The sequence below is a fragment of the Lentzea sp. DG1S-22 genome (assembly GCF_036321065.1).
Lineage (GTDB): Bacteria > Actinomycetota > Actinomycetes > Mycobacteriales > Pseudonocardiaceae > Lentzea > Lentzea jiangxiensis.
In genome coordinates, this window is sequence record NZ_CP143276.1 from 2,800,894 (window position 1) to 2,857,493 (window position 56,600).

Consider the following 56,600-nt stretch of genomic DNA (forward strand, 5'->3'; position numbering starts at 1 on the left):
CAGGACGTCTCCGTGCTCGGGGGCACTCTCGGGGCCACGCACGCGCAGAAGATCGCCCAAGTGCTCGACCAGGCGCAACGGGCCCGGTGTCCCGTGGTGGGCGTGCTGGACTCCGGCGGTGCGCGCATCCAGGAGGGCGTCTCCGCTCTGGACGGGTACGCGTCGATCTTCCGCCGCAACGTGGCCCTGTCCGGCCGCGTTCCCCAGATCAGCGTGATCCTCGGCGCTTGCGCCGGTGGTGCGGCCTACTCCCCCGCGCTGACCGACCTGATCGTGATGGACCGCCGGGCCTACATGTTCCTCACCGGTCCGAAAGTGGTGCGCAGCGTGACGAGTGAGGAGGTCACCGCCGAGGAGCTCGGCGGCGCCCACGTGCACTCGGCGATGTCAGGTCTCGCGCACCTCGTGACCGAACGTCCCGAGGACGCGTTCCCGTTGGTCCGCAAGGTGCTTTCCTACCTGCCCAGCTCTTGCTGGGACGAACTGCCGCTGCACCTGGCACGCGACCCGGAGCTGGTTCCCGAGGTCCCCGCGGAGCAGCGCAAGACCTACGACGTGCGGCAGGTCGTCCGCGGACTGGTCGACGCGGACAGCTTCCTCGAACTGCAGCCGCACTACGCCCCGAACATCGTCATCGGTTTCGCGTGCCTCGACGGAATGCCCGTGGGGGTGGTGGCCAACCAGCCGAACACGTTGGCCGGCACGCTCAACACGCAGGCGGCGGAGAAGGGCGCGCGGTTCGTGCGGATGTGCGACGCCTTCGGCCTCCCGCTGGTCACCCTGGTCGACACACCGGGGTTCATGCCGGGGCGGTCGCAGGAAACCGACGGCGTCATCCGCCGCGGAGCCAAGCTGTTGTACGCCTTCTCGGAGGCCACGGTGCCCCGGGTGACCGTGATCCTCCGCAAGGCGTACGGCGGGGCGTACATCGTGATGAACTCCAAACAGCTCGGCGCCGACCGCGTGTTCGCCTGGCCGACGGCGGAGATCGGGGTGATGGGCGCGGAAGGCGCGGTGGAGATCGTGTTCCGCCGCGAGCTCGCGGCGGATCCGGGCAGGCGCCAGGAACTGCTCGACAACTACCGCGCGGAGGCGCTCTCACCGGCACTGGCGACCTCCCGCCAGGCGGTCGACGCCATGATCACCCCCGCGGAGACCCGCGACGCGATCATCAAGGTCATCCGTCCGCTGATGCGCGCCCGGCAGCCTCGTCACAGCCACGACAACATGCCGCAGTGACGACACCCGGAGCCTCGGAGACCACCGAGGACGGCTGTTCGCCAATCCTGGACCTGAGACTTCACCCGCATCGCCTTTCGCCGTGCCCGGCAGAGCGGTGAAGCCGGTTCGATCGACTCGCCGAGCGCTCGGCGACGAGCGCCACCTGGAGGGACCATGCTTTCGCAGCAGGATGCGAACCTTTCCGCGAGAGCGTTTTCGTGCTGCACCGAATGTGCTGCCGGAGCCCCGGACTTCGGTTCCGCCGAACTCTTCTCGAACGGACAGCCGCACGCCGTGCTGACCCGGTTCCGCGAAGCCGCGGCTGTGCACAGGCTCGCGTCCGCCGCCGTCGGCGACGAGTTCTGGGGCGTCTTCCGCGCCGAGGAGGCGAAGGTCGTCCTGGGCGACGACGACGTCTTCCTCTCCGGTCAGGGTGTCTTCCCGTGGAACGGGCCCGCCAACCCGGACCCGTTGCGCGGCAGCATCCTGATCGCCACGGATGGCGAACATCGAAGCGTCGTGCGTTCCGCCATGAAGGACCTGTTCACCAAACGGCGCGTCGAGACCCGGACCGCGGCTCTGACCGAAGCGCTCGAACGCCTGGTGCGGCCCCGGATCGACACCGCGGCGTTCGACTTCAACGCCGAGATCGCCTGGCCGCTCGCGTTGGCGTCCATGGCCGATCTCCTGGGGCTGGACGAGCCGCAGATGTCGGAGATCGGCGACCAGGTCGCGGGCATCCTCGGTGACACCGGCTCGGAGGCCTTCACCGGTACCGACCGGGAGTCGGCACGCCAGGCCCTGGCCAAGGCGGCGGGCCTCTTCAGCGATCTGATGGTGGGACACCGCGACGCCGGGCAGAACAACCTGATCGGTCACCTGCACCGGGCCGAACGCGTCGGCCGGATCTCGCGCAAGGACGTGCTCTCCAACCTGATCGGTGTCGTCGTCGGGGGCACTGTCGCACCTCGCCTGGCCTTCACGGGGCTGGCCGTGCTGCTCGCCCGGGAGCCGTCCTGGCTCTCGCGTCTCGCGGCCGCGCCTGAGCTGGTGTCCGGCTTCGTCGACGAGGCGCTGCGCTGGACCGCACCGACCACCACGATCGGCAGGACCGCGGGTCGTGACGTGGAGCTGGGTGGACGGCTCATCCGCCGGGGCGACACCGTGCGGGTGGTGCTCGGCGCGGTCCTGCGCGATCCGCGCTGCTACCGCGATCCGGACGTGTTCGACCCGCTGCGCAGGGAAGGCACGAGCATGGCCTTCGGTTTCGGCCCGCACCACTGCCTGGGCGCCGTCGTCGCCAAGTCGCAGCTGACCGCGCTGCTGGAGTTCTTCGTGGAGAACCGGCTTCGCGTCGTCCTCTCCGGACAACCGACCACGACCAGGTCCAACACCTTCACCGGCTACCGGGCCGTACCTGTGCGACTGCTGCAGGACGGACCGAGGCCGGCTTCCCGCTGACCACCAACACCGACGAAAAGTGGAGATCGACATGAGCGACCGCCTTGCCGAGACGAACACCGAAACCGAGAACGCGATCATCGACGTGCTCGCCGAGCTGCTGATGCTCTCGCCCGGGGACATCGCGCTGGACCAGTCGTTCGCCGACGTCGGCGTGGACTCGATCCTCGCCGTCGAGTTCGTCAGCATGTTGCGCACCAAGTTCGACAGCGTCATCACGGTCGACACCATCTACGACAACGACAGCGTCCGTCGGCTGGCGGCTGCCCTCAAGCCCGTCGTCACGGGGTGACCGAGTGGGAAGCCGAACTGGTCGCGAGGAGGTCTTCGCCGTGCTGAAGGAGCAGCTGCTCGCGGTGCTGCCGGACCTCGACCCCGCCTCGGTCGTCCCGAGCGCCAGCATGAGGTCGCTCGGTGCCGACTCGATGGATCGGATGGACGTCGTGGTCGGCACCGTCGAAGCGTTGGGCATCGACGCGGCACTGCACCGGTTCGGTGACGCCGCGAACCTCGGCGAGCTGACCGAACTGATCCTCGAGGCGGTGCCGGCATGACCGCGGTCGGCATCGAGGACATCGGCGCCTACTTCGGCACCGCCCACGTCGAGGTCGACGAGCTGTTCCAGGCTCGCGGCCTGGAACCGGCGAGGCTTGCGAACCTGTTGATGCGGCGCAAGAGCGTTGCGCTGCCGTGCGAGGACATCGTCACGATGGCGGTCAACGCCGCTCGGCCGGTGCTCGACCGCCTCGGCGCGGAGGGCAGGGCGACCATCGAGACGGTGGTCGTGGCGACCGAGAGCGGTGTGGACCTCGCGAAGTCCGCCGCGGCGTTCGCCCTTGCTTTCCTGGACCTGCCGAAGACGTGCCGGGTGTTCGAGGTCAAGCAGGCCTGTCACGGCGGTGCCGCCGCTTTCCAGATGGCGGCCGCTTCGCTCGCCGTCTCGCCGCGTCGCGGCAGGGCGCTGGTCATCGCCGGTGACGCGCCGATTCCCGTCCAGGGCAGTTACGCGGAACCCAGCCAGGGCGCCGGGGCGATCGCGGTCCTGCTCGGCGAACCACGCCTCGCCCGGTGGCACGCGGACCGCTACGGCCTGTGGAGCTTCGACAACACCGACTTCCGCCGGCCGGCGGTCGACGTCGACGTGATCAACGTCGACCTGTCCATCATGTCGTACATCGACTGCCTCATCGGCTCGTACAAGAACTACGCCGAGCACACCGCGTCCGACTTCGGCGCGTCGTTCGACGCGCTGGCGATGCACACGCCGTTCCCGGGAATGGTGCGCGGAGCGCACCGCACCGCGGCACGGCGACTGTCCGGGATGGGCGCCGCCGAGATCGACCTGGACTTCAAGAAGCGGGTCAGCGCCTCGCTGGAAGTCCCGGCCGAGGTCGGCAACATCTACTCCGGCTGCACCCTGATGGCCCTGGCGAGCTCGTTGCGCCACCATTCGACGACGACCGGTCACGAGCTCGGTGTCTACTCCTACGGAGGCGGGTGTTCGTCCGAGTTCATCGGTCTCACCGCTTCCGCGGACACCGAACGCGCGCCGGCGGCGGCACAGCTCGACGCCGCGCTGTCCGCGCGCACGAAGATCAGCGTCGAACGCTACGACGCCGTGCTCGACGTCGCTCGCCGCACCCTGCCGGGCACACCGGACGCCGATGACTGCCTTCGCGGCGTCGGAGACCTCGTCACCACGGCCGCGCACACCACAGGGCCGTTGCTGATGCTCGGTTCGATCAAGGATCACCACCGGGAGTACCTGTGGTGCGACAAGGACATGACATGACATCCGACGGTTTGCGAGTGGTCCCCAAGCCGGGTCACCTCGTGCTGGAGCTCAACGACGTCGAGTCCCGCAACGCGCTCACGCCGGCGTTGATCGCCCAGTTGCACGCCGCGCTCGACCAGGCCGAGGCCGACCCGGGGTGCCGCGCCGTCGTACTCCTCTCCGACGGCCCGGTCTTCTCCGCGGGTGCGCACATCACCGAACTCGGCGAGGCCGAGTTCAAGGGGCTGACCACCGGTCTGTGGCACCTTCTCACCCGGATGAGCTCGGGTCCGGTGCCCACCGTCGCCGTCATGCAGGGCTGGGCCAGCGGCGGTGGGGTCGGTCTGGCCGCGGCCTGCGACGTCGTGATCGCCTCGCCCGAAGTGACCCTTCAGCTCACCGAGGTCTTCTTCGGCATGCTGCCCACCATCATCATGCCGTGGATCGCCCGGCGCGTGGGAGAGCACCGGTCGCTCCGGCTGGCGATGCTCGCGGATCAGCTCACCGCCGCCGAGTCCGAGCGGATCGGACTCGTCGACATCGTGAGCGACGACCCGCGGGCGGCGATGCGCAAGGTGCTGCTCTCGTTGCGCCGCTCGGATCGTGACACCCTCGCGGACCTCAAGCAGGCGCATCAGGCCCTTTTCCCGGCCGACAACCAGTACGGGTTGATGGCGGAACGGGTGTTCGGCGCACGCCTGAACGACCCGAAGGTCTCCCAGCGGATCAAGGCATTGGTGACGGAGGGATTGTTGTGAGCAACGCCAACGCGGTTCCCGGGCAGGTGTTCGGACCGATCTCCGTGGAGTTCGAAGCGCCGATCGCCACGGTGCGCTTCGCCGATGCCGAAAACGGCAACACGTTCCGCAGAGAGTGGCTCGACCACCTCTTCCAAGCGGTCGAAGCGGCGACCGACCACCCGGACACCCGTGTGGTCATCGCGGCCGGCATGCCTTCCGTGTTCTGCGCGGGAGCGACCAGGGAGACGCTGGTCGGCATCGCCGACGGTCTGCCGCTGCCGGAGTACCGGCGGTTCGCCAGGGTCTTCGCGACGTGTCCGCTACCGGTGGTCGCCGAGATGCAGGGCCACGCGCTGGGCGGCGGACTCGTGCTCGGGCTCTACGCCGATGTCGCCGTGCTGAGCGAACGGTCGTACTACGCGGCCAACTTCATGCAGTACGGCGTCGCACCGTACGTCGGAGCGACCTACGTCGTCCCCGCCAAAATCGGGGAGGCGCTGGGCACCGAGATGTTGCTGACCGCACGCGGCTATCGCGGCATCGAGCTCAAGCAGCGCGGCTGCGGCGTGCAGGTGGTCGCGCACGACGAGGTGCCGGCCACGGCCCGCAACCTGGCCCTGATGATCGCGCGTTCGCCGCGTGCCAGCCTCGAACTGCTCAAACTCGAGCTGATGGGCAAGTGCCTCGCGGGATCGGACGCGGCGATGGAAAGGGAGCTGGAGCCCCACATGACCTCCCGCGAACTGCCCGATGTCGTCTCACTGACCGAAGAGGGTTACGGCTTGCTGCGGACCACGACGTCATGACCGCGTCCGCGGGCCGGGCTGCGGTCGCGGTGCGGGCCGCCACCGTGCTCACCCCTTCGCTCAGCAGCCTCGACCAGCTCGCGGACGTACTGCTGTCCGACGGCGACCCACCTCCGGTGCAACGCGATTGGGTGGGTCTTCTCGACGATCCGGATGTCCACCACCTGGGTGCGGAGGACGCGGCGCGGGTGCGCCGCGCCGCGAGGAGCAGCGCCGATCCGGCCAAGACGGCGGCTGTGGTCGCCGTGCGCTGTGCCCGCGAGGCCGGGCTGGCGGCGTCCGAACTCGCCGGGTGCGCGCTGATCGTGGCGGGCAACAACCTGGCCATGGACTACCAGGCGCGCACGGTGCTGGACGAGGTGCAAGGCACCCGGCGGGTGCGTCCCACTCACGCCGTGGCCTACCAGGACACCGACGCCGTCGGCGTGGTGAGCGAACTGCTCGACCTGCGTGCCGAGGGGTGGACCGTGGGCGCCGCGTCGGCCAGCGGAGCGGTGGCGGTCATCCAGGCGATGCGCCTGCTGCGCGCGGGCGATGCGCAGCGGTGCATGGTGGTCGCCCCCGCAGGGGAGCTGTCGTCGACCGAAAGGCGTGCGCTGAGCACCAGCGGCGCACTCCACCCCGGCCCCGAGCCGGTGTGCCGGCCGTTCGACGACCACCGGGAGGGTTTCGTCCCGGGACCGGCTGCGGCGGCGGTCGTGCTGGAACTCGCCGGGCAGACGGCACAGGAACCACTGGCGGTGCTGCTGGGTGCCGGGCAGCGGCTCGACGCCCGGCACGGCGCTGCCCCCGACTCGGCCGGGCAGGCCGAAGCCATGCGCGCCGCGATGCTCGCCGCCGGGATCGAACCCGCCGATGTCGGTTATCTCAGCGCGCACGCCACTGGTTCACGGGTCGGAGACGAGTGCGAGGCCCGCGCCATCGCGCAGGTCTTCGGCGTCGGCGCGGGGCCACTCGTCAACTCCACCAAGGCTTTCCTCGGCCACGCACTCACCGCGGCGGGATTGGTCGAGCTCATCGCCACCGTGGTGCAGCTGCGTCACGGCCGGGTGCACGGCAACCCGAACACCAGCAGTCCCATGCCTGACGTGGGTGGGCGTTTGGCGGGGCGCACCTCCAGCCGGCTCGACCGGCCTGTAGCGCTCACCAACAGCTTCGGTTTCAGCGGCATCAACACCTCCATCGCACTCACCACCGAGACCATCCAGACGAGGGAAGCTCGATGACTGTTGTTTTCCTGTTCCCAGGACAGGGTGTGCAGCGTCAGAACATGGGGGTCGAGCTCTTCGCGCGATTCCCCGCCCTGACCGGAGCCGCCTCGGCGACCCTCGGCTACGACCTGCGTGAACTCTGCGCCGACGAGGAGCGGCTCGCCCAGACCCGCTACACCCAGCCCGCCACCTACGTGGTCAGCGCCCTGGCCCTGCGAGCCGCCCGCGAGGACGGGCTGAGCCCCGATGTCGCGCTGGGGCACAGCCTCGGTGAGTACAACGCCCTGGAAGCAGCGGGGGTGTTCGGCTTCCTCGAAGGGCTCGAGCTGGTGCGGCTGCGCGCCGAGATCACTTCCCAGGCCGCTGTCGGCGCGATGACGGCCGTGCAGGGGCTGGCCGAGGAGACCGTGTGCGAAGCGCTGGGCGATCCGCGGTTGCGGGGCGTCGAGGCCGTCAACTTCAACTCGCCGACGCAGACGGTCCTGGCGGGTCCTGAGAGCGCTCTCGCGGCGGCGGAACAGCGGATGCGCGATCTCGGTGCCGCGGATGTGCGGCGACTGGCGATCACCGGCGCGTTCCACAGCAGTCACATGCGGGAGGCCGCGGCTGACTTCGGGGCGCGGCTGGAGCGGTTCTCCTTCGAGGAGCCCGCCATTCCGGTCGTGTCCAACCTGACCGCGCGTCCGCACAGTGCGGCGGACATCGCCGGTTCCCTGGTCCGGCACGTGCACAGCCCTGTGCGCTGGCACCAGTCCGTGACGTGGGTGGTCGAGAACTTCCAGGACGTGTCCTTCCACCAGCCGGGCGCCAGCCAGGTGCTGGTGAGGATGTTGCGGCAGATCCCCGCCGCGGCGAACCTGCTCTCCGCCGCCACGGGAGGTGCGCGGTGAGCGCCGGCAAAGCAGCGCCCGTCGCCATCATCGGCATGGCCGCGCGGGTGCCCGGTGCGGAGGACGCCGACGCGTTCTGGCGCCTGCTCGCCGAGGGCAGGTGCACCTCGTCCCCCGCGATTCCCGGCCGGTTGCACGACTACCGCGCCGACTTGGGCGGCACGCCGGACCCGGTCGTGTCCCTGCTGCCGGACGTGGGCGACTTCGAGCCGGGACTGTTCCAGATCACGCCGCGGATGGCCGTCTGGATGGACCCCCAGCAGCGCTTGATGCTCGAAGCCACCTGGCACGCCCTGGAGAGCGCCGGCCTGGCACCCGACTCGCTCGCGGGGCGCGACGTCGGGGTGTTCGTCTCCACCACGAGCTCCGACATGCGCGACCGCGCCGCGGACCTGCACCTCGTCGACCGCTACAGCGCGATCGGGCTCCTGCTGACCTTCGCCTCGGCGCGGATCTCGCACCAGTTCGACCTGCGCGGTCCCAGCATCACGCTGGACACCGCCTGCGCGGGCGGTCTGACGGCGGTGGCCCAAGCGGTGTCGGGGCTTCGCGCGGGTGAACTCGACATGGCGATCGCCGGGAGCCCGAACATCTACCTGCACGGCCACATGCAGGCCGTGATGCACCGGTTCGGCGCTCTCTCGCCGACAGGGCAGGCCCGTTGCTTCAGCGCGGACGCCGACGGCTACATCCGCGGTGAAGGGGTGTTCTGCTTCGTCCTCAAACGCCTGGAGGACGCGGTGGCCGACGGCGACCCGGTGCTCGCGGTCATCAGGGGAAGCGCGCTGAACCACGACGGCCGGCGTGGCACGCTGACCCGCTCCGACGCCGAGTCCCAGGTGGAGCTGATGAGCCGCGCACTGGCGCAGGCGGATCTGCCCCCTTCCGCGCTGGGGTACATGGAGTCGCACGCCGCAGGCACCGGCAAGGGCGATCCCATCGAGGTGCAGGCCGTGGTCGAGCTGCTGCGGTCGCAAGGGGGACGACCGACCGCCGCCGGGCCCGACGGCAAGCTGTGGATGGGTTCGGTGAAGGGCAACATCGGTCACCTCGAAGGCGCGGCGGGGGCGGCGAGCCTGGCCAAGGCCGTGCAGGTGCTGCGGTACCGCACGATTCCCCTCACCGCCGGTTTCACGGCGCCGCATCCCGACATCCCCGCGGACCGCGGTCCGGTGGACATCGCGGCACGAGCGGTTCCCTGGCCTGAGGGCCCGGCCCGCAGGGCCGGCATCACCGCACTGGGAGTCGGTGGGGCCAACGCCCACATCGTGCTCGAGGAAGCGCCCGAGCTCGACAGCTCCGGCTGGCAGCGGGCCGGCCGCTGGCCGGTGCCGGTGAGCGCGCGCACCGAGCGCAGTCTGCACCGTTTGCTGACCGAGCTGGCCGACCTGCTGCCCCACGGCAGGCAGGACCCGGCGGGCGGACCGGGGCTCGCGCCGCCGGATTTCACCGCCGCCGTGTGGACCCTCCAGACGGGACGTGCTCAGCTGGCACAGCGGGTCGTCATCCTCGCCGGGGATGCGGGTGAGTTCGCGGTCGCGGCTCGCGCATTCGTGCGCGGCGAGTCGCACCCGTTGGTGCTGCACACCACGTCCGACCCCGCGGACCTGACCACCGCTGAGTGCCACGTGCCGGAGCCGGACCTGGAGGTCGCTGCTCGCTGGCTCGCCGGCGAGCGCGTCGAGTGGGCCGACCTGTGGCCGGAAGCGCAGCGCCCGCGGCGCGTTCCGTTGTCCGCCTATCCGTTCGACCGGACCACGTTCTGGCACGAGTCCTTCGGGCCGCTCGCCACTGCCGGCTCCGACGCGACGTAGCGAGCGCGGAACGGTACGGGGGTGCTTCGACGAGTGCGCGACCCGCGGCTGGGCCGGGGTCGCGCCAGATCGTCAGTGTCGCCGGCACTAGTGACCGGTCGAACGCCCGCTTCCGCTTTCCACCAACGACTGGAGGTCGGCGACGAACGTCTCGAGCGGCGGCAGGGCGAGCATGTCGCGGCGGATCCGCCTGGCGTTGTTCCGGTAGCGCGGGTCTTCCAGGACCTTCCGGCAGGCGGCCAGGACGTCGTCGGCCGTCATGGTCTCCGTGCGCAACTGCTCGCCGACACCGGCTTCCGCGCACCTGCGCGCGTTGTACGGCTGTTCCGAGAACAGGGGCGTGCAGACGAGCGGGACGCCCCCTCGCATCGCTTCGCGGACGCTGTTGTGACCGGCGTGGGTGATGAAGAGGTCGCAGCACTCCAGCAGGAGCGGCTGGGGAACCGACTCCACCAGGACCACAGTGGACGGCAGGGAGCCGAACGCCTCGTGTGCGACGCCGCGCCCTGTGCTGATCACCGCGACGCAGTCCAGCTGCGTCACGGCCGTGACAACGGATTTGAGCAGAGAGGGCCCGTCTGACGCGAACGTGGCCAGCGTGCCCAAGCTCGCGAACACCCACGGCTCGTCGGTGGGCAACCCCGCCAGGACAGGCGGTAGGGCGTCGCCCCGCCTGCCGGGGTTCTCGTGCCGGTAGAACCTGGAGCGGGGCACGGCGGCCTCTGCCGGGTCGTAGGTCTCGGGCATCAGGCAAGCGTGCAGGTGGCGGAAGCTCGCCTCCCCGGCGGGATCCGGCGGCAGACCGAACGAGGCCCGCAGCGGGGCCATCAGCGGCGCGAGCGTGGAAGGCGGCGAGATCACGTTGACCGCGCCACCGATCGCGACGGAGGCGTGCGGCACGCCGAGCACCTCCGCGGCGAGCACGCCGCCGAACTCGAGCGTGCTGCGGACGATGACGTCGGGGTTCCACCCCGAGCCGATGACGTCCTCGGCCATCGCCTCGGCCGGAGGGCCGATGAAGAAGTCCACCGTCCTCTCCATCGCCGAGAGGTCCGCGAACGTCGTGCCGGATTCCTCCAGCGTCCGCGCCACGAGCTCCAGGATGTCGAGACCCGCCGGCAGGTGGTCGATCCCGTAGGCGGCGATGTCCTCGGCGGAGGTCGCGGCGGTGGCGATCGCGACCGTGTGCCCCGCGGCCTCGGCGGCCCTGATGACCGGCACCAGCGCCCGGATGTGGGACGGTGAATTGGCGACGGTGAAGAGAATCCGCAAGGACGTGCTCCGATCGTGATGACCACCTGCTGCGGCGGAACCCGGCGACTGACGAGGGTCCCCGGTTGCGGTGGTCGCTTTCGTCGTAGGTCGTGAACCGGGTCAGCAGCGCTCGACGACGAGCGCGGTCGCGGTGAAGCCCGCGCCGAGGCCGACGAGCAGCGCACAGCCGCCCGTGGTCAGCATGTCGAGGCGGAGGAGGTCGTCGAGGTTGGCGATCGTGTCACCCGCACCGAGGTGCCCTGTGGTGTCTCCGAACGCCACAAGGTGGTCACGCGCGGCTTCAGGCAGCGCGGGGAGCACGGTGTACCTGACGGTTTCCGGGCGCAGTCGTGCGGTGCACACGACCTGGATGCGATCGGCGTCGTGCAGATCCGCGTCGGACAGCGCCTGCTGCACCGCCGTGCCGACGGTGGCGCGGATTTCCTGGGCGGTTGTGCGGAATTCGAGCAGGGCTGCGCTGTTGTCGAGCGCGGGTGGGAGCGGCCGGAAGGGGTGGAAACGGGGGAAGGCGTTTTCCAGCCGGGGGTTGCCGGCCCGGCCGGTGGTCAGCACGACCAGCGGTCCCCGGTCGCGGTGTCCGGAGCCGCGCGACGGACCGGTGGGCCAGGTGGGCCCCGGACGACCCGCGGCGATCTCCTCCAACGGAGTCGTGGCCTTCGGGCGCGGACTTCCAGGTTGGCGAGCAGGAAGCGGCCGGCGTGACGGGGAGGTCACGCCAGGGCCTGCCGACCGGCTCCTCGAGCATCTCGTCAGTCCTGTTCCACTCGGCTGGTCCTCCTGCTGAGCCTAGGAACGGTGCGCTTGGTGTGACTGCGGGTTTCCGCAGTGCTTTGCGGTGGATCCACAGGTCCGGCGCACCTGCGGATTTCCGGACGCGGATGAGACTTGGTGCGGCGACGGCACTTGTGCGAGCAGGTGGCCTCGTCGTTTGCAGTGACCGAGGCCAGCTTGGCAGGCAGGCGGCGGAGCTCGGGCCAGGTGAAGTCGATCATGCCCTGATCGCCGTGAGTTCTTCTCCTTTGCGGCACAGGATCTGGTCACGGCGATCCAGGCCAGGTTCAGCAGTGTGCGACGGCGGGCCCGCACCAGACTTCACACGCGGAATCGCACGTCACGATGCCCATGTCGCCTCGCGGTCTCACGAGGCGAGCTCGGCGCCTTCGAGCAAGAAGTCGCCTTGGGCGACGGGCACCGCGGTCCCGCTGACCACGATCCGCTCCGGGCGCTCGCCGGAACCCCACGCCGTTGCCACCATCGTCGACGGACGTCCCATCTCGACGCCCTGACGGATCTCGATGCGGTCGCCGTAGGCGATCCTGCCGGTCCTGGCCAGGTGCACCGCGAGCGGGCCCGCGGCCGAGCCGGTTGCCGCGTCTTCGGTGACCCCGTAGGCCGGGGAGAACATCCTTGCCCGCCACTGCGTTCCCTCACCGGCGAAGCAGAAGGCGCTCATGTCGGGCAGGGTCGCGAGTACCCGCAGGTCCGGCTTGAGGCTGGAGAGCTGCTCGATGTCGCGCACGGGGAACAAGACGTGCCGGGGGCCGTTGCGGTAGGCGAACACCGTCGGTTCTGCCGGGCGCACGCCCAGGCCCTCCGCGAGGACCTCAGCGTGTTCGTACGGCTCCCAGACCGGGATCGGCTGTGCCATGCTCGCCGAGATCGATCCGCCGGAGCCGCGTTCGAAGGTGAAGTCGACGTTGCCCACGAGCGTCTCCATGACGAGGGAGCTGCGGTCCGACTGGTGTGCCAGCGCGATCGCGGTTCCCAGGGTCGGATGCCCGGCGAAGGGGAGCTCGCACGTCGGGGTGAAGATGCGGACCCGCACGTCCCCGGTTCCCTCTGCGGGGAGCACGAACGTGGTTTCCGAGAGGTGGGTTTCCACGGCGATCGCCTGCATCTGCGCCGACGACAACCCCGAGGCCGCCAGAAGGACGGCGACCGGATTCCCTTCGAGCGGAGTGCCGGTGAACACATCCATGATCACGTAGCGGTACATGGTTGCGACAGTAGTGAGTGTGCCCGACCGCTTCCAGCGAACGTGGTCGCGGCTGTTGCGGATCGGCTTGTGACGATCAATGATGTCCTTGTCCCGTCAAGGAGGAACCGTGTCGGAGAAGACCAGTACGGGTAACAGCTTTGTGGACGATGCTGAACTGCGTCGCAGCAACCGGGCCGTCGTGGAGGAGTACCTCCGCGTGACCGAAGGACCGCCCCGGTTGGAGCGGCACCGCTTGTACGCCGAGGACGCCCACGGAGGTTTGTGGACGACCGACACCGGGCGACCGGCTGCTGTCCGCGGCCGCGAGAAGCTCGCCGAGATGGCCGCGTGGTCACTGGAGTGCTTCCCGGACTGGAAGTGGTCCAACATCGAGGTCTTCGAGACCCAGGACCCGAACCACTTCTGGGTCGAGTGCGACGGGGAGGGCCAGATCCTGTTCCCCGACTACCCGCCGGGGATCTACCGCAACCACTTCATCCACTCGTTCAAGCTGCGTGACGGCAAGATCATCGAGTTGCGGGAGTTCATGAACCCGTGCGAGCAGATGCGGGCGCTGGGGATCGAGGTGCCGCTGATCACCCGGGGCGGCATCCCCGAGTAGCGGCATGGTCAAGGTCGTGGTGCTCGGCTCCGGTGCCGCCGGACTCGCTGCCGCGCTGGCCGCGCGAGCAGCCGGAGCCGAGGTGACGCTCGTCGAGGCGACGTCGACGATCGGCGGCACGACGGCGCTGTCGAGCGGCGCGGTGTGGGTGCCGGGAAACCACGTCGGTGGATCGACCGTGGACAGCATCGAGCAGGCTCGTCTGTACCTCGGGTCCCTCTCCGCCGGAGACACCGCGCCCGCGCTGCTCGAGAGCTATCTCGTCAAGGCACCCCAGGTGGCGCGCAGGCTCGAGGACACCACCACGTTGCGGTGGCAGCCGTTGCCCTACCCCGACTGCCACCGCGAGCGTCCGGGCGGTATGGGATCCGGGGTGCGGTCGCTGGAACCGTTGCCGCTCACGGTGCCCGCATCGGTTTCCGCCCTCATGCGTCCCTCATCGCCGTGGCGGCCGCCGTTGACCGTCACGGAGATGACCTCCGGCGCGGCCACGCCGGAGTTGGTGGCCGAGCGGTTGCGCACCGGAACGCTGGTGGGCGGACAGGCGATGGTGGGTGCGCTGCTGAGCGCGGTGCTCGACGCCGGTGTCGAGGTGCGGATCTCGACCAGGGTGACCGACTGGTCACCGGACGGTGTCGTCATCGACGGCGAACGCCACCGGGCTCGGGTCGTGCTGGCGACCGGTGGCTTCGAGCGGAACTCCGCACTGCTGAAGACGTTCCTGCGAGCACCGGTGCGCGGCCTGATCGGCGCACCGGGTTCGCGAGGTGACGGGCTGCGGCTGGCGATGGCCGCGGGAGCGGCGCTGGGCGCCATGTCCGAGGCGTGGTGGTGCCCGTCCCTTCGTGTTCCGGGCGACGAAATCGACGGAGAACCGGTGTACCGGATGCTGTTCGCCGAGCGCGCCCGTCCAGGGGTGATCATGGTCGACCAGCGCGGACGCCGGTTCACCAACGAGGCGCAGAACTACAACGACGTCGGCCGGGCCATGCACGCTTTCTCCGCGGAGGACTTCCGTTTCGACGCCGATCCGTCCTGGATGGTCTTCGACGCCGCGGTGCGCGAACGCCATCCGATCGGCTCGGTGCGTCCCGGCGATCCGGAACCCGAGTGGTTGCTGCGGGCGGACACGACCGCCGAACTCGCGAAGCTCATGGGCGTGCACCCGGTTACGTTCGTCGACGCGGTCGACCGGTTCAACAGGAACGCGGAGGCCGGTTCGGATCCCGATTTCGGCCGTGGTCGAGGGGAGTACGACCGCGCGGGTGGGGAACCCACCCTCCGGCCGTTGAGCGAGCCGCCGTACTTCGCCGTCATGGTGCACGCCGGCCTCGGCGGCACCAAGGGCGGACCGAGGACCGACGAGCACGGCCGAGTGGTGCATGTGGACGGTTCGGTGATCCCTGGGCTCTACGCGGCGGGCAACGCCGCGGCGAGCCCGTTCGGACTGGCCTACCCGGGTACGGGAACGACACTCGGGCAAGCACTCACCTTCGGTGACTCAGCCGGCCAGGCCGCGGCCACCGACTGAGCAACGGGCCGGAACCGGCGGTGCGAACAACGACGACGTCACCTCGTCGAGGATCTCCACACCGTCAAGGGACAGCACGGATTCAGGGTGGAACTGCAAGGAAGCGAAAGTCCTGCCGCGCAGCGCATGCACTTCACCGGTGTCATGGTCGCGGATGATCTCCACCGGCCCGTCCAGCAGTGGATGTCGTAGCAGGTCGGCGGTGGACACCGCGCTGAACGTGTTGTAGAAGCCGACCGTGCGCCGGGTGCCGAACAGCGTGATCTCCCGCTGTTCACCCTGGTGGGGAACCTCCCTGCGCACCACCCGCAGACCCAGCAGTGCCGAAAGGATCTGGTGGCTCAAGCACACCGACAGCATCGGCGTGCCGGTGCTCAACGCGTTTCCGGTCAAGGCGCGCAGGGCGGCCATCCTGGAACACTCGTGGTCGAGCGGATCGCCCGGACCTGGGCCGAGGACAACGAGGTCGAAGTCCTCCACGTCGACGGCGTCACTGTGCCGGTGCACCACCGGTTCCAGGCCCAGCGCCGACAGCTGAACGCCCAGCATCGCGGTGAAACCGTCTTCGGCATCCACGACCAGCGCCCGCCGTCCAGCCAGCAACGGGTTCACCCTCTGCCGCGACTCCGGAGGACGCTGCCAGAAGGCCGAAAGACGCTGGGATCGCTGCGACAACGCGTGGACGACCGCAGGCTGCCCCGACAGTCGTGGTGGGGCCGGGGACGGCGCGCTCCCCCTTCCCGGTTCGACGACACCCAGCGCACCCAGCAGGCCGGAGATCTTCGCGCGGGTCTCAGCGACCTCGGCATCCGGATCGGAGTGCCGCACCAGCGTGGCGCCCACACCGGCGCTCAGCCGTCCGGCACCGTCGATCTCGGCGGAGCGGATGAAGATCGCGGAATCGACGGCCGCCTCCCCCGCCGGACCGGTCTCGACCAGGGCGACCACACCCGAGTAGTAGCCACGCCCCTCGGTCTCATGTTCGGCGATGACCTCGAAGGCGCTCCGCAACGGGCTGCCCACGACCGTGGGAGCGAACATGGTCGCGCGCAACTGCTCCTTGGGACTCAGTTCGGTTCGTCCGGACACCAGGTACTCGGTGTGCGCGAGCCGGGTCATCTCCCGCAGCCGCGGGCCGCTCACCTGGCCGCCCAGCCGACACATCGCCGCCATCATCTTCAGCTCTTCGTCCAAGACCATGTTCAGCTCGTCGATCTCCTTGCCGTCAGCCAGGAACTCGAGCAGCCCAGGCAGGTCCGGACCTTCCGGAGGATGCCGGTACGTCCCGCTGATGGGATTCATGACGGCAGTGCCGGCGGACGACCTCAGGTGCAGCTCGGGGCTGGCGCCGACGAACGTGCGCTCGCCGGTGTGCACGAGGAAGGTCCAGTACGCCCCCTGTTCCGCGGTGAGCAGATGGGAGAAGATGGACAGCGCGGTCCGGAGGGAGTAGTCGGCGAGATCGGCGGTGAAAGTGCGTTTCACGACGAAGTTCGAGCCCTCGCCCCGGCCGATCTGCTCGGCCAGCACCCTGCGGACGATTTCGGCGTACTCCCGGTCGTCGAGGTCGAAACCAGCTCTGTCCACCTCGACCGGGTCGCGGGGCAGCGCGAGCAAGGCCTGGTCCAGATGCGCCCGCAGCCGCTCCTCGACCCGAAAAACAAACAGCGGCACGCCATCGTCATTGCACGGCAGACCGAACTCGGACAGCTGCCGGTACGGGATTACGACAAAGACGTCCTTCCCCCGCGGCAACACGACGTTCTCGAGCAATTGGCCCTCTTGTGACGAGAGTCTCAACAGCTCGACAAAATTCCCCTGAGCCGGACGATGCAGAAGCGCGAATGGTTGCCGGCCTGAGGACAGCAATCCGTCGACAGCCGTTGCGTAGCTCGCTTCCATGGCTTCCGCCCTTTCCGGTTGCGCACCATAAGCACGGTATACATCTCGGATGACATGTACAATGAGGAAGCCGAGTTTTTATGCGGAAGACAGCCGACACAAGGGCGAGTAAGACCCCCGCGAACTATTAAGAGTGAGGTGCTGTGTCGATCCCCACCATATCTCCGTACTTCATGCCCAAACGAGCCGAACTCCCCCCGGACGTCGTCGGCTGGCGCCTTTCGGCAGATCGCGCAGCACTGCTCATCCACGACATGCAGAACTTCTTCGTCAACTTCTTCCCGGAGGATCAACCACCGAGGACCCACCTGCTCGAGAACGTGGTCCGGTTGCGCCGGCGGTGCGCCGAGCTCGGCATTCCGGTGTGGTACACCGCCCAACCGGGCCGGATGACCGAAGAGCAGCGAGGGCTGCTCAAGGACATCTGGGGTCCGGGCATGACCAGCGGCCCCGAAGACGCCGCGATCGTCTCCGAACTGAGCCCGGCGGAGAACGATCGGGTGCTCACGAAGTGGCGGTACAGCGCCTTCCACCAGTCGACACTGCTGCGGGAACTGACGGAGCAGGGGCGCGACCAGCTGATCATCTGCGGCGTGTACGCGCACGTGGGGTGCCTCGCCACCGCAATGGACGCCTACGCCAACAACATCCAACCGTTCTTGGTCTCCGACGCGATCGCGGATTTCACGAGCGAGTACCATCAGTTGGCGATTGACTGCGCCTCGCGACTGTGCGCAGCGACCCCAGGAATCGACAGCGTGCTCGCGGACCTCTCACCCACAACTGGCTGACCTCCTCGAATGGAGTAATCCTTCGACGTTCCGCAGTGCCTTCAAAGCGAGGCACCAGTCGGCGCATTGTCGCGGTTTCGCCCGAGATCGGGCGGTTGAAAAATTCCTGCGGTAGCGGGGAACAGCCGCGAGCCACGCTCGAGGCTCGCGGCGACCGCGGCGGTGCGAATGGCCTGGCGACCCAGTTGGCGGGCTGAACGCAGACTCGGTTCGAACTCAGCGACCTGGAGAACCGGTCGAGTTCATCGCAACCGCCATGTCCTTCCAACAACGCTGAAGAGCAGGCGCGAGACATTCCAGGAGCTCGCGGACATCCCGGGCGCCGAACGAACGACTCGTTCCACGGCGCCTCCCGCTCGGCGATCACCGTTCCGCTGCTGTCGCAACCCCCTGGTACAGCATCAGCACGTCCACCGTGTACGCAGGTTTCGGCTTGCCCTCGACGTCGACCCTCACTGACAGAACGGTCTCGGTGAAGTTCCGCGGCCGAGACCGTGCCGAGGCCAGCGCGGCCGTGGCGCGGATTCGTCCGCCCGCGGGGACCGGCGTGGTGAAGCGCAGCCTGTCGACGCCTTTGTTGACCACCGCGGACACCCCGTCCACGCGGAAGATCCCGTCGAGCATGGGGATGAGCAACGACAGCGTGAGAAAGCCGTGCGCGACAGGCCCTCCGAAGGGACCGGCGTCGGCTGCAGGGCCCGACTGGTGGATCCACTGGTGGTCGTGGGTCACCTGGGCGAAGCCGTCCACAGTGGACTGTGCGACGGGGAACCACCCGCTGGTGCCGAGCGTCTCTCCGACGAGGTCGAGCAGGACCGCCGGGGAGGAGATCAGGCGTGCGGTCATGCCGGCGTGACCACCAGAACGGCGTTCTGGCCACCGAAGCCGAACGAGTTGCTGACAGCGGCGCGGAACGTTCCACTCCTCGGAGCCTTGGCCACGACGTCGACCTCGACCTCCGGGTCGAGCGAGTCGAGGTTCGCGGTCGGTGGGACGACGCCGTCGCGCAACGCCAGAACCGAGCACACGGCTTCGATCGCGCCCGCGGCGCCCAGCGCATGCCCCATGACGCCCTTGGTCGAGGTGACGGCGACGTGGTCGTCGAAGACCCGCCGGATCGCCCGGCTCTCGGTGACGTCGTTGACCTTGGTGGAGGTGCCGTGGGCGTTGACGTGGTCGATGTCCGCCGCGGACAGTCCGGCGTCCTGCAGTGCTGACCGCACAGCCCGTTCCACGGCGGCACCGGACGGATCCGGCGCCGTCGCGTGATGTGCGTCCGCGGACGCACCGTAACCGCTGATCATCCCGTGCACCCGAGCGCCGCGGGCGCGGGCGTCGGTGTCCCGCTCCAGCACCAGGACCGCGGCTCCCTCCGCCGCGACGAAGCCGTCGCGGTCCACGTCGAACGGCCGCGAGGCCGCCCGCGGGTTCTCGGTGCGACGGGACAACGCGCCCATCCTGTCGAAGCCGGCGATCATCGTGCGTCCGAGGGGCGCCTCCGTTCCACCGGTGATCACCACATCGCACCGGTCGCTGCGCAAGAGTTCGCGCGCGGTGCCGATCGCCGTGGTGCCGGAAGCGCAGGCGGTGGCGGTGACGAGGTTCGGGCCACCGGCACCGCACTCCATGGCGAGGTGGCCCGCCGTCATGTTGGGCGCGCACATCGGCACCAGCAACGGTGAAACGGCACCGGCACCGGCGGAGTCGAACTCCCTTTGCTGCAGCTCGTAGGTCTGCACGCCGCCGAGCGCGTTGCCCAGCACCACCGCCACCCGCGCTCCGTCCCAAACGGACGGATCGAGACCGGAGTCGTGCAACGCTTCGCGCAGTGCGACGATCGCGAGCTGCGTGGACCGGTCCAGTCGCCAGGCCGTCCGCCTGCCGAGTTGCTCGTCGGCGTCGAAACCCGGTACCCGGCAGGAGAAGTCGACACGCATGCCCTCCAGCGCCGGATCAGCGGCTGCGGCCGGCTCCGCCGCGAGGACGGTGCGCCAAGCGTGCTCGACGCCGACTCCGGCGGGGGTGACCAGACCCAGTCCGGTCACCGCCGCGTGGAACTCCGTGCTCGACCGCGACATCAGGCGGCGACCGTCCTCGCGTCGATCAGCTCCGCGACGTCCTGGACGGACTGGTCGGGAGTGATCTCCTGCTCGTCCACCTCGACGCCGAACTCCTTCTGCGCCACCATCGCGAGCTCCACCAGTGCGAGCGAGTCGAAGTCCAGCTCCTCGAAGGTCGCCGTGCCGCTCACGCGTTGCGCGGATGCGCCGAAGTGCGTCACGAGCAGCGTCGTCAGCCGGTCCAGCGTGTTGTCGGCGTTCATGGGTGTTCTCCTGATTGTCGTCGTGAAAGCGTTGCCGTGCGCCGGAACCGCGGTCGCCGAGGTCAGCCGATCTCCAGCTCCGGCCAGGTCAGCACGGTGGAACCCCAGCCGAGGCCCGCACCGAAGGACGTGACGAGGACGCGGTGGCCGGGGACGATGTCACCGGCCGCCGCAGCGTCGGCGAGCACCAGCGGGATGGAGGCGGCCACGGTGTTGCCGACCCGGTCGACGTTCACGACCAGGCGGTCCTCCTCCACCTCGAGGTTGCGGGCGACGGCCGAGAGGATGCGCGCGTTCGCCTGATGACAGGCGAACCTGTCCACGTCCTCGATGCGCCAGCCCGCCCGCCGGAGAACCTTGCCGGCCGACTCGCTCATCCTGGTGACGGCGTTGCGGAACACCGGCTGGCCGTCCATCTGGAAGTGGACGTCGGCGGGGTCGAGGGGCAACCCGGAACCGCGCTGTTGCGAGCCGCCCGCCGGCACGATCAGCAGGTCCGAGAGGGAGCCGTCCGCGCCCAGGTCGAACGGGCCGAGCGCACCCGGCTCGTCAGCCGTCCCCGCGCGGAGGACCACCGCACCCGCACCGTCACCGAAGATCGCGACAGTCGTGCGGTCCTCCGGGTTCAACACCGTGGTGAACGTGTCCGCGCCGATCACCAGGACGCGCGTGGCGCTCCCGGCGGCGATGTGCCCCGCGGCGGTTGCGAGCGCGTACACGAAACCCGCGCACACGGCGTTGAGGTCGAACGCCGGCACGCCGGTCAGCCCGAGGCGATGGGCGACCTCGGGTGCCGTGGACGGGCAGGGGTGGTCCGGGGTCGTCGTGGCCACGATGACGAGGTCCACGTCCGTCGACCCGGAGGACTTGAGCGCACGGGCTCCGGCCTCCACCGCGAGCGTCGAGGTGGACATGCCGGGATCGATCACGCGGCGTTCCCTGATCCCCGTCCGGGACCGGATCCACTCGTCGGTCGTCTCGAGCCGTTGGGCGAGATCGTCGTTGGTCACCACCCTCGGCGGCAACCACGTGCCGATCCCGCACAGCACCGCGGCAAGGCCGTGATCCGCTGGCATACCCGCTCCTGTCACCCGCACACGCGGCATCGACGACTTCGCACCGCTCGGAGGCCCGGCACCGGACCGGCCCTCCACCGGTAGGACTTCGGCGACGGTAGGCACCGCGAAGCGGAAATCTGCTGTGGAACTCCGCAGAACTCCCCACGCGACCGCAGTCCGTCATCGACGCGAACTCCCGGTAACCCGCTCTTCCCGACACGGATGACCTCGTCGGCACCGCTGCGGAGCGCGACCAGGTGCTGCGGTTTTCCGCAGCCTGCGTGAGCCTGTCGTGACGCACGGTGGTCGCAAACATCCCATCCCCCGATGTGCAACCCCCGACGGCTACCAGAGGAACCGCCTTGTCCACCGTGTACGACACCCTCGTCGAGATCCTCACCACCAAGTTCGCCGTTCCGGCGGACGTGATCAACGAAGACACCGCGCTCGAAGAGGTGCTGACCGACTCCCTCGACGTGGTCGAGTTCGGCGTCGTCGTCGGCGAGCGCTACAACACCCACCTCTCCGACGACGAACTCTCCTCGGTGACCACGATCGCCGATGTCGCCGCGCTGATGAACACCAAGGTCGCGGCATGACCGCACGCCCCGACGTGGTGATCACCGGGCGGGGCGTGGTGACCTCGGCCGGCACCGGCGTCGACGACAACTGGAAGCGCGTCAGCGCGGGCGAGCCCACCGCGGTGCTCGGTCCCGACCTCGGTGTGCTCGGCACCCAGGTCATCTGTCCCGTGCAGGACTTCGACGCGCCGGCGCTGCTCGGTCACGACGCCCGGCGCCTCGACCGCTACAGCCAGCTCGGTCTCGTGGCCGCGACCGAGGCGGTCGGCGACGCGGGACTGCGGAGCGACGAGTGGGACGGCAGTCGCGTGGCCATCGTCATGGGCGTGTCGGTCGGTGGCGTGGAAACCCTGACCGCACAACACGTCGCGCTCCTGCAGCGGGGTCCTGCCGCGACCTCACCGCTGACCATGCCGATGTCCCTGGTGAACATGATCAGCGGGCAGCTCGCCATCCACCTGCGGGCGACCGGCCCCAACCTGACCGTGTCGACCGCCTGCGCCTCCGGGGCCACCGCGATCGGGACGGCCCGGCAGCTGCTGCAGGCCGACGCGTGCGACATCGCGATCGCCGGCGCGGCCGACGCTTCGCTCGTACCGCTCATCCTGGCGGCCTTCGCCAGGATGGGCGCGCTGACCAAGCGCTCGGCGGACCCCCTCCGCGCGTCTCGCCCGTTCGACCGCGACCGCGACGGGTTCGCCGCGGCCGAGGGCGCGGCGGTCGTGGTGCTGGAACGGGAAAACGACGCCCGCGCCCGGCGTGCGCCCATCCGCGGCCGTGTGCTCGGCTACGGCGCTTCCGCCGACGCCCACCACGTCACCAGCCCGCACCCGGACGGGGTGGGCGCACAGGCGGCGATCCGGGCGGCACTCGCCGACGCGGGCCTCACCGGCGCCGATGTGGACCACCTCAACGCGCACGGCACGTCGACGAAGCTGAACGACCAGGCGGAGGCGAAGGCGGTGCGCTCGGTGCTCGGCGACGAGGTCTCCGTCTGCTCCACCAAGGGCGTGACCGGCCACCTGCTGGCGGCCGCCGGCGCGGCCGAGGCCATCTACGCCTCGCTCAGCATCGAGCACGGGCTCGTCCCTCCCACGGCCAACCTCGAGCACGTCGACCCGGAGATCGACCTGGATCTCGCCAGGGTGCCGCGGCAGCAGTCGATCGACGTCGCCATGAGCACCTCGTTCGGGTTCGGTGGCCAGAACGCCGCGCTGGTGATCGGCGCACCTTGATGTCCGACCACGCACACCGAGGAGCAGACGGAGTGGTCCTGCACGAAACCCGGTCCGAGGCGCCCGCACGGCTCGCCGCCGACCAGGCCGCCGAACTGCGCGACCTGCTGCGGTACGGCGCGGCCGACGACCACGACAGGGTCGCCAAGCTGTTCTCCGCCGAGCTTTTCGACCACGTCGAGGGCCGCTCTCCCGCGGAGAACGCCGCGCTGGTCTACCGGCGGCTGCGGCACGTCAACGCCGAGCTGGGGCCGGCTCGCGAGTTCGTCACCGAGGACCTGGACCGCTTCCTCGTGCTGCACGAGTGGGCAGGCGTGCTGGACCCGACGCTGGTGTCGGTGCTCACCATCCACTACAACCTCTGCCTCGGCGCCGTCCTGGAACTCGGCGACGACCGTCCCGAACTCGCCGCGGTGGCCGACGAGCTGGCGCGGATGGACTCGGTCGGCGTCTTCCTGGCAACCGAGCTGGGTTACGGCAACAACGTCGCCGAGATGCGCACGCGTGCGGTGTACGACCGTTCCACCGACGAGTTCGTGCTCACCACACCGAGCCATGAGGCACGCAAGTTCATGCCCAACACCGGTCTGGACGGCGTGCCGAAGATCGCCGTCGTGCTGGCACGGCTGGAGATCGACGGGACGGACGAGGGCGTCTTTCCCTTCGTGGTGCGCATCCGCGACGAGAACGGGCCCTGTCACGGCGTCGACGTCCAGCCGCTGGGCGACAAGCCCGGTCTGGCACTCGACAACGCCGTCACCACGTTCCGCGGTCTGCGCGTTCCCCGCGCATTGCTGCTCGACGGCGCGGACCCGGTGATCGGACCGGACCGAAACCGCACGGCTGCGGCGAAGTCCCTGCGCCGCAGGTTCACCCGGTCGATGACCCGTGTTCAGACGGGCAAGCTCTGCCTGTCGTCCGCCACCGCGGCAGCCGCCCGCGCGAGCCTGTTCATCGCGGTGCGACACGGCAACAGCCGGCACGTCACCGTGTCCGGGGGCCGCTCCGTGCCGGTGACGGCCTTCCGCACGCACCAGACCCAGCTGCTCGACGCGCTGGCCAGGACCTGCGCCGTCACCGTGCTGCTGAACGACACCCGCAGGCGCGTGCGGGACACCTCGCTCGACTCGGCCGGGACGAAGCGGGCGCTGGCGATCACCAAGGCGCTCGTCACCTGGACAGCGCAGGACGTGGTGACGACCTGCATCGAGCGGTGCGGCTCGCGGGGGATGTTCACGCACAACCGGATCTCGTCCTACGTGTCGCTGATACAGGGTTCGGTCACCGCCGAGGGCGACAACCAGGTGGTCGTGCTGGACGCCGCGAACGAGATGCTGCTCGGCCGCGGCTACACCCCGCCCGGCGACCGGCCCGGCACGGGATCGCTCGACGACCCGCGGTTCCTGCTGCGGTTGTTCCGGCACCGCGAACGCGTGGTGCACGAACAGGCCCGTGCGGCTCGCAGGGACGGTGACGACCCGTTCGACCGGGCCAACCGCGCCGGGCTGCTCGCCGCCGAGCTGGGCAGGCTGCACGGCGTCCGGCGGGCTCTCGAGGAGTTCGACGTCGTGGTCCGGCGGGCGGGCCTGCCGCGGAGCGCAGCGGTGCTCACGTCGCTGTTCCTGCGGTTCGCCGTGTCCGAGCTGGACAGGGACGCGGCCTGGCACCTGTGCGACGGCACCCTGTCCCCCGCTCAGGTGCGGGAGATCCCGTCGCTCATCGCACGGCTCGACGAGCACCTCCTGCCGCACGCCGAGGACGTCGTCGAGGCGTTCGGCATCACCAACGACGTCCTGCGCGTCCCGATCGCGGCCGAGGACTACGTCGAGGCCTACGCGCGGCTGCTGCCGGTGTCCGGCCTGCCGCTGACCTGAGCACGCGAGGCCGACCCCGGAAGACCACAGGAGCCGCTGGAGCGCTCTCACGCCAAGGGGCGACGCGATGATCGCTCCCGGGAAGACCCGCACCACGCCGCGGTGACGGCGGGATCTCGTGCACGACCCCGCCGCGTTTCCGGCACCCGGCGGACCGCTCACCAGGGCGGCCGTCAGCCTCCACCGCCATCCGGCGAACACCACGTGCCGAGAGCCGTCCGCATCGGGACGTCGGCTCACCGGCGCCTCGCCCGAGACCGATGCGGTGAATCTTCCACGTCAGCGGCATCAATGTGCGCACGGCGTTTCCGCCGTCGTGAAGATCGTCCGACGGCGTGATTTCACTCACTCGAAGATCGCCAAAGCCCCGGGAGTGAGCACACCGCGTTTCCGGCAGGGCCGGAACTTCAAGTTGAACGTGTGACAAATCTCGGCGTAACGGATACCCGGCTACGGCGTTGTCGAACCCCCGCGCGGGTTCGCACCCTCGTGAACTGCGGATTCATCCTCGGAAAAGTCCTACCCCCACGAGAGGTCATCAACTTGACCAAACGGGTACTCCCACCGTGAAATTAACAGGACGCCCTATATGACCAAGGTGTGAGTCACGTAATACCCGAATGGCCTAGCCGACAACCACGGAGCGCGCAGAATGGTCCCCGACTCGCAGCACCACCGGAATACCGGCAGCCGGACCACTCTCGTCGGCAGAGGTCCGGAGTTGAAACGGATTGTCGATGCTCTCGAGGCGACGAAGCACGCGACCCCCGCCACGCTCCTGATCGAAGGCGCGACCGGCATCGGCAAGACGACGCTGCTGGACGCGGCGTGCGACCTCGCCCAGGCTCGCGGGTTCGTGGTCTGCCGGGCGAAAGCCTCGCCCATGGAGCGGGAGATGCCCTTCTCCGTCGTCCAGCAGCTCTTCGAGCACCTGCGCGAGGAGCTGTCCGCGGGCCAGGGCGGTGAGGGGGCACCGCACGGGCACGGCGCCATCGCCGGGCACTTCACCGCTGAAGTGCACGACCTGGAGGACGTCCACGTCCAGCGGGCGGTCCGGGACGTCTACCGCTTCACGGCCCGTCTCGCACAACGCGCACCGCTCTGCCTGGTCGTCGACGACGTGCAGTGGGCGGACGTGCCGTCGTTGCGCTGGCTGAACTACCTGCTCCACCGCATCGCCAGGCTCCCGGTCGTGATCCTGCTGAGCCGCACGCCCGGGATCCGTCCGGCCGATCCCCTGCTGATCGCGGAGCTGGAGCTCTACTCCCAGTCCATGAGGCTCGCGGTCTTCACGGCGCAGGACGTCGTGCAGCTCACCGAGCAGGTGCTCGGACGCGCACCGGACGGGAGTTTCGTCGAAGCCGTTCTCCAGGCCACCAGCGGCTGTCCCATGGTGACGAGTCACATCCTGCGCCAGATGCGGGAACGGTCGACCCCTCCGGACGAAGAGGCCGCGGCCGCCCTGCCCGGCCTCGACCCCGAAGAGCTCGGCCGATCGATGCTCGCTCGGCTCAACCGCCAGTCACGCCAACTCGTCGAGGTCGCCAAGGCGATCGCCGTCGTGGAGCCGGACGACCTGGACCTCCTGACCGCTGTCATGGGCGTGAGCAACGGCGCGGCCTCCGACCTGGTGCGGCAGCTGGAGGGGATGGGGCTGCTCGCACCGACCGGCGAACTCGCGTTCTCCCACCCGGTGATCAAGAGGGCGATCGACAGCGCGGTCTCCTACCAGGAACGCGAGGAGTTGCACGCCAAGGCCGCGCGACACCTGCACCACACGCGGGCGCCCGCTCCTGTCGTGGCACACCACGTCCTGCGAACGTTCTCCCGGTTGGGCGCCTGGGCGGTGGCAGCCCTGCGCACCGCTGCCGACACCGCGACGATCGCGGGCGATCCCCGCACCGGCGCGAAGCTCCTCAGCAGAGCTCTCGACGAGGAACTGTCCACCTCGCAGAGGAAGGACCTGCTGGTGCGGCTCGGCCTCGCCGAGGTCTACTTCGACCCGCGGATGGCCGTGGTGCACCTGGAGGAGGGGATGACCGGGCTGGACGATCCGGAGGAGGTCCTCGCGGTCGCCTGCCGCCTCGCCCAGGTCCTCTACTTCGACGGCGCCTACGACAGTGCGAGCGAGGTGCTGCGCCGGACCAAGACCGAGATCGAGTCGAAGATCCCCGCGGTCGTCGACATGCTGCGCCTGCTGGAGCGGATCACCGTGCCTTCCCGGGCCCCGACAACCGGTCAGGTGGATTTCCGCCGGTTCGACGAGCAGGAGTGGCGCCGCGGTGACGAGCACGGCCGCAGGCTGGCGGGACTGATCGCCGAGGACGCCAGCAACCGCGGCATCGACCTGCCGCTGTGCCGGAAGGCGGCGCTCGTGGCGCTGTCCGGCGGAGCGCCCGCCATCCTGCACTACCCGCAGCGAATGGTCGGGGTGCTCAACTCCCTGCTGCGCGCCGACGAGGCGGAGCTGGTGATGCGGTACTGCGACGAGATCCTGCTCGAGGCCCACCGAGAAGGGTTGTCGTTGATCGTCCTGCTCGGCCACACCCTCCGGTCGCGGGCGCACTACCACCGCGGGTCCTTCGCGGAGGCGGTCGCGGACGCGGAGCTCGCGTTGTCCGCGGCGCGAACAGCGGCACTCCCCCCGGACCACTTCGGACAGGTCTACGCCGTCGACGCCCAGGTTCGCGCCCAACTGGCCCTCGGCGACGTCAAGGCGGCGGAGGACGCGCTCCGGCCGTTCGGCAGGTTCAGGGCATTGCCGTCCACCTGGCACCACACCGCACTGCTGCACTCCAGGGGCGCGTTGCGCATGGAACTCGGCGACACCGAGGGAGCGCTCGCCGACCAGCTCGAGTGCGGTGAGCGGTTCGAGGCGTGGGGCCGGCCCAGCCCGGCGCTGCGCCCCTGGCGGTCGTACGCGGCGCTGGCGCACCTCCGGCTGGGGCAGCAGGATCCCGCCCTCAACCTGGCGTTGCGGGAGGTGGAACTGGCGCGGAAGTGGGGTGCGCCGAGCGTGATCGGCCGTGCGCTGCTGACGATGGGCATCGTGACCGGCGGCGCCGCCGGTGCTCCGTGGCTCACCGAGGCGGAGTCGGTGCTGCGGCCGTCGTCCGCGCGGATGCTGCACGCACAGGTGCTGCTGGAACTCGCCGGCACGCTGGGGGAGAAAGGACAGCACAACACCGCCCGGCAACACCTCGCGGAGGCGAAGAAGCTCGGCGAGCAGTGCGGCGTCGCCGTGGAGACGGAAGAAAAGCCCGCCGACCCGGGCTCCGCCCGCACCGCACGGGCCCGGATCCCGCAGCCGGCCGAACCGACGAAGGTCGTGCCACCCGGTCCTCGAGCCAACGCGCTCGCGCTGACGCCGCACGAGCACCGAGTGGCCGGGCTGGTGCTCGAAGGGAACTCCAACGACGAGATCGCGCGCAAGCTGAGCGTCTCCCGGCGCACGGTCGAGTTCCACCTCACGAGCATCTACCGCAAGCTCGGCGTGCGCCGCCGGACCCAGCTGCCCTCCGCACTCGCGGGATTCGTCTCGCGGAGGTGACGACTTCGGCGTTCGCATGAAGAGGTTCGTCGCGGCAAAACAGACGCAAGACGAAGTGCCTCAACAGTCGCACGTGGACACAATTGACACATCAACACATCAATCCCGGGATCCATATTCTCCACGACTCGGCATAACTGCACTGCTGCCCGAGCCGGCTTGGCGACAGGTTCGCCGAGCCGGCACCGTCCGGCAGGGTGACGAGCACGTCAGAACAGCCCGTTGGGGTGCGGCAGCGCCGCGGGGACCGGCGTGATGACGTCCCAGTGCTCGACGATCTTGCCGTCCCGCACGCGGAACAGGTCCCAGTAGGCGACCGGCTCGCCGAACTCGCCCTCCGACTGCAGCAGCACGAGATCGCCCTCGGCGACGACGCGGTGGACGGTCTTGTAGACGAGGTTCCTGCCCTGCTCGGCCCACTTCGCCGCGGCGGCGCCGAACCCGTCGAGCCCGTCGGCGGCCTCGGGGTTGTGCTGCAGGTAGGTCTCGGTCGAGATGTAGTCGGTCAGCGCCGAGTAGTCGGCGTCCTGGAGGATCCGCTGCGCGAACTCCTCCACCAGGGCGCGGCTGCGTTCGGTGTCCTCGCCGGTGGGCCGCGCGGGACCGTCCATCTGGGACCGTCCGCTCGCGGTCTCCTCGACGACGGGCGTGAGCGCGTCCCAGTGTTCGGCGAGCTTGCCGTCCTGCACGCGGAACAGGTCGAACGCGACCAGCGACTGCGGCCCGAAGCCGTGGTAGACGCCGTGCAGCGCCACGAGGTCGCCGTCGGCGACCACGCGCGCCAGTTCGTAGCGGAAGCCGTCCGGCAGGGTCGACACGAGGCCCCGCAACGCCTCCGGCCCGTCCGCGACGAGCGAGCTGTGCTGGCGGTAGTCCGGGGACACCCAGCGGTCCACCGCGGACGGGTCCCTGTCGCCGAAGAGTTCGCCGGTGGCCTTGAGCACGAGTTCCTTGTTGTTCATGGCTCCACAGTGGCCCAGCGGTCGCTCCGCACCGAGGTAGGATCGTGCCTCACCATGGTCAAAAGTGGACAGGTCGCGCAGTTCGGCTTCAGCAACCCCGACCGCGGCAAGCTGGGCCTCGAAGCGCTCGACCTGGCCGCACTCCGCCGCAGGCTCACCGCCGACACCCTGACCAAGGTGCACCGCACCGACTTCCACCAGCTGTTCCTGGTCACGTCGGGCACCGGCCGCACCATGGTCGATTTCGTGGACCACCCCTGCTCCCCCGGCACGCTGCTGCACGTCAGCCCCGGTCGCGTGCTGCGCCTGCCCAGCGGTGAGCTGGAGGCGTCCGTGGTGCTCTTCACCCCCGCGTTCCCGGCGTCGGCACCCGCCGCCTTCGGCCCGGTGCGGCGTTCGGTGCCGCGGGCGGAGATGGCCGTCTTCACCCGTGCCGCGCAGGACCTCCGCCAGGAGTACCGCCGCAACCTGCTGACCAACGAGCCGGTGGACCTGCTCCGCGTGTTGCTGGGCGCCTTCCTGCTCCGCGTCGCCCGGCTGCCGACCGGCGACCACCCCGCGCGGCTGGACCCGCGGTTCGAACGCTTCCAGCACGAGCTGGAGCGCTCGTTCGCCACGACCCGCAACGCCGCCGAGTACGCGGCGCGGATCGGCTACTCGCCGCGCAGCCTCAACCGCATCTGCCTCGCCGCGACCGGGCAGTCGGCGAAGGCGTTGATCGACGCGCGGGTGGCGCTGGAGGCCAAGCGGCTGCTGGTGCACACCGACCTGTCCTCGGCCGCGATCGGGCACCGGCTGGGGTTCGGCGAGGCCACGAACTTCACGAAGTTCTTCATCCGGGAGACGGGCACGTCACCGGGGGCGTTCCGCCAGTAGCCGGCCGAGGGCGTGAGGTCGCCCGCGTCGCCGGTGGAGATGTCGTGGCGGCCCCGGTAGGTGGTCCACGGCTCGTCGCCGGTGCCGATCGTGGAGATGTCGCCGGCCAGCCACCGCACCACCGACCACCGGTACGGGTGGTCGTCGTGGCCTCGCCCAGCTCCAGCGGTTCGGGCAGGGCGACCGGGAGGTGCGGTGCGAGCTTCGGCACCACCCCGAGGGCGAACCCCTTTCAGCGGGGGAACCGGGACCCGACCAGTCCGTCCACAACGGACACGTCGATCCGCATCAGTCGTCCCAGCCCGGGCAGAGCTGGTCGAGGGTGCGGCTCGCGATGCCCGCCAGGAACCTGTTGGTCTCGCGGTAGTACGGCAGCGCGAGCACGGCGAGGTGCAACGCCCACCCCCGCGCCCGTGCCCAGTCCGCGTCGTCGAACTCGGCGAGTTCGCGCTGGAAGAGCTTGCGCCCGCAGGAGTCGAGGTAGAGCCAGGCCGTCATGAGGTCCGCCGCCGGGTCACCGACCCCCGCGCTCCCCCAGTCGATCACACCGGTCAGCGAGCCGCCGGTGAACAGCAGGTTGCCCTCGTGCAGGTCGGCGTGCAGCCACCGCCCCGGCCGCTCCCACCGGGGCGCGGTCAGCGACTCCTCCCAGATCGCCGTGAGCCGCGGGTTCCCGCCGATCTCGGCGATGCACGACCGGACCGCCGCGTCGTCCTCGATCCCGCTCACCCGGCCACGGCCGGTCTTCCACGGCCTGTCACCGGCGTCGACCGACTGCAGCGCGCGGACCAGCTCGGCCAGCCGGATCGCGACGTCCTCATCGACCGCCTCGGCGGGAGCCATCACGCCGTCGACCCACCGCACCACGGACCACTGGTGGGGGTAGGACTCCGTCGGCGAGCCCAGCTCCAGCGGCTCCGGCACGGCGACCGGCAGGGAAGGCGCGACCACGGGCACGACCTGAGCTTCATGGGCGGCATCGCCGGACGACCACTCGCGGCGGGGCAACCGCACCGCGAGCTCGTCACCCAGGCGGTAGAGCGCGTTGCTGGTGCCGCCGTGCGCGACCTCCCGGATCGGCAAACCCCGCCAGTGCGGGAACTGCGTGCGGACCAGTTCCCGCACGAGAGCCACATCGGTGGCGATCTCGGACATCGATCAACTCCCCGGAGGTCAGCTACGCATGCAACACCGTCCCCACGGCCTCGGCAACTCGTTTCTCGAACGGCAGCGGTCCGGCCGGCGGGACCGCCACGTCGAACAACGGCGTGCAGCCCGCCGCCAGGTACAACCCGCGCGCCTCCGGCTGACGCGGACCGGTCGTCAGGTACAGGCGCCGGTAGCCGAGCCGGGCAGCCTCGTCCTCGAGCAGGAGGAGCACCCGCCGTGCGAGGCCCTGCTCAACAACAACCACGACGACCCGCAGCAGTGGCAGCACGACCTGCTCGCCGAACTGGCCGCACCGAAGTACCGAGGCGGCAATCGTGTGAACGGGCGGTATCTGTCCGGGCGGACGTCGCGGAAGTGCTCCCGCGGCCACAGCACATCGCGCTAGCCGCGAACCGGAGCAAGGCGCCCCGCCATCCGGGTCCGTTCAGTCGGGACGGCCACAGGGTGGGAAAGCTCGGCGGTTCGGGAATTTTTCGAGCAGGCGCCGAGAACGAGGCGCGGGCTTTACGGGCTTGCCGGATCCCACCACCACCTGTCACGATCTTCCCCATGTCGACTCGAAAGGGCGTGCGCGCCCTCGCGCTGTGAGCGCACCGAGCGGGCTCGAGGCCCGCTCCCCAGAAGGTCTCCCGCTCCACGAAGACTGGCTCGCCCACGCGCTGAGCACCGCTCCCGCCGATCGTCCGGCCGCCGAAGACGCCGTGGCCAGGCTCTACGCGGCCATCGGCAGGCCACCGCCGGAGTTCGCGTGGGTCCGCTCCCCCGCGAAAGCCACGGCGGTGCTGCCCGCCGCGGGCCCCTTCCGCTTTCCCGGCGACTGGCAGACCACCGAGGCCAAGATCGCCGCGCTCCTCTCCGGCCTGCGCCGCCCGCTGTGGCGCAGAGGTGAGTGGAAAGGCGAGTGGCGGGCCACGGGGGAAGGACTCCGCCGGATCGTCCGCGAATCCATTGTGCCGGCGGTGAACTCGACGATGCCGTGGTCACCGGGCATCGGCTGGTCCGGCCAGCACGACGCCGACTGGCTCGCGGAGTTCGACGCGCGCCGGCAGCTGAGGGGCCCGCTCCTCGACGCCTGGGCGACCATCACGAGGTCCACCGGCTGGTGGTGGCCCCGAGAAGGCCTGTGCGTGATGTCAGACCGGCCGACCGACGTGCACACCGACGCGAACTCGTTGTTGCACAACAAAAGCGGACCGGCCATCACGTTCGCGGACGGCACCGGCGCCTACGCGTGGCACGGCAGGACCGTGCCGCGCTGGGTGGTCGAGGAACCGGACGTGGTCCGCATCCTGACCGAACCCGACGCCGACCTGCGCATGGCCGCGGCCGACAGCCTCGGCTGGGAGCGCTACATCGCCGAAGCGGACCCACCACTGGCCGCCAGAGCACCGGATCCGGGCAACCCGGGCTTCGACCTGGAGCTCTACGACCTGTGGCCCCGCACCAGGATCTTGCTCGTCGTCAACGGCTCCGTCGAGCGCGACGGCACCCGACGGCGCTACGGACTCCAAGTGGGCCCGTGGGTGCGCGACCCGGTCCAGGCCGCGGCCGAGACCTACGGCCTGCGCAAAGACCAGTACCTCCAACTCCTACGACGCACGTAAAACACACCATGAACCTCGCTGAACTCGTCGGCCGCACCAGCGTCGACACGCTCGACCACCTCGAGCGGCAGACCACCGTCCCCGTCGTCGACGGCCTGCAGGCCCAGGGCGACCTGATCGTCATCCCCTTCTCCGCACTCGACACCCCACCCCACGACAACGCCGGGCGGTGGGTGCCCGCCGAAGGCCTCCACCTCATCTCGGGCACCGGCGGACGCAACCCGCACGTCCTGGTCGCCGATCCGGACACCTGCCGGTGGTGGCCCACCGGCACCGAACTGGCTGCCTTCCGCAACCCCGCGCCCGTCTACCTGCTGCACCCCGAGCACGGCGGCACCGGCATCGCGCCGGATCGCTGGGTCGTCCGGCGGCAGCGGGTCACGGGACCGTCCGCGGACTGAAACGGTTGCCTTGACGTGAGCGTCAAGGTTTAGCGTTCGGTCCATGAGGATCGGCGAACTGGCCAAGCGAGCCGGCACCACCACCCGTGCGCTGCGCTTCTACGAGTCCCAGGGGCTCCTCGAGGCGCGGCGCACGTCCAACGGCTACCGCGAGTACGGCGAGCACGACCTGCGGCTGGTGCGGGAGATCCAGTCGTTGCAGGCGGTCGGGATGTCCCTGGAGGACACGCGACCGTTCGTGGCGTGCCTCCGTGCCGGGCACGAGTCCGGTGACTCGTGCCCTGACTCGCGGGAGGTCTACCGGCGCAAGCTCGCCGAGGTGGACGCCTGCCTGGAGCGGCTCACGGCCGTCCGGGAGTTCCTGCTGGCCGGTCTCGCCTTCCAGGACCCGTGCCTCGTGCCCGAACCTGAGGAGTTCCAGTGCAGCTGACCGACGCCACGTTCGCGGAGAAGACGCGGACCGGCACCGTGCTCGTCGAGTTCTGGGCGCAGTGGTGCGGGCCGTGCCACATGCTCTCCCCCGTGCTCGACGAGATCGACCGCGAGCGCGACGACCTGACCGTGCTCAAGATCAACGCCGACGAGAACACCGCCAGCGCCCGTGACCACCAGGTCATGTCGCTGCCGACGATGCTGCTGTTCCGCGACGGCGTGCCGATCCGCCAGATCGTGGGAGCGCGACCCAAGGCCCGGCTGCTGGCCGAACTGGATGACGCGCTGCGCGCGTGAGCCGCCTATCTTCTGGCGCATGCCCGGTCTCGAACTCGTAGTGGTGCTGGGCGTGTGCATCCTGGCGAGCAGCGTCGTGTCGGGCCGGCTGACCGCGCCTCGGTCGTGGTGGGCAACGCGGACGTGGCGAACCCGGTGCTAGTCGAACTTCCTGCGCGCGAAGCCTGACCTGCCGCGGCCCACCCGGTTGAGGGTGAAGATCGTGAACGCGCCCTCTCCCCGGTCCGACCACGCCTGGACCAGGCCGACGTTGTGCACGAGGCTCGTCAGCTTCCGGACCGTCACCTGGTCCGAGTGGAACTGCGGCGACGGGCTGACGGTGTGGGCCGCGCGCAACGTCTCGACGTGGTCCGCCAGCCTCTGGCGGGCCGCCTCCCGGTCGTCCTGGTAGAGGTCTTCGAGCGCGTGGAACACGACCTCGCTGGTGTGCAGGCCCACCACGTGCGCGAAGACCGTCTCCGGGGCGATGCCCCCGCCGGTGAGCTTGAGCTCGTGACGGCGGGTGTCACGGGCGACCACGTCGACGTACTGCACGGTCGCCCGGCCGAAGTCCGTCGTGCCCGCCGGGGCCTCGACCTCGAGGACCACCCAGTACGTCTCGCCTTCCGCGAGATCGGGCGCGAAGATCCGGATGCCCTCGTCGCCGGTGACGAGGTCGGGCAGCGACTCGACGCCGAAGTCGTCCTTCGCGCGGTGTTTCGCGGTGGCCACCTCCCGTTCGACGCGGGCGCGGGTGGCCGGGTCGGTGACCAGGTCGTGCCCGTAGAGGTGCCACGCGGTCACGGACTCGTCGAGCCGGAGCCGCAGCTGCACGTTGATGGCGGCCAGGTGTTCGCGCCGGGTCAGGTCCTCGGTGAGGTGCAGGCGCACGTCGTCGGGATCGGTCACCAGCGTGCAGAAGCCGCCGGTGACGCCCGCCAGCGCTTCCAGCTCGCGCAGGCGGGCGTCCTCGCCGAACCCGAAGCAGGACAGGGTGATGTCGCCGCGGACCCGGTCGGCGACCGTGCGGCGGATGCTGATCCAGTCGCGCTCACCGGAGGTCGGGTCGCCGTCGGAGAACAGGTACAGGCAGTTGACGAGGTCAGGGCGGCCGCCGGAGTGCCGGGTGATCTCGTCGAGGCCGAAGAGCACGCCCATGTTGATGTCCGTGCCGCCGTCGGCCTCCAGTCCCGTGACGACGTCTTCGAGCAGACCCGGTGGGATCTCCGCTTTCGGGGTGGCCTTCAGCACCGTGCGGACGCGCGTGTCGAACGTGACGATTCCCAGGACGTCGGTTTCGCGGAGCTGGGTGTGAAGCTCGCGAATCGCTGTTTTCACCGTGCGGAGCTTCGAGCCTTCCATGGAAGCGCTCGTGTCGACGACGAACACGAAGTTCACCGGCGCGCTTTCTCGCGGCGCTCGGCGCGGAATGTCACCGGCGCGCAGCGCGAGCTCGACGAAGTGGGTGGTGTCGGGCTTCGCGCGGAAGTCCTTTTCCGCCACTGCGATCCCGTGGCTCACGGCCAGCGCCTCCCCCGGCGGCGGTGACGGAATCCCGGAGAGGTTCGAGGCCACGAAATCGTCGAACCGGACCTGGGTCTGGTCGATCAGCACCCCCTGGTCGACCAGGTCGGCGATGCCGGCGATCGCCTTCGTGCCGAACGCGTTGTTGCGGCGGACGAACAGGCCGCTGCGCGGGAGCGGGTCGCGGTCGTCGCCGAACGGCACCACGAACCTCGGCCAGCCGGGCGCCTCGGCGGAGATCGGGCGAAGGGCCTGAGCAGCGGTCTCGGGGCGGTTCATCGGAGGCACGTCGCAGCTATCCGGCTCGTAGCCCGGATCGGCACCATATGCGCTGCCCGCCATGGGCTGCCCGTGACCCATGAGCGGCTCGTCGACGTTGACCGGGCTCGGTGGTGCGCCCTGGTCGTAGCCAGGAGGGGCCGAGGTCCCGTACCCCACGACCGGCGGCAGCTCGAGCGTCGGGAAATCGTCCTCCGTCGGAGCGCTCACCGCTCCGGCGTCGCTTTTCCCGGCATCGGCCGCCGGGCGACCGGAATCCCACCAGTCCCCCTCGCGGCGCGCGCTCTTCCTGCGGAGCAGCACGACGACAACGACGACCGCCAGTGCGACAGCAATGGGCACAAGGAGCCAGGCGAGATTCATCAACTCTGTCCCTGCAGGGAATCACGACGAGGTCACAAAGTAGCCGAAAGCCACTCGCCGCGCACGATCTTTCCCGCCGGACTGGAATTGTCCGCGAAATGGCAACGAATCGTCTACGACACCAGGGAAAGGCCGCGGCGAACGGGCTCGGCACCCGCGGTCGGCGCCGCCGTCTCGGCCGAGGGCACCTCGACCTCCTCGCCCCCGATCTCGCGGGTGATCCACGCGCCGGACTCCACCATGACCTTCAGCGTCCGCGTGTCGAGCGCGTTCACCCGCCCGTAGTACCACTCGTCGGTCGCCAGCGGGCCCATCCGGTCACCGAGGCGCTTCTTGATGTCCAGCACCCGCTCGTACATCGTCCGCGCCAGGGCCGCGCGGTCGTACGGGCCCTGCAGGCCCTCGCGGATGCGGTCCTCGATGCCGCGCGGGGTGCCCTCGGAGTCGGGCATGAGCATGGTGGTCCAGGCGCGCGACTTCTCGCGGTACTGCAGCTGCTGCATGACGCCCTCGTACTGCGCGAAGTCGGCGGCGCGGAAGGCCTTGCCGCGCCAGCGCTTCTGCAGGTTCACGGCCAGCGACAGGGCGCTCTTCAGGCCCGTGTTGAGGCCGCGGCCGGGCCAGAAGTGCAGCGAGTTCGCGGCGTCGCCGAGCAGGAAGCCGAAGGTGGACGGGGCCAGCTGGGCGGTGAACTTCGACATCTGCTGCATGCCGAGCGTGAACGACGTGATGCCCACGACGTCCGCCGCGCCCACGCCGAAGAAGCGCAGGCCGTCGAGGATCCGCGGCCACAGGTAGGAGAGCTTGTCGACGGACGGCTTGAAGACCGCGCGGTGGCGGTCGCAGACGAAGCGGCCGTTCGCGGAGGGCCGCATGGTGCAGCCGAACTTGCCGATGCACGCGACGGGGCCGCTCTCGCCGAGCGCGACGATCTCGGACGCCTCCTCGGCGGTCAGGCGCATGTTGATGAAGCCCCCGCCGAGCGAGTTGAACAGGAACCTGTTCTGCGCCACGGTGAGCGGGACGGTGTGCTCGTCGGGCGACTTGGCGGTGACGCGGATGCCGAGGACGCGCTCGTCGAGCGGGGAACCGTCCACTGAGAACAGTTCGCGGCTCGGGGTGCCGAACTGCGCCGAGAACGCGTCGCGGGTCGCGGAACGCGCGCCGTCGGCGATGGCGAGGACGTGCAGGCCGTCGAACTTCGCCGGCGCGGTGTAGGCCTCGGGGACGACCTCGATGCCGTAGACGTCCTGCGCCATGTCGAGCAGGCAGTCCTCGATCCAGCGGATCTTGATGTTGCGGGGACGCCCCTTGGACGCCGGGGAGTCCGGGCCGAGCGGCCACATCTCCGAGAACTTGCCGGGCGCGAAGAGGCGCTGCCGCACGGCCTGCGGGAGGGCGGCCCAGACGTTGCTCTGCAGCGTCACGACCTGCTCGCGGCGGTTGTTGCCCTCGGCCGCGCCCTTCCACACCACGCGGTCGCCCCGGCGCGTCCAGCGGCGGTCGTGGACGCGGATCGAGACGCCGTCGCCCAGCAGCGACTTCACGGTGCAGGCGAACGCGAGCCCCACCGGGCCACCACCCGCCACGTCCACGCGCAGCGGCGCCGCCTGGCGCAGCGGCACGACCCGGCTGCCCTGCTTGGGCAGCTTCACCGTCGGGCCGCAGCGGCCGATCAACACCGTCTTCTCGTCAGCCATGGCCCTGTCCCCTCGATCCCGTTCGACGGCGGGAACACGTAGGGGGACGGGTCGCGGTTCAACGAGTTTCGAGGAAATTTTTCCAGGCGGCGAAACTGAAGGTCAGGACGCCTCCGGAAGGGTTCTTCGAGTCACGGACGAGAGCGTCACCGGACAGCGACACCTCGACGCAGTTGTCGTCTTCGGTGCCACCGCTGTAGCTGCTCTTACGCCATGAGCTGTCCTGGGTCATCGAAATCCTCTCGCGGTCGGCCGACGTACTCCGCCAGCTTGCTCCGCGATTGTTCCGCATCCAAGGCGATCTCGGCCAAACGGTCGAACAGCAACCGGGTGCGGGCGATCACGCCCGGATCCTGTACAAACACCTTGGCCAGGTCGGTCGAGGTGAACGCCACCGGCATCGCCTTCTCGTACTCCCACAGCACGCAGCTCGTCCAGGCCACGGGAACGTCCGCGGGCACGATCCGGACCACGTGCGAGCTGAAAAGCAGCTTGGCGTACTGGTCCTCCATGACCGCGTGGCCGCCGACCTTCATCCGCAACGCCTGCTCGTGCACGTAGAACAGGCACTTTGGCCGATCATGCCGCCTCAGGATCGCCTGGCGGTCCATCCGGAACTGCACGACGGTCGGGATCCGTTCCTCGGGCACGAACCCGGTCAGCCGGTAGAGGCCGTCGGCGTACTCCGGTGTCTGCACAAGACCCGGCACGGCGTTCGCGTCGTAGCTGGTGATCGTCGTGGCCGTCGACTCGGCCATCGCGAGCGTCCGCAGGTTGTCCGGCACCTGGACGATGTACTCCTCGAAGGCGTTGCGGTAGCGGCGCTTGAAGTCCTCGAAGAAGTCGATGTCCTTGCCCAGCATCGACAGGTACTGCACCAGATCGATCTCGCTGGGGCGGTACTTGCCGTTCTCCAGCGTCGAGACCTTGCTGGGGTCCCAGCCCAGGCGGACGGCGAGGGCCGCGCCCGTCAGACCGGTGCTGGTTTCGCGCACCTTGCGCAGTTCGTCGCCTAGGTCCCTGCTGTACGCAGTGGACGGTGTGCTCGTGGCCATGGCTCGACGTTAGGGCTTGCTCGAAGAGCAACAAGGGGCTCGATGGGGTGAAATCGGCACCGGTCGGAGCTTGCCGCTAGTTGCGCACCTTGATGGCGGCAAGCCTTGCGGCCCACTCGCGTTCGGCGATCTCCAGGCTCCGCCGCAACGTCTCGACGAGGGCCGTCCGGCTCAGGTCCACGGCCACCCGCGGCCCGTCGTGCACCCGGCAGTCGAGGTGGACCCGGTCGCCGGCGGCCTCGGCGAACACCAGCACCTCGTCGGTGCACTCGCCCCACTCCAGGAACTGGTAGCCGCTCGCCCCGTCCGCGAGGCGGCCGAGCTCGTCCTTGATCTTCTTGACCAGCAACGGCGGGTAGAACGCGTTGTCCCACGAGTTCACGTGCACGCCGCCGACGAAGATGTCGACGCACAGCAGACCCGGGTCCCGTTCGACGTGGAACTCCAGGGCGAACTCGGCCCGCGATCCGAACATCACCCGCCGGATCCTAGGGGGACCTCCGCCTCGCCGCCCACACAGTGCGTTCGGTGCGCAGGGCGAGGTCGTCGCGGCTCAAGGCTTTGGCGACCTCTTCCGGCGGCAGCTGCCTGCCGAGGACGATCTGCGCGTAGCGCTCCACCTCCGGCGACCGTTCGACGTGGACGGTGATGGTGCGTTCGCCTTCCCGCACGAATCCGGCCTCGGTGAGCACCGGGCCCCAGTCTGCGCCGCGGTGGGGCAGGCGTTCGTCGGGGGCGTCCGGGGCCTGCTCGGGGAAGAACCGCGGCATGCCGGCCAGTTCGACGACGGCGAGCAGACCGCCGGCCGCCAGCACGTCGTGCAGCCGGCGGAGGGTGTGTGCCGGGTCCTTCAGGTGGTGCAGGGAGGCGGAGGCCCAGACGAGGTCCGGGGTGCCGAGGTCCGGCACGTCGGTGTCCAGGTCGGCCAGGACGGTGTGGACCCGGTCGGCCAGACCTCGCTCGCCTGCCTTGACGCGGAGGCGCTGGAGGTGTTCCAGCGAGGAGTCGACGGCGGTGACGTGGGCCTCGGGGAAGCGGGCGAGCAGGGCGAAGGTGCCCGCGCCCGTGCCGGCGCCCAGGTCGACCACGTGGCGCGGCGAGGTGGTGGGGAGCCAGTCGATGATGTCGGCGGTGTGGGTGGCGAGCAGTTCGGCGTCGAGGTCGAGGATTTCGGCCTGGTCGATGATGTCGGCGTGGCTGTGCCCGTGGCTGTGCCCGTGGCCATGCCCGTGGCCATGCCCGTGTCCGTGGTCGTTCATGCCCTCAACTTAGGTCGGCCATGCGTCAGGTGCACGACTACTTGCGCATCCGGCAAGAAGGTCGCCCGGGCCGCTGCCCCGCGCGCAAGGTCGACCACTCCTGGCGACCTCACCGGCCTCCCGATCAGCCCTTCCGATCCGCGTTGTGCCCCCGCCGAGCCTCCCGGTCGAAGATCCCGAGGATCTCGCAGGGCCCCCCGGCCGTCCCGATCGCGTGCGGCAGCATCGTGGGGAACTCGGCCGCCTGGTTGGTCTCCACCCGGATCCGCCGGTTCCCGAGCAGCAACACCGCCACCCCGGACAGCACCACCAGCCACTCCCGCCCGGAGTGGGCGCGCAGCGAAGCGGGGTTGTCCGGTGGTGGCGAGGTCACGCGCTGGCGCATCACCGTCATCCCCGGCTCGGCCTTGATCGGCCACCGCATCGTGCCGTGCGCGCCGTCGAGCACCGGGCTGACGATCACGTCGTCGGTGTCGGTCTCGACCAGCTGGTCTAGCGAGGTGTCGAGGGCACGCGCCAGAACCACCAGCTGGTCCAGGGCGAGGCGGCGCTGGCCGTTCTCGATGCGGCTGAGCGACGACGGGCTCAGCCGGGCTCTACCGGCCAGCTCGTCGAGGGACCAGCCCTGCGCCACCCGCAGCGCGCGGATGCGTTTGCGCACGAGGCCGTCCAGGTCGCCATCTTCTTGCGTCATGCGCATGAGCGTATGCCTCATGAGCAAACAGTGCTCGGCATCGTCGTGGCCGCAACGGGTCTCGTGCTGATGGCGCTGTTCGTCACCGACGCCACCCCCCACCGTCCTGCCCGGCGGACCGCCGCGTGGACCGGCGTGGCGGTCCTGTTCGCCCTGGTGGTCAGGCGTCGATGAGCAGGTCGAGGAGCTTCTGCGGCGGCTCGTCGCCGAACAGGCTCTGGACCATCTCCTCGGAGCCCGCGGCGGTCTCGGCGGCGCGCACGAACATCGTCTCCTCGTACGACGACAGCGCGGCCTCGACGTCGCCGGGGTGCTCGGCGAGCGCGAGGGCGAGGTCGGCGCCGTCGAGCAGGGCGAGGTTGGCGCCTTCGCCGTTCGGGGCCTGCAGGTGCGCGGCGTCGCCGAGGAGGGTCACGCCCGGCACGCGGTCCCAGCGGTGTCCGGACGGCAGGGCGTGGTGCGGGCGGAACACCGGCTCGGTGTCGGACTCGGTGATCAGCGCGGTCAGCTCGGGTGCCCAGCCCTCGAACTCGGCGGCGATCCCGCCGAGGTCGTCGAACCACTCCAGCGGCCTCGTGAACTCCACGTAGGCGTGCAGGGTGCCTCCGCTCTCGCGGTGCGCGAAGATGCCCTTTCCCTGGGAGGGCACGAACATCGAGCCGCCGCCGACCGCCTTCGCCACCTCCGGGTGCCGGGTGTCGGCGTCGTGGAGGTACGTCTCGATGAACGACACGCCGGTGTACTGCGGCTTGGCGTCGGTCAGGACGGACCGGACGCGCGACCACGCGCCGTCCGCGCCGACCAGCAGCTCCGCCTCGACGGTGGTGCCGTTCGCGAAGGTCACCGTCCTGCCCTGGACGCCGACCACCTTGCGACCCCAGCGGACGGTGCCCGCGGGCAGCGAGTCGAGGAGCATCCGGCGCAGGTCGGCGCGCTGCACCTCGGGACGTCCGCCGGTGCCGTCGTCGCCCTTCTCGAACAGCACCGAGCCGTCGGGGTCGAGCACGCGCAGGGCCTGGCGGCCCTCCAGGACGAGCGCGCGGAACTCGTCCACCAGACCGGCGGCCTCGACGGCCTTCTGGCCGTTGTAGTCGTGGATGTCGAGCATCCCGCCCTGCGACCGCGCCGCCGGCGACTCGTCCGCCTCGTAGACGGCGGACGGGATGCCGTGGACGTGCAGCACGCGGGCGAGCGTGAGGCCGCCGAGACCGGCGCCGATGATCGTGACCTGCATGGGTGTTCTCTCCTGGTGGGTCGTGCCGCCCGGTGGTGGGCCGGCACGACCTACCCTCCGCCCGGCCGCTGGCACCGGGCGCACACCTCGCTGGCACCGGCTGACAGCCGCTGACACGGCACCGATCAGGTGCAATAACGTGGCGGGCGTGAGCTACCGCTACGAGATCACCCAGGCGGTCGTGCGGCAGGGCATCATCGCGATCATCCGCACCGCCGACACCGCCTCCGCCGTCCAGGCGGCCACTCCCCTGCTGGAGGCCGGCCTGACGTCCCTCGAGCTCCCGTTGACGAACCCCGGTGCCCTGGAGGCGATCCGGGTGCTGCGGGCGGACCACCCCTCGGCTGTCATCGGCGCGGGCTCGGTGCTGGACGAGGCTTCCGCGGTGGCTGCCGTTCGAGCCGGGGCGCAGTTCCTGGTCGCCCCGAACCTGGACGCGTCGGTGATCCGGGCCGGACACCGGTACGGGGCGGCGGTGCTGCCCGGAGCCGGGTCGGTGTCCGAGGTCGTCCAGGCACTGGAGGCCGGGGCGGACGCGGTGAAGGTGTTCCCGGCGCCGACGCCGCGATGGGTCGAGGACGTGCTGGCCGTGTTGCCCTACGCGCCGTTGGTGCCCACGGGCGGGGTGGCACCGGCGGATGTCCCCGCCTGGCTGGAGGCGGGCGCGGTGGCCTGCGGGGTCGGGTCCGCCCTCGCGCGCACGCCGATCGAGGAGATCAAGACGTTCATCCGCGCTTGATCGATACGACACCCCGGTCGGTTGTGAAAGACTTTCACGTCCTCCACCATCGGGTCCATGCGCCTGATCACGCTCGCCGCCGCCGTCGTGCTCACGATCTCCGCCGCCCCCGCGGTCGCGGCCCCGGCCGCCCCGAGGATCGCCACCTACAACGTGTTCATGCTGTCGCGGAACCTCTACCCGAACTGGGGCCAGGTCCAGCGGGCCGACCTCGTCGACAGCACCGGCGTGCTGGACGGCCAGGACGTCGTGGTGCTCAACGAGGCCTTCGACAACACCGCGTCCGACCGGCTCCTCGCGAACCTGCGCGACACCTACCCCCACCAGACGCCGGTGCTCGGCCGCAGCCGCGCCGGGTGGGACGTCACGAGCGGCCGGTACAGCGACGCGACGCCGGAGGACGGCGGGGTCGCCGTGCTGAGCCGGTGGCCGATCAGCACGCGGATCCAGCACGTCTACCGCGACGGCTGCGGCGCGGACTGGTTGTCGAACAAGGGGTTCGCCTACGTGCGGGTCGAGGCGCCGTCCGGGCCGCTGCACGTGATCGGCACGCACATGCAGGCCGAGGACTCGGCGTGCACGAGTGCGCCGGGCGGCTACCGGGCGAAGCAGCGCGCCGAGATCAGGGCGTTCCTCACGGCGCGGAACATCCCCGCGTCCGAGCCCGTCTACGTGGCCGGCGACCTGAACGTGGTCGGGGCGAGCGCCGAGTTCCCGCGCATGGTCGCGGACCTGGGCGCGCGGACCCCCGAGATGGGCGGGCACCCGTTCTCGTGGGACTGCGCGGACAACAGCGTCTGCCGCGACCAGTACGGGCCGGAGTACGCGTCCGAGCAGCTCGACTACGTGCTGACGGTGCAGGGTCCCTTGCTGCGCAACGAGACCCGGCGCGTGAAGAGTCCTGAGTGGTCGATCTGGTCGTGGGGGCGCAAGTACACCTACAACGACCTGTCCGACCACTACCCCGTCTTCGCCAGCTGAGCGCGGCGGCCAGCCTCCTCGCCTGCACGACGGTCTTGCCGGAGCCCTTGCGGGCGGCGACGTCGCGCAGGGCCGGGACCACCCGGTTGAGCGCGATCTCACCGCGGTCCAGCAGGCGGCCGACCACCTCACCCGGCGCCCTGCCGTCGAACTCGTCGCGGGACGCGAGCAGGAGCAGCGCGTCGACGGCGTGGGCGCGGCCGACCGCCGCCTCGGCGCCGAGGCAGTGCGCGAGCGCCTGGTGCGTGGCGACGCCGATCGGGCCGTACGCCTGCGCGAGTGCGAGAACAGACATCCGGCCGCGCCGCTGATTGATCAAACGTACCGGCGCAGCAGGTCCTCCTCGGTCTCGCGGCGCACGACCGGCCGCGCCACCCCGCCCGCGACGGCGACGACCGGCGGACGGCACACCTGGTTGTAGTTCGAGGCCAGCGCGTGGTGGTAGGCGCCCGTGACGGGCACGGCCAGCAGGTCTCCGGCGTGGACGTCGCCGGGCAGCGGCACGTCCTCGGCGAGCACGTCGCCGGCCTCGCAGTGCCTGCCCACGACCGTCACGGGGCTCGGTTTCCCGCCCCGCCCGATCAGCCGAACGGCGTACCGGGCTCCGTAGAGGGCGGGACGCGGGTTGTCGCTCATGCCGCCGTCCACGGCGACGAACGTGCGCGTGGCGCCGCGCTTGACCGCGCACACCCGGTAGAGCGTGACGCCGGCGTTCGCCACGATCGACCGGCCCGGCTCGACCAGCAGCCGGGGCACCGGGACGCGGTGCAGCGCGCACTCGTAGTTCAGGGTCCCGCGCACCCGCTGGGCGAAGCCGAAGAGGTCGAACGCCGACTCCCCCGGCCGGTACGGCGCGCAGAAGCCGCCACCCAGGTCGAGCTGGGAGATCCTGGTGCCGCAGGAGGCGATCAGGCCGACCATGCGCCGCACGGCCTCCTCGTAGCTCGCGACGCGCCGCACCTGCGACCCGATGTGGCAGTGCAGGCCCACGAGCTCCAGCGACGGCTGCTCGACGACCCGCAGCACCGCCTCCAGGGCGGCGCCGGAAGCCAGGGAGAAGCCGAACTTCTGGTCCTCCACGCCTGTCGCGATCTTGGTGTGCGTGTGCGCGTCGACGCCGGGCGTCACGCGGACCATGACCTTCTGGCCGTGTGTCGCCAACGCACCGAGCTGGGCGATCTCGTCGAACGAGTCGACGACGATCCGCGAGACGCCGTACTGCAGGGCGGCCTTGAGGTCCTCGGACGACTTCACGTTGCCGTGCAGGACGATCCGCTCCGCCGGGAAGCCCGCCGCCCTGGCCAGGGCGAGCTCGCCGGCGGAGGACACGTCGAGCGACAGGCCCTCGTCCGCCACCCACCGGTAGACCTCGGGGCAGGGCAACGACTTGCCCGCGAACACCACCTCCGCCTCGGGCAGGGTCTCGCGGAACGCCCCGGCCCTGCCGCGGACCGTGCGTTCGTCGAGGACCTGGCACGGCGTGCCGAACCGCGCCGCGAGCTGCGTGACGGGCAGTCCACCGATGAGCAGGTCCCCGCCCGCGACCCTGGTGCCGTCCGGCCAGAGACCGTCCTCCAGGACCGGTTGGGTGGAACATCCGATGCTGGGCAACAACTCCGCGAGTGTCATGCGTCCAGCACACGCCTGGTGGCGGGTCGCGGACAGGCCCCGGACGGGACCCTGACACGCGCGGGCTCCGCCTTGACGCGATCCTGACGACCGCGGTGGCGGGCGCCACATCAGTGCTCGCAGCAGCCCATCGGTGTCCGCGGAGCGTCGACGGGTTCCTGTGCCGCCGCCTCGATCTCGCGCAGCACCCGCGCCCTGCCGGCCGGTCCGAGGTAGCGGCCACGGGTGACGACGGCGTGGACGCGGCTCGTGTTAGTGATGTCCTGCAACGGGTTCGCGTCCAGCACGACCAGGTCGGCCTGCTTTCCGGGCGTCACGGTGCCGGTCTCGTGGCTCCGTCCGAGGCACCGGGCGGCCTCGCTGGTCGCCGCCCGGAGCGCCGCCATCGGCGACAGGCCCGCCTGGACGAGCAGCGCCAGTTCGTCGTGCAGCGAGAAGCCCGGGAAGACGTAGGCGAACCCCGCGTCGGTGCCCGCGACGACACCGACGCCGGCCTCGTGCATCTGCCCGAGCAGCCGCATCCGCGCGTCGCCGAACTTCCGCAGTTCGGCCACCTCGTCCGGGGTGCGGGGCGGGCGGCCGGACATGATCGCCTGCCACTGCGCGCGCAGATCGGCCGGGATGTACCGCATCCGTTCGAGCGCCACCGGGTCGCTGGTGATGCTCTCGGGTGAACGGGACATGTTGCGTTCCACGAAGAGCGTCGGCGACTGCCAGGTGCCCTGCCGGGCCATGGCGGCGAACAGCTCCCGGGCCCGCGCGGGCGAGTGCGTGGCGACGGCGGCGCGTTCCACGCGGCCCGCGTGGCGGCCCCACCAGTTCGGATCGGCTTGGTCGTCGGGCCTCGCGCGCAGCTCGGCGTAGAGGGTGTCGGCGTTGTCCGAAGTGGACGTGAACAGGTTGTAGAGGTGTTCGTGCGTGTGCTGCTCCAAGGCGTCCTGCACCGGGACCCGTGCGGGAACGTGGCCCGCGAACGGGATCCGCACCCGGCGTGCCTCGTCGGCGATGGCGGCGTGGCACTCCGGGGACAGGAACGAGTAGACCTTCACGAAGTCCGCTCCCCCGTCCTTGGCGCGGCGCACGGCGGCGCGGGCCTCGTCCGGGGTGCGCACGACGTCCGAGCCGGGCCAGATGGAGCCGGGACCGTCGACGATCGCGCTGGCGACGACCATGCGCGGACCGAGGATCTCGCCGGACTCGATGCGGCGACGGGTGTCGTGCGTCTCGGGCAGGCCGAACATCTCGCGGACGCCCGTTACGCCTTGGACCACGTGCAACGGCGCGAGGGTGTTCTCGAAGTACGTCGCGTGCGTGTGCAGGTCCCACAAGCCCGGGATCACGTACTTCCCGGCGAGGTCGACCACCCGGGCGCCGCGCGGGACGTCCCGGTGCCGGCCGGCGGCCAGGATCCGGTCGCCGGCCAGCACGATGGTCGCGTCGCGCACGGGTGGCCGCCCGGTGCCGTCGACGAGCGTGGCCCCTCGCAGCACCGTGACGCCGCTCGACGCCTCCGCCGGGTGCCCCACCGCTCCCAGCACGGCCGCCCCGAGCGCGCCCTTCCCGATCCAGGACAACAGGTCCCGGCGTGCCACATCCCCCACTGCTCCACCTCTCCCCCGAAGTTCCTCCACGCTAACGACTCCGGGGAGGGGGGACAGTAGGGCTGGCCCCCGGATCCGCACCGCCGCGCGGTCGGCGAGCACCGGACGGCCCGGCGTCGCGCAGCGGGCCGGCCGGGCTCACAGCTCGAACCGGTACCCCATCCCCGGCTCCGTGATCAGGTGCCGCGGGTGCGCCGGGTCGTCCTCGAGCTTGCGCCGCAGCTGGGCGAAGTAGACGCGCAGGTACTGCGACTCGTTGACGTGCATCGGCCCCCACACCTCCTGCAGCAGCTGCTTCTGGGAGACGAGCCGGCCCGGGTTGCGCGCCAGGACCTCCACCAGGCCCCACTCGGTCGGCGTCAGGTGCACCTCGCGGCCCCCGCGGCGGACCTTCTTCACCGCGAGGTCCACGACGAACGACGACGTCTCGACGACCGGGTCCTCCGCCTCGCGGGCGAGGCCGCGGCGCACGGCGGCGCGCAGCCGTGCCAGCAGCTCGTCCATGCCGAACGGCTTGGTCACGTAGTCGTCGGCGCCCGCGTCCAGGGCCTCGACCTTGGCCGACGAGTCGGTGCGCGCGGACAGCACGATGATCGGGATCGTGGACCAGCCGCGCAGGCCCGCGATGACGTCCACGCCGTCGAGGTCGGGCAGGCCGAGGTCGAGCACGACCACGTCCGGTTTGCCCTCGACCGCCACGCCCAGCGCGGACTTGCCGTCGTAGGCCGTCATCACGTCGTAACCCCGTGCGCTGAGGTTGATCCTCAACGCGCGGACGATCTGCGGTTCGTCGACCACCAGCACGGACGTCATCGTTCCTCCTCGTGAGGGGGCAGTGGGACCACGACGGCGAGGCAGGTCCTCAGCTCACCCCGGCGGCCGTCGACGTGCCTGTTCCGCGGTGGCGCTGTCGAGGGCGCGGTTCAGCGCTGTCACGTTGACGGTGGTGGTGAAGGTGCCGCGGGTGTGGGCTCCGACCAGCTCACGGACCTGCTCCACCGGCAGCCCGGACGCGCGCGCCACGCGGGGCACCTGCAACGCCGCGTACTCCGGGCTGATGTGCGGGTCGAGACCGGACGCGGAGGCCGTCACGGCGTCCTGCGGGACCTGGCTCTCCGGCACGCCTTCGCGGCGCGCGACCTGCGTCCTGCGCTCCGCGACGACCACCGTGTAGTCCTCGTTGATCTCGCTCTTGTTGGAGCCACCGGACGCGGGCGGCGTCGCGGCGGACGGCCTCGGCACGAAGTACCGGTCCCCTTCGCGCACCACGGCCACGAGGTCGGTGTTCTGCGCCTCGGCGCGGGCGTGCAGGCCGGGGAGCCGCGAGACGCCCCACACCGCCAACGGGTAGAGCACGCCGAGGAGCACTGTGAGGGCGAGCAGGATCCGCAGGCCCGCCCACGACTGCTTGAGGAAGTTGTCCATCGGTTCAGCCGATCCCGGGGATGAGTCGCACGAACTGGTCGATCAGCCAGATCCCGGCGAACGGCGTCACGACGCCGCCCAGGCCGTAGATCAGCAGGTTGCGCCGCAGCAGCGCGGAGGCGCTGGACGGCCGGTACCGCACCCCCTTGAGCGCCAGCGGGATCAGCGCCACGATCACCAGCGCGTTGAAGATCACCGCCGACAGGATCGCGGACTGCGGCGTCGCGAGGTGCATGACGTCGAGCCGGCCGAGCGCCGGGTAGATCGCCGCGAACATGGCCGGCAGGATCGCGAAGTACTTCGCCAGGTCGTTGGCCACGGAGAACGTCGTCAGCGCGCCGCGGGTGATCAGCAGCTGCTTGCCGATCTCCACGATCTCGATGAGCTTGGTCGGGTCCGAGTCGAGGTCAACCATGTTGCCGGCCTCCTTCGCGGCGGACGTGCCGGTGTTCATCGCGACGCCGACGTCGGACTGGGCCAGCGCGGGCGCGTCGTTCGTGCCGTCGCCGGTCATCGCGACGAGCCGCCCGCCCTCCTGCTCCTTGCGGATCAGGGCCATCTTGTCCTCGGGCTTGGCTTCCGCGAGGAAGTCGTCCACCCCCGCTTCCGCGGCGATGGCCTGAGCGGTCAACGGGTTGTCGCCGGTGACCATGACCGTCCGGATGCCCATCGCGCGCAGCTCGGCGAAGCGTTCCTTCATGCCGGGCTTCACCACGTCGGACAGCCGGATGACGCCGAGGACGCGACCGTTCTCCGCCACGACGAGCGGGGTGCCGCCCTGCGCGCTGATCCCGTCCACGACCTCGCGGGCCTGGTCGGTCAGCTCGAACGCGGACGCGGCGCCCTTGCGGACCACCCGGCCGTCGAGGTCGATGCCGGACATGCGGGTCTGCGCGGTGAACGGCACGAACTCGCCGGTCTTCTCGTGCTCATCCGCGGGCTCACCGCCCGCGAGTTCGAGGATGCTGCGGCCCTCGGGGGTGTCGTCGGCGAGGCTCGCGAGCCGTGCCGCCGCCACCAGCGTCTCGTGGGAGGTCGTGCCGACCGGGATGAACCCGGTCGCGCGCCGGTTGCCCCACGTGATCGTTCCGGTCTTGTCGAGCAGCAGCGTGTCGATGTCGCCGGCCGCCTCGACGGCCTTGCCGGAGGTGGCGAGCACGTTGCGCTGCACCAGCCGGTCCATGCCGGCGATGCCGATCGCGGACAGCAGCGCGCCGATCGTCGTCGGGATGAGGCAGACCAGCAGCGCGGTGAGCACGACCACCGACTGCTCGCCGCCGGAGTAGACCGCGAACGGCTGCAGCGCCACGACGGCCAGCAGGAAGATGATCGTCAGCGTCGACAGCAGGATCGTCAGCGCGATCTCGTTCGGCGTCTTCTGCCGTTCGGCGCCTTCCACCAACGCGATCATCCGGTCCACGAAGGACTCGCCGGGCCTGGTCGTGATCCTCACGACGATCCGGTCGGACAGCACCGTCGTGCCACCCGTGACGGCGCACCGGTCGCCTCCGGACTCGCGGATGACGGGCGCGGACTCGCCGGTGATCGCCGACTCGTCGACGGTCGCGATGCCCTCGACGACGTCGCCGTCACCGGGGATCACCTCGCCGGCCTCGACGACCACGAGGTCACCGACCTCCAGCTCGGTGCCGGGCACGACGTCGCCGCTGACGAGCCGGGCGACGGTGTCCTCCTTGGTCTTGCGCAACGAGTCCGCCTGCGCCTTGCCGCGTCCCTCCGCGACGGCCTCGGCGAGGTTCGCGAACAGCACGGTGAACCACAGCCAGGCCGCGACGGCGATCGTGAACACGCTCGGCTCGGTCACCGCGAACATGGTGACCAGCGCCGATCCCACCCAGACGACGAACATGACGGGGCTGCGCAGCTGGTGGCGCGGGTGGAGCTTGCGCACCGCCTCCGGGAGTGCGGCGGCGATGCCCGGCTTGGCAGGGGGCTTGTCCTGCCGCGGGGCCGGTTTCCGGAGCGTGGCGGTCACAGCAGTGCCTCCGCGAGGGGACCGAGGGCGAGAGCGGGAACGAACGTCAGCGCGGCCACCAGGACGATCGCGCCGGTCAGCAGCGTCGCGAAGAGCGGGCCGGTGGTGGGCAGCGTGCCCGCCGTGACCGGCACCTTCCTCTGCGCCGCGAGAGATCCGGCGAGCGCCAGCACCGCGATCATCGGGACGAAGCGGCCGAAGAGCATGCACAGACCGAGCGAGGACTGGAACCAGTCGCTGGTCGCGGTGATGCCCCCGAACGCGCTTCCGTTGTTGTTGGAAGCCGACGCGTAGGCGTAGAGGATCTCCGACAGACCGTGCTCTCCCGGGTTGTTCAGCGCGGCCGGCGTACTCGGCAGAACAGCGGCGATGCCGGCGCCGACCAGCAGCACGGTCGGCATCGCGAGGATCGAGACCGCGGCGGCCGTGACCTCCCTGCGCCCCAGCTTCTTGCCGAGGTACTCGGGCGTGCGGCCGACCATCAGCCCGGCGAGGAACATCGCGATGATCGCCATGACGAGGATGCTGTAGAGACCGGTGCCGACACCGCCGGGCGTCATCTCGCCGAACAGCATGTTCAGCATCGCCGCACCGCCACCGAGCCCGGTGTAGCTGTCGTGCAGCGAGTTGACCGCGCCGGTCGACGTGCCCGTGGTGGCGTCGGCGAAGATCGCGCTGCCGGGGATGCCGAACCGGAGCTCCTTGCCCTCCAGCGGCCTGACGCCGTTCGCCTCGGCGGCCCAGATCACCGCGAGCATCGCGGACCAGATGACACCCATGACGCCGAGCAGGACGTAGCCCTGCTTCGCGTTGCCGGCGAGCCGGCCGAACGTGCGGGTGAGCGCGACCGGGATGACGAGGATCAGGAAGACCTCGACGAGGTTGGACCACTCGTTCGGGTTCTCGAACGGGTGCGCCGAGTTGGCGTTGAGCACGCCGCCGCCGTTGGTGCCGAGCTCCTTGATGGCCTCCTGGCCGGCGACCGGTGCGTTCGCCACCACCCGGCCGTCGACGTCCACCCCGGACTTGAGGCTCATCGTCACGCCGAGCGCGATCAGCACGATGGCGCCGATGAACGCGATGGGCAGCAGGATCCTGACGGTGCCGCGGGTCAGGTCGACCCAGAAGTTGCCGAGCCGGTCCGTCTGCTGCCGCACGAATCCGCGCACCAGCGCGACGGCGACGGCCAGGCCGACCGCCGCGGACACGAAGTTCTGCACGGTCAGGCCGATCATCTGGACCGCGTGGCCCAGCACGACCTCCGGCACGTACGACTGCCAGTTGGTGTTGGCCACGAAGCTGATCGCCGTGTTGAACGCCATGCCGGGGCCGACGTTGCCGCGGTCGAAGTCGAACGGCAGCAACGACTGCAGCCGCTGGAGCACGTAGAGGAACACGATGCCGACGAACGAGAAGCCGAGCACGCCGTACGCGTAGGTGCTCCACTTCTGCTCGGCCTCGGGGTCGATCCGCGCGAACCGGTAGACGGCTCGTTCGAGTCCTAAGTGGCCTTTCGCGGTGTACACGCGGGCCATGTGGTCGCCGAGGGGCCGGTACGCGACCGCGAGGGCCGCGAAGAGGATGCCGACCTGCAGGAGGCCGGCGGCGAGAGGTGACATCAGAACTTCTCCGGCCTGACGAGTGCGACGACCAGGTAGACGAGCAGCACGAGCGCGATCACGCCGCCGGCGGCGTTCGCGACGAGTCCCGTGCTCACAACCTCTCCAGTCCACGCACCGTCAGGCCCAGCACGACGAAACTCTCGATCAGCAGCAACGCGTAGGCCAGGTCGGCCATGACGCCGCTCCTTCCACGTCTTGGTGTTCTTGAGGACGCTCGGCAGCGTGCACCACGAAAGGCCTGATCAGGGGGTGCCTGACAACGTCCTTACGGGGGCGGGCCCGGCCTTTACGCGTTCTTGAGGCCGGAGAGACGCCGGTCTCATCCGATAGGGCCCATCGCGGTCACGATGTGTGAGACCGGCCTGGTGGCGGTCGACGGCGCGGGCGAGACGACGTACCGGCCGGGAACCCCGAATCGTTGCCGAACGTGATAACGCCTGGTCAGTTCCGGACGACTTACCGACCACAGCGTCCGATCGGCGTGACGAGGAGGTCGCCATGGCGACCACGTTCTGGGCTTGGGCCGTGTCCGCACTCGTCATCGTGCTGCTCGCGGTGGTGGTCCCCCGCGGTCTCGGCGCGCAGAACGTGCTCCGGGACGGTCGCGGCCGCTACAGCCTGTCGCGCCTGCAGGTGATGATGTGGACGATCGTGCTGCTCTCGCTGGTCAGCGGCATGGCGTTCAGGCGGTTCGCGGCCGGGCAGGTCGACGTGGCCGGGTTCCAGATCCCCGAGCAGGTCCTCGTGCTGCTCGGCATCTCGCTCGGCTCCGGCGTCGTCGCGGGCGCCATGAAGGTCGTGAAGAGCAGCAGCAGGCCGGACTCGGTCGCGGCCCACCCGATGGGTCACGAGACCGGTCGGTTCTGGGAGGTGCTGACCGTCGAGGAGGGCGGGTCGGCGGGCAGGTCGGTCGACCTCGCGAAGTTCCAGAACCTCGTCATCACGGTCCTGCTGGTGCTGACGTACGTGGCGCAGGCCGTCGCGGCGCTCAGGGCCGTCGACAACCCGGCGGGCATCGCCGGGCTGCCCGCGTTCTCCAGCGCGTTCCTCGTGCTGCTCGCCGTGAGCCACGCCGGCTACCTGCTGGGCAAGATCCCGTCGCCCGCCGGGACCCCCGAGGGCGGCACGATGGCCGCGCGGCTCGCCTCCGCTCCGGGGGAAGCGGACGTGGCGAACGTCGTTCCCGGGGTGCGGCCCGCGCCGTCGGCGTGAACCCGGCCACGCGGCCGGTCACCGCACGGACGCGCAGGTGCTTGCCGAAGAAACTCCGCGACGCGGCTGGCTACGGACTGCTCGTAGCCTGCACCGCGGCGGCCGAGGCGCCGTGGGAGGACTCAGCGGGCGTCCTTTGTGGATCTTGACGTTTTCACACAACACGAACGTCGTGGGCCGGAAGGCCGTTCCACCACCGTGCGTAGCGGCGGTAGACCTGAGGTTCCCTGTCCCCGAGGAGTTTCTTCAGCGCTGCGGCCTCTTCGGCGAGGCCGGTCCAGTCGTCGTCGCTGAGCGCGTGGAACGAGGTCGCTTCGATCCCACCGTCCTCGGTGGGACGCCAGACGCCGGCGACCCGGCCGTCGACGAGGAGGGTGGGCAAGGTGTCGCCGTTGTTGCGGATGACCACTTTCCGGTAGGGCTCCGGGATCATCCGGGTCCGGTCGGCGTAGGCGAGCAGCGTGCTGTCCCACATCGCCATCAGCCTGGGCGGTGCCGGGGTGTCCTCGTCCGGGACCGTCCGGTCGGGAACGTCGTAGTGGCCACCGGACTCGGTGAGGTCGAGCAGTGCCAGCGCTTCGCGGATCGTCGTGCGGGGCAGCATGGTGAACTGGTTCATGTCGGGCACGGTCGCCGGTCCGAAGCCGGTGAGGTAGCGGCGCAGCATCTCGGCCACGCACTCCAGCCGTTCGCGCGCCCGCGTCGTCACGGACCGGTAGGCGGGCCGCAAGCCGAACGACCACGGCCCGCCCGTCGGCGCGTGGACGAGGCCCCCGTAGGTCCGCAGCGCCCACCAGACGCCCGGTTCGCCGACGTCGCCGACGTGGGAGTGCAGCAGTTCCTCGATCTCGGCCTTCTGCCGCGGGGTCCTCGCGAACTCCAGCAGGTGCCCGAGCAGCGCGTCGGCCTGCTCGATCGTGATGTCCATGCCCTTGAAGCGCTTGTCGTACAGCCGGGAGGCGCGCAGCGCGGGCAGCATCGCGTGGTGGAACACCTCGTGGTCGGCGGCGGTGACGGCGTGCAGGGTGATCCGCATCAGCGACGCCTTGCGGACCGCCCCGCTCGTGAACGCCTCGTCCAGGCCCGCCGGGTCGAAGTCCTCGACCCGGTTCCACAGCGCGATGTACGGCGACGCGGGTTCCTGCGCCTGGATCGCCACGACCCGGTCCACGGCCGTCAGCACGTCCACGGGTTCACGCCTGAGCAGCATCTGCCGGTCGAGGGTGGCGCGGTTGAGCTGACGGGCCGTGTAGGTCATGACCGCCAATCCTGGCTCACCTGAGCTTCGAGGGCCACCAGATCCGGCCACCGATGTCCACCGACAGCGCCGGCACGAGCAACGACCGCACCAGCAGCGTGTCCAGAAGCACGCCGAACGCCACGATGAACGCGATCTGCGTCAGGAACAGGATCGGCAGCACGGCCAGCGCCGCGAACGTCGCCGCGAGCACCACACCGGCCGACGTGATCACGCCGCCGGTGAGGCTGAGGCCCCTGATCGTCCCCTCGACCGTGCCGAGCCGCCGGGTCTCCTCGCGGACGCGGGTCATCAGGAAGATGTTGTAGTCGATGCCCAGCGCCACCAGGAACACGAACCCGAACAGCGGCACCACCGGGTCCGAGCCCGGGAAGTCGAGGACGTGGTTGAACACCAGCGCCGACACGCCCATGGTCGCCGCGAACGACAGCACCACCGTCGCGATCAGCAGCAACGGCGCCAGCAGCGACCGGAGCAGCACGGCGAGGATCAGGAAGATCACCACGAGCACGATGGGGATGATCAGCGTCCGGTCGTGCTCGGACGTCGTCCTGGTGTCGAGCAGCGTCGCCGTCGGCCCGCCGACCTTCGCCTCGCCCGTCCCGTGCACGGCGTCGCGGATCCGTTGCACGGTCGCGACCGCCGCGTCGGAGTCGGGCGCGTCCGCGAGCGTGGCCTGGATGCTGACGAGCCCGTCGGCGGTCCCGGCCGGCCGGACCTCGGCGACACCGTCCACCTTGGACTTCCGGAGGACCTCGGCGGCCTCCGCCTCCCGCGCGATGATGATCGTCGGCGACCCGGTGCCGCCGGGGAAGTGCCGCGACAGCACCTCCTGGCCCGCGACGGACTCGACCTCGGTCAGGAACACGTCGGACTGCGCCGTGCCGGACGCCTTGAGCTGCGGCAGGAACGCCGCGCCGACGAGCAGCACGAGCGTCGAGACGACCCAGATCGCCCGGGGCTTGCCGCGCACGAAGTTCGCCGTGCGCCCCCAGAGCCCGCTCGTCTCGGGGTGCTCGGAGCCGAACTTCGGCGCGAACGGCCAGAAGGCGGCCCGTCCGAGCAGCGCCAGCACCGCGGGCAGGAACGTCATGGTCGTGATCAGCGCGGCACCGATGCCGATGGCCGCCACCGGTCCGAGGCCCTTGTTCGAGTCGAGGTCGCTGAACAGCAGGCACAGCACGCCGAGGATCACGGTGCCGGCGGACGCGGCGATGGGCTCGATCGTGCCGCGCCACGCCGCCCTGATGGCCGCGACCCTGTCCTCGCTGTCGCGCAGCTCCTCGCGGAACCTCGACACCAGCAGCAGGGCGTAGTCCGTCGCGGCGCCGACCACCAGGATCGACAGGATGCCCTGGCTCTGGCCGTTCAGCGCCAGCACCTCGTTCTTGGCGAGCAGGTAGACGACGAAACTGGCCAGCCCCAGCGCGAACACCGCCGACACCAGCACCACGACCGGCAGGATGGGACTGCGGTAGACGACCAGCAGGATGAGCGCGACCACCGCGGCCGCGACGACCAGCAGCAAGCCGTCGATCCCGCCGAAGGCCTCCACGAGGTCCGCGACCTGCGCCGCCGGCCCGGTGACCAGCACCGTCAGCCCCTCGGGCGCACCCCGCGCGCCGTCGCGGAGCTGGGAGACCGAGTCCTTGACCTCCTTGGCCGGATCGA

At 70.3% G+C, this 56,600-nt stretch carries 54 protein-coding genes (2 of these 54 only partly in view); 26 read left to right on the forward strand and 28 right to left on the reverse strand.

All coding sequences use genetic code 11. The features are described 5' to 3' along the window. From V1227_RS11985 to V1227_RS12030, 10 genes are all read left to right on the forward strand, one after another. A protein-coding gene (locus V1227_RS11985) for an acyl-CoA carboxylase subunit beta (RefSeq protein ID WP_329792584.1) crosses the window boundary here: on the forward strand, window positions 1–1,239 show its 3' portion. Its footprint begins 219 nt before the window's first position; only the last 1,239 of its 1,458 coding nucleotides appear in the window; its start codon lies off the left edge, out of view; its stop codon occupies window positions 1,237–1,239. Window positions 1,240–1,515: 276 nt separating this feature from the next. Continuing rightward, window positions 1,516–2,682, forward strand: coding sequence for a cytochrome P450 (locus V1227_RS11990; protein ID WP_329792585.1), 1,167 nt, complete (start codon window positions 1,516–1,518; stop codon window positions 2,680–2,682). A 31-nt stretch (window positions 2,683–2,713) separates the two neighbouring features. Further along, window positions 2,714–2,974 carry an acyl carrier protein gene (locus tag V1227_RS11995; RefSeq protein ID WP_329792586.1) on the forward strand — a complete coding sequence of 87 codons (261 nt, stop codon included), beginning with the start codon at window positions 2,714–2,716 and terminating at the stop codon, window positions 2,972–2,974. Window positions 2,975–2,978: 4 nt separating this feature from the next. Continuing rightward, entirely contained in the window at window positions 2,979–3,236 is a 258-nt protein-coding gene (locus V1227_RS12000) for a phosphopantetheine-binding protein (protein ID WP_329792587.1), read from the forward strand. After that, window positions 3,233–4,474, forward strand: coding sequence for a hydroxymethylglutaryl-CoA synthase family protein (locus tag V1227_RS12005; protein ID WP_329792588.1), 1,242 nt, complete (start codon window positions 3,233–3,235; stop codon window positions 4,472–4,474). Before V1227_RS12000 ends, V1227_RS12005 begins: the two co-directional genes overlap by 4 nt. Further along, window positions 4,471–5,214, forward strand: a complete 744-nt coding sequence (locus V1227_RS12010; protein ID WP_329792589.1) for an enoyl-CoA hydratase/isomerase family protein — start codon at window positions 4,471–4,473, stop codon at window positions 5,212–5,214. Before V1227_RS12005 ends, V1227_RS12010 begins: the two co-directional genes overlap by 4 nt. Next, window positions 5,211–6,002 carry a polyketide synthase gene (locus tag V1227_RS12015; RefSeq protein ID WP_329792590.1) on the forward strand — a complete coding sequence of 264 codons (792 nt, stop codon included), beginning with the start codon at window positions 5,211–5,213 and terminating at the stop codon, window positions 6,000–6,002. The genes V1227_RS12010 and V1227_RS12015 overlap by 4 nt, the downstream gene beginning before the upstream one ends. Further along, complete coding sequence (locus V1227_RS12020) at window positions 5,999–7,228, forward strand: beta-ketoacyl synthase N-terminal-like domain-containing protein (RefSeq protein WP_329792591.1); 1,230 nt, start codon at window positions 5,999–6,001, stop codon at window positions 7,226–7,228. Before V1227_RS12015 ends, V1227_RS12020 begins: the two co-directional genes overlap by 4 nt. Beyond that, the gene (locus tag V1227_RS12025; RefSeq protein WP_329792592.1) at window positions 7,225–8,103 is read left to right on the forward strand and encodes an ACP S-malonyltransferase; all 879 of its coding nucleotides are present in this window, start codon (window positions 7,225–7,227) and stop codon (window positions 8,101–8,103) included. Before V1227_RS12020 ends, V1227_RS12025 begins: the two co-directional genes overlap by 4 nt. Continuing rightward, a complete protein-coding gene (locus V1227_RS12030; RefSeq protein ID WP_329792593.1) occupies window positions 8,100–9,917 on the forward strand; it encodes a beta-ketoacyl [acyl carrier protein] synthase domain-containing protein in 1,818 nt (605 codons plus the stop codon). The genes V1227_RS12025 and V1227_RS12030 overlap by 4 nt, the downstream gene beginning before the upstream one ends. A gap of 87 nt (window positions 9,918–10,004) precedes the next feature. Here the strand turns inward: V1227_RS12030 and V1227_RS12035 are convergent, their stop codons facing one another. The 3 genes from V1227_RS12035 to V1227_RS12045 form a co-directional block, all read right to left on the reverse strand. Continuing rightward, window positions 10,005–11,189, reverse strand: coding sequence for a glycosyltransferase (locus tag V1227_RS12035; RefSeq protein WP_329792594.1), 1,185 nt, complete (start codon window positions 11,187–11,189; stop codon window positions 10,005–10,007). 102 nt (window positions 11,190–11,291) lie between these two features. Beyond that, window positions 11,292–11,744: a hypothetical protein gene (locus V1227_RS12040; RefSeq protein ID WP_329792595.1), complete on the reverse strand. Its 453-nt coding sequence runs from the start codon at window positions 11,742–11,744 to the stop codon at window positions 11,292–11,294. 586 nt (window positions 11,745–12,330) lie between these two features. Next, the gene (locus V1227_RS12045) at window positions 12,331–13,188 is read right to left on the reverse strand and encodes a PhzF family phenazine biosynthesis protein (protein ID WP_329792596.1); all 858 of its coding nucleotides are present in this window, start codon (window positions 13,186–13,188) and stop codon (window positions 12,331–12,333) included. A gap of 142 nt (window positions 13,189–13,330) precedes the next feature. On the opposite strand from V1227_RS12045, the gene V1227_RS12050 reads away from it, so the two are divergent. After that, the gene (locus V1227_RS12050; RefSeq protein ID WP_329792597.1) at window positions 13,331–13,792 is read left to right on the forward strand and encodes a PhzA/PhzB family protein; all 462 of its coding nucleotides are present in this window, start codon (window positions 13,331–13,333) and stop codon (window positions 13,790–13,792) included. Window positions 13,793–13,796: 4 nt separating this feature from the next. Then, a complete protein-coding gene (locus V1227_RS12055; protein WP_329792598.1) occupies window positions 13,797–15,323 on the forward strand; it encodes an FAD-dependent oxidoreductase in 1,527 nt (508 codons plus the stop codon). Here the strand turns inward: V1227_RS12055 and V1227_RS12060 are convergent. Then, window positions 15,294–17,225 carry an anthranilate synthase family protein gene (locus V1227_RS12060; protein WP_329792599.1) on the reverse strand — a complete coding sequence of 644 codons (1,932 nt, stop codon included), beginning with the start codon at window positions 17,223–17,225 and terminating at the stop codon, window positions 15,294–15,296. The two genes, V1227_RS12055 and V1227_RS12060, sit on opposite strands and share 30 nt — an antisense overlap. Window positions 17,226–17,368: 143 nt before the next feature. Here V1227_RS12060 and V1227_RS12065 point away from each other — a divergent pair, with 143 nt between their 5' ends. Then, window positions 17,369–18,016 carry an isochorismatase family protein gene (locus V1227_RS12065; protein ID WP_329792600.1) on the forward strand — a complete coding sequence of 216 codons (648 nt, stop codon included), beginning with the start codon at window positions 17,369–17,371 and terminating at the stop codon, window positions 18,014–18,016. Window positions 18,017–18,379: 363 nt separating this feature from the next. On the opposite strand, the gene V1227_RS12070 is transcribed toward V1227_RS12065, so the two are convergent. The 4 genes from V1227_RS12070 to V1227_RS12085 form a co-directional block, all read right to left on the reverse strand. Next, a complete protein-coding gene (locus tag V1227_RS12070) occupies window positions 18,380–18,862 on the reverse strand; it encodes a MaoC family dehydratase (protein WP_329792601.1) in 483 nt (160 codons plus the stop codon). Further along, window positions 18,859–20,094 (reverse strand): beta-ketoacyl-[acyl-carrier-protein] synthase family protein, encoded by a 1,236-nt coding sequence (locus V1227_RS12075; protein ID WP_329792602.1) that lies wholly within the window; start codon window positions 20,092–20,094, stop codon window positions 18,859–18,861. Before V1227_RS12075 ends, V1227_RS12070 begins: the two co-directional genes overlap by 4 nt. After that, a complete protein-coding gene (locus V1227_RS12080) occupies window positions 20,094–20,339 on the reverse strand; it encodes an acyl carrier protein (RefSeq protein ID WP_329792603.1) in 246 nt (81 codons plus the stop codon). The genes V1227_RS12075 and V1227_RS12080 overlap by 1 nt, the downstream gene beginning before the upstream one ends. A 62-nt stretch (window positions 20,340–20,401) precedes the next feature. Next, the gene (locus V1227_RS12085) at window positions 20,402–21,415 is read right to left on the reverse strand and encodes a beta-ketoacyl-ACP synthase III (protein WP_329792604.1); all 1,014 of its coding nucleotides are present in this window, start codon (window positions 21,413–21,415) and stop codon (window positions 20,402–20,404) included. 353 nt (window positions 21,416–21,768) lie between these two features. Between V1227_RS12085 and V1227_RS12090 the strand changes: the two genes are divergently transcribed. The 4 genes from V1227_RS12090 to V1227_RS12105 all read left to right on the forward strand — a co-directional run bounded on the left by V1227_RS12090 (window position 21,769) and on the right by V1227_RS12105 (window position 28,637). Then, a complete protein-coding gene (locus tag V1227_RS12090; protein ID WP_329794011.1) occupies window positions 21,769–21,996 on the forward strand; it encodes a phosphopantetheine-binding protein in 228 nt (75 codons plus the stop codon). Then, window positions 21,993–23,213, forward strand: a complete 1,221-nt coding sequence (locus tag V1227_RS12095; protein ID WP_329792605.1) for a beta-ketoacyl-[acyl-carrier-protein] synthase family protein — start codon at window positions 21,993–21,995, stop codon at window positions 23,211–23,213. Before V1227_RS12090 ends, V1227_RS12095 begins: the two co-directional genes overlap by 4 nt. A 32-nt stretch (window positions 23,214–23,245) precedes the next feature. Then, on the forward strand, window positions 23,246–25,087 hold the full coding sequence (locus V1227_RS12100) for an acyl-CoA dehydrogenase family protein (protein WP_329792606.1): 1,842 nt from the start codon (window positions 23,246–23,248) through the stop codon (window positions 25,085–25,087). Between the two features lie 652 nt (window positions 25,088–25,739). Continuing rightward, complete coding sequence (locus V1227_RS12105) at window positions 25,740–28,637, forward strand: helix-turn-helix transcriptional regulator (protein ID WP_329792607.1); 2,898 nt, start codon at window positions 25,740–25,742, stop codon at window positions 28,635–28,637. 209 nt (window positions 28,638–28,846) lie between these two features. On the opposite strand, the gene V1227_RS12110 is transcribed toward V1227_RS12105, so the two are convergent. Beyond that, a complete protein-coding gene (locus tag V1227_RS12110) occupies window positions 28,847–29,599 on the reverse strand; it encodes a nuclear transport factor 2 family protein (RefSeq protein ID WP_329792608.1) in 753 nt (250 codons plus the stop codon). Between the two features lie 54 nt (window positions 29,600–29,653). On the opposite strand from V1227_RS12110, the gene V1227_RS12115 reads away from it, so the two are divergent. Then, complete coding sequence (locus V1227_RS12115; RefSeq protein ID WP_329792609.1) at window positions 29,654–30,475, forward strand: AraC family transcriptional regulator; 822 nt, start codon at window positions 29,654–29,656, stop codon at window positions 30,473–30,475. Window positions 30,476–30,763: 288 nt separating this feature from the next. Here V1227_RS12115 and V1227_RS12120 read toward each other — a convergent pair whose 3' ends face one another. Then, a complete protein-coding gene (locus V1227_RS12120; protein WP_329792610.1) occupies window positions 30,764–31,630 on the reverse strand; it encodes an aminoglycoside phosphotransferase family protein in 867 nt (288 codons plus the stop codon). 22 nt (window positions 31,631–31,652) lie between these two features. Beyond that, window positions 31,653–31,913: a GNAT family N-acetyltransferase gene (locus tag V1227_RS12125; RefSeq protein WP_329792611.1), complete on the reverse strand. Its 261-nt coding sequence runs from the start codon at window positions 31,911–31,913 to the stop codon at window positions 31,653–31,655. 316 nt (window positions 31,914–32,229) lie between these two features. Here V1227_RS12125 and V1227_RS12130 point away from each other — a divergent pair, with 316 nt between their 5' ends. From V1227_RS12130 to trxA, 4 genes are read left to right on the forward strand one after another with little or no spacing between them, the layout of a single operon-like run. Next, complete coding sequence (locus V1227_RS12130) at window positions 32,230–33,249, forward strand: DUF6745 domain-containing protein (RefSeq protein WP_329792612.1); 1,020 nt, start codon at window positions 32,230–32,232, stop codon at window positions 33,247–33,249. Window positions 33,250–33,257: 8 nt separating this feature from the next. Next, window positions 33,258–33,650 carry a hypothetical protein gene (locus V1227_RS12135; protein WP_329792613.1) on the forward strand — a complete coding sequence of 131 codons (393 nt, stop codon included), beginning with the start codon at window positions 33,258–33,260 and terminating at the stop codon, window positions 33,648–33,650. A 43-nt stretch (window positions 33,651–33,693) separates the two neighbouring features. Further along, window positions 33,694–34,080 (forward strand): MerR family transcriptional regulator, encoded by a 387-nt coding sequence (locus tag V1227_RS12140; RefSeq protein ID WP_236224849.1) that lies wholly within the window; start codon window positions 33,694–33,696, stop codon window positions 34,078–34,080. After that, window positions 34,071–34,379: a thioredoxin gene (gene trxA / locus V1227_RS12145; protein ID WP_090099099.1), complete on the forward strand. Its 309-nt coding sequence runs from the start codon at window positions 34,071–34,073 to the stop codon at window positions 34,377–34,379. Before V1227_RS12140 ends, trxA begins: the two co-directional genes overlap by 10 nt. 138 nt (window positions 34,380–34,517) lie before the next feature. Here trxA and V1227_RS12150 read toward each other — a convergent pair whose 3' ends face one another. From V1227_RS12150 to V1227_RS12180, 7 genes are all read right to left on the reverse strand, one after another. Next, entirely contained in the window at window positions 34,518–36,503 is a 1,986-nt protein-coding gene (locus tag V1227_RS12150; protein ID WP_329792614.1) for a VWA domain-containing protein, read from the reverse strand. A gap of 134 nt (window positions 36,504–36,637) precedes the next feature. After that, a complete protein-coding gene (locus V1227_RS12155) occupies window positions 36,638–38,224 on the reverse strand; it encodes a hypothetical protein (protein ID WP_329792615.1) in 1,587 nt (528 codons plus the stop codon). Window positions 38,225–38,282: 58 nt separating this feature from the next. Further along, a complete protein-coding gene (locus V1227_RS12160) occupies window positions 38,283–38,456 on the reverse strand; it encodes a DUF397 domain-containing protein (protein ID WP_329792616.1) in 174 nt (57 codons plus the stop codon). Beyond that, window positions 38,431–39,279 carry a helix-turn-helix domain-containing protein gene (locus V1227_RS12165; protein WP_329792617.1) on the reverse strand — a complete coding sequence of 283 codons (849 nt, stop codon included), beginning with the start codon at window positions 39,277–39,279 and terminating at the stop codon, window positions 38,431–38,433. Before V1227_RS12165 ends, V1227_RS12160 begins: the two co-directional genes overlap by 26 nt. A 76-nt stretch (window positions 39,280–39,355) precedes the next feature. Continuing rightward, window positions 39,356–39,754 carry a hypothetical protein gene (locus tag V1227_RS12170; protein WP_329794012.1) on the reverse strand — a complete coding sequence of 133 codons (399 nt, stop codon included), beginning with the start codon at window positions 39,752–39,754 and terminating at the stop codon, window positions 39,356–39,358. 13 nt (window positions 39,755–39,767) lie between these two features. Then, window positions 39,768–40,538: a class I SAM-dependent methyltransferase gene (locus tag V1227_RS12175; protein WP_329792618.1), complete on the reverse strand. Its 771-nt coding sequence runs from the start codon at window positions 40,536–40,538 to the stop codon at window positions 39,768–39,770. Between the two features lie 124 nt (window positions 40,539–40,662). Beyond that, complete coding sequence (locus V1227_RS12180) at window positions 40,663–41,232, reverse strand: helix-turn-helix transcriptional regulator (protein ID WP_329792619.1); 570 nt, start codon at window positions 41,230–41,232, stop codon at window positions 40,663–40,665. A 30-nt stretch (window positions 41,233–41,262) separates the two neighbouring features. Between V1227_RS12180 and V1227_RS12185 the strand changes: the two genes are divergently transcribed. Further along, window positions 41,263–41,406 (forward strand): hypothetical protein, encoded by a 144-nt coding sequence (locus V1227_RS12185; RefSeq protein WP_329792620.1) that lies wholly within the window; start codon window positions 41,263–41,265, stop codon window positions 41,404–41,406. Here the strand turns inward: V1227_RS12185 and V1227_RS12190 are convergent. Further along, window positions 41,393–42,466, reverse strand: coding sequence for an FAD-dependent oxidoreductase (locus V1227_RS12190; RefSeq protein WP_329792621.1), 1,074 nt, complete (start codon window positions 42,464–42,466; stop codon window positions 41,393–41,395). The two genes, V1227_RS12185 and V1227_RS12190, sit on opposite strands and share 14 nt — an antisense overlap. A gap of 148 nt (window positions 42,467–42,614) precedes the next feature. Here V1227_RS12190 and V1227_RS12195 point away from each other — a divergent pair, with 148 nt between their 5' ends. Next, a complete protein-coding gene (locus tag V1227_RS12195; RefSeq protein ID WP_329792622.1) occupies window positions 42,615–43,205 on the forward strand; it encodes a bifunctional 4-hydroxy-2-oxoglutarate aldolase/2-dehydro-3-deoxy-phosphogluconate aldolase in 591 nt (196 codons plus the stop codon). A gap of 57 nt (window positions 43,206–43,262) precedes the next feature. Further along, window positions 43,263–44,186 carry a sphingomyelin phosphodiesterase gene (gene sph / locus V1227_RS12200; RefSeq protein ID WP_329792623.1) on the forward strand — a complete coding sequence of 308 codons (924 nt, stop codon included), beginning with the start codon at window positions 43,263–43,265 and terminating at the stop codon, window positions 44,184–44,186. 315 nt (window positions 44,187–44,501) lie between these two features. Here sph and lysA read toward each other — a convergent pair whose 3' ends face one another. The 7 genes from lysA to kdpF form a co-directional block, all read right to left on the reverse strand. Next, entirely contained in the window at window positions 44,502–45,815 is a 1,314-nt protein-coding gene (gene lysA, locus V1227_RS12205; RefSeq protein ID WP_329792624.1) for a diaminopimelate decarboxylase, read from the reverse strand. 110 nt (window positions 45,816–45,925) lie between these two features. Further along, entirely contained in the window at window positions 45,926–47,416 is a 1,491-nt protein-coding gene (locus tag V1227_RS12210) for an amidohydrolase family protein (protein ID WP_329792625.1), read from the reverse strand. A 138-nt stretch (window positions 47,417–47,554) separates the two neighbouring features. Beyond that, complete coding sequence (locus V1227_RS12215; RefSeq protein ID WP_329792626.1) at window positions 47,555–48,229, reverse strand: response regulator; 675 nt, start codon at window positions 48,227–48,229, stop codon at window positions 47,555–47,557. A 54-nt stretch (window positions 48,230–48,283) separates the two neighbouring features. Beyond that, entirely contained in the window at window positions 48,284–48,841 is a 558-nt protein-coding gene (locus V1227_RS12220) for a potassium-transporting ATPase subunit C (RefSeq protein WP_329792627.1), read from the reverse strand. Between the two features lie 4 nt (window positions 48,842–48,845). Further along, window positions 48,846–50,777 (reverse strand): potassium-transporting ATPase subunit KdpB, encoded by a 1,932-nt coding sequence (gene kdpB / locus V1227_RS12225; protein WP_329794013.1) that lies wholly within the window; start codon window positions 50,775–50,777, stop codon window positions 48,846–48,848. Between the two features lie 56 nt (window positions 50,778–50,833). Further along, on the reverse strand, window positions 50,834–52,456 hold the full coding sequence (gene kdpA / locus V1227_RS12230) for a potassium-transporting ATPase subunit KdpA (RefSeq protein ID WP_329792628.1): 1,623 nt from the start codon (window positions 52,454–52,456) through the stop codon (window positions 50,834–50,836). Beyond that, the gene (kdpF, locus tag V1227_RS12235) at window positions 52,456–52,554 is read right to left on the reverse strand and encodes a K(+)-transporting ATPase subunit F (protein ID WP_236224832.1); all 99 of its coding nucleotides are present in this window, start codon (window positions 52,552–52,554) and stop codon (window positions 52,456–52,458) included. The genes kdpA and kdpF overlap by 1 nt, the downstream gene beginning before the upstream one ends. A gap of 403 nt (window positions 52,555–52,957) precedes the next feature. Here kdpF and V1227_RS12240 point away from each other — a divergent pair, with 403 nt between their 5' ends. Next, window positions 52,958–53,671: a hypothetical protein gene (locus V1227_RS12240; RefSeq protein WP_329792629.1), complete on the forward strand. Its 714-nt coding sequence runs from the start codon at window positions 52,958–52,960 to the stop codon at window positions 53,669–53,671. A gap of 154 nt (window positions 53,672–53,825) precedes the next feature. Here the strand turns inward: V1227_RS12240 and V1227_RS12245 are convergent, their stop codons facing one another. Together V1227_RS12245 and V1227_RS12250 are read right to left on the reverse strand one after the other, a co-directional pair. After that, window positions 53,826–54,929, reverse strand: a complete 1,104-nt coding sequence (locus V1227_RS12245; RefSeq protein ID WP_329792630.1) for a winged helix DNA-binding domain-containing protein — start codon at window positions 54,927–54,929, stop codon at window positions 53,826–53,828. A gap of 16 nt (window positions 54,930–54,945) precedes the next feature. After that, window positions 54,946–56,600: the 3' portion of an MMPL family transporter gene (locus tag V1227_RS12250; RefSeq protein ID WP_329792631.1), read on the reverse strand. 322 nt of this gene lie beyond the right edge of the window; 1,655 of the gene's 1,977 nt are visible here — the last part of the coding sequence; the start codon falls outside the window, past its right edge; it ends in the stop codon at window positions 54,946–54,948.

Excerpts from the sequence above, each read along its gene's own strand:
- V1227_RS11995 (WP_329792586.1), top strand. The coding sequence starts at position 2,714 with ATGAGCGACCGCCTTGCCGAGACGAACACCGAAACCGAGAACGCGATC.
- V1227_RS12005 (WP_329792588.1), top strand. The coding sequence starts at position 3,233 with ATGACCGCGGTCGGCATCGAGGACATCGGCGCCTACTTCGGCACCGCC.
- V1227_RS12010 (WP_329792589.1), top strand. The coding sequence starts at position 4,471 with ATGACATCCGACGGTTTGCGAGTGGTCCCCAAGCCGGGTCACCTCGTG.
- V1227_RS12020 (WP_329792591.1), top strand. The coding sequence starts at position 5,999 with ATGACCGCGTCCGCGGGCCGGGCTGCGGTCGCGGTGCGGGCCGCCACC.
- V1227_RS12025 (WP_329792592.1), top strand. The coding sequence starts at position 7,225 with ATGACTGTTGTTTTCCTGTTCCCAGGACAGGGTGTGCAGCGTCAGAAC.
- V1227_RS12045 (WP_329792596.1), bottom strand. The coding sequence starts at position 13,188 with ATGTACCGCTACGTGATCATGGATGTGTTCACCGGCACTCCGCTCGAA.
- V1227_RS12055 (WP_329792598.1), top strand. The coding sequence starts at position 13,797 with ATGGTCAAGGTCGTGGTGCTCGGCTCCGGTGCCGCCGGACTCGCTGCC.
- V1227_RS12060 (WP_329792599.1), bottom strand. The coding sequence starts at position 17,225 with ATGGAAGCGAGCTACGCAACGGCTGTCGACGGATTGCTGTCCTCAGGC.
- V1227_RS12070 (WP_329792601.1), bottom strand. The coding sequence starts at position 18,862 with ATGACCGCACGCCTGATCTCCTCCCCGGCGGTCCTGCTCGACCTCGTC.
- V1227_RS12075 (WP_329792602.1), bottom strand. The coding sequence starts at position 20,094 with ATGTCGCGGTCGAGCACGGAGTTCCACGCGGCGGTGACCGGACTGGGT.
- V1227_RS12080 (WP_329792603.1), bottom strand. The coding sequence starts at position 20,339 with ATGAACGCCGACAACACGCTGGACCGGCTGACGACGCTGCTCGTGACG.
- V1227_RS12085 (WP_329792604.1), bottom strand. The coding sequence starts at position 21,415 with ATGCCAGCGGATCACGGCCTTGCCGCGGTGCTGTGCGGGATCGGCACG.
- V1227_RS12095 (WP_329792605.1), top strand. The coding sequence starts at position 21,993 with ATGACCGCACGCCCCGACGTGGTGATCACCGGGCGGGGCGTGGTGACC.
- V1227_RS12105 (WP_329792607.1), top strand. The coding sequence starts at position 25,740 with ATGGTCCCCGACTCGCAGCACCACCGGAATACCGGCAGCCGGACCACT.
- V1227_RS12110 (WP_329792608.1), bottom strand. The coding sequence starts at position 29,599 with ATGAACAACAAGGAACTCGTGCTCAAGGCCACCGGCGAACTCTTCGGC.
- V1227_RS12115 (WP_329792609.1), top strand. The coding sequence starts at position 29,654 with ATGGTCAAAAGTGGACAGGTCGCGCAGTTCGGCTTCAGCAACCCCGAC.
- V1227_RS12120 (WP_329792610.1), bottom strand. The coding sequence starts at position 31,630 with ATGTCCGAGATCGCCACCGATGTGGCTCTCGTGCGGGAACTGGTCCGC.
- V1227_RS12135 (WP_329792613.1), top strand. The coding sequence starts at position 33,258 with ATGAACCTCGCTGAACTCGTCGGCCGCACCAGCGTCGACACGCTCGAC.
- V1227_RS12140 (WP_236224849.1), top strand. The coding sequence starts at position 33,694 with ATGAGGATCGGCGAACTGGCCAAGCGAGCCGGCACCACCACCCGTGCG.
- V1227_RS12155 (WP_329792615.1), bottom strand. The coding sequence starts at position 38,224 with ATGGCTGACGAGAAGACGGTGTTGATCGGCCGCTGCGGCCCGACGGTG.
- V1227_RS12160 (WP_329792616.1), bottom strand. The coding sequence starts at position 38,456 with ATGACCCAGGACAGCTCATGGCGTAAGAGCAGCTACAGCGGTGGCACC.
- V1227_RS12165 (WP_329792617.1), bottom strand. The coding sequence starts at position 39,279 with ATGGCCACGAGCACACCGTCCACTGCGTACAGCAGGGACCTAGGCGAC.
- V1227_RS12170 (WP_329794012.1), bottom strand. The coding sequence starts at position 39,754 with ATGTTCGGATCGCGGGCCGAGTTCGCCCTGGAGTTCCACGTCGAACGG.
- V1227_RS12175 (WP_329792618.1), bottom strand. The coding sequence starts at position 40,538 with ATGAACGACCACGGACACGGGCATGGCCACGGGCATGGCCACGGGCAC.
- V1227_RS12180 (WP_329792619.1), bottom strand. The coding sequence starts at position 41,232 with ATGACGCAAGAAGATGGCGACCTGGACGGCCTCGTGCGCAAACGCATC.
- V1227_RS12190 (WP_329792621.1), bottom strand. The coding sequence starts at position 42,466 with ATGCAGGTCACGATCATCGGCGCCGGTCTCGGCGGCCTCACGCTCGCC.
- sph (WP_329792623.1), top strand. The coding sequence starts at position 43,263 with ATGCGCCTGATCACGCTCGCCGCCGCCGTCGTGCTCACGATCTCCGCC.
- lysA (WP_329792624.1), bottom strand. The coding sequence starts at position 45,815 with ATGACACTCGCGGAGTTGTTGCCCAGCATCGGATGTTCCACCCAACCG.
- V1227_RS12215 (WP_329792626.1), bottom strand. The coding sequence starts at position 48,229 with ATGACGTCCGTGCTGGTGGTCGACGAACCGCAGATCGTCCGCGCGTTG.
- V1227_RS12220 (WP_329792627.1), bottom strand. The coding sequence starts at position 48,841 with ATGGACAACTTCCTCAAGCAGTCGTGGGCGGGCCTGCGGATCCTGCTC.
- kdpA (WP_329792628.1), bottom strand. The coding sequence starts at position 52,456 with ATGTCACCTCTCGCCGCCGGCCTCCTGCAGGTCGGCATCCTCTTCGCG.
- V1227_RS12240 (WP_329792629.1), top strand. The coding sequence starts at position 52,958 with ATGGCGACCACGTTCTGGGCTTGGGCCGTGTCCGCACTCGTCATCGTG.
- V1227_RS12245 (WP_329792630.1), bottom strand. The coding sequence starts at position 54,929 with ATGACCTACACGGCCCGTCAGCTCAACCGCGCCACCCTCGACCGGCAG.